Consider the following 54,744-nt stretch of genomic DNA (forward strand, 5'->3'; position numbering starts at 1 on the left):
CAATCCGCGTCCTCAACCGGCCCTCCGGCATCCGCCTCGACATCGCCGGTGTCCTCTGGCTCGACCAACACGCCGCCCGACAACTCGCCGACATCGCGGGCTACGCCGCCAACCTCACCGCCGGACAAGTTAGGCGACGGTAACTTCCGACCGACCGGCAACCCTTCCGACCTGCGAAGACCTCCCAGGGGCGGGGGTCAAAAATATTCAGGGGGCCACCACCAAGACTCCGGGCCGGTGAGGCTTGCGTCTCTCTCCCTTGGCGCACGGCTTACTCGGCCGCTGGCGGTGGTTCTAGCGGCTTAGGGCGGTCTGGGCTCCGTAGGCGGCGAGTATCTGCCGGATGGTGTCGAGGGCTTGCCATGCTTCGGGGTCGTCGGCGAGGCCGAGCTCGGCTAGGGCGTCGTAGTGCTCGAGGTAGAACGGATCCATGACGGTTAGACGCTGCGCCGGTCGGTTCGGTTCCATTGCGGGCTGCTCGGGCGTGTCGGCGGCGATCGGGTGCGACTGCTGGCAGGAATGGCAGGTGAACGTGGGCGGCGTCTCCGGTGCCGGCTGCGGTGCGGGTTCGGGTGCTGGCTGCGGGTCCGGTGCCGGCCGCTGCGGTGCGGTCGGCGTGTACGTCTTGCCGTTCATTCCGGTCACCTCGGCTACTGGTCCATTTGGACCAGTAGCGACCTCACGCTTAACGGTCGTTGCACTCACGCCGGTTGCGGCGGCGATCGCGCGGGTAGATAGACCAGACTCTCGAAGCGAGGCGACTACCTCGGCGCGTTCCTCTCGAGGCAACCGAAGGCGTGCCGTTCCGAACTCGCGGGTGCTGGGTGGTTCGGTCGATCTGCGGCTCTCCGGTGATCGGGTTGGGATCAGACCAGCGGAGCACCTAACGGTGCCGGTGTCGTTGTCCCCATGCCCAAAGCTCCCACGGATCCCGCGCCCTAGACCGCGTAAGGCCACGGCTCATAGCCTCACCGGTGACCGGCAAGGCGAAGCTGTGGCACCGTTGCGCGCGCTGCTCGGGTGGCCTACGGGCCAGGCGTAGGACTGGGCTACTGGCCGCCGGTCGGTTTGCGTCGGACTCGGCAATAGCGACGGGCGCACCGCTGCATGGTGGGTGCGCGCTTGGTGTCCTGGCCGGGCTGCTGCCCTCCGGCTGACCGCTTTGAACGGGTCAGGACTGCTGCGGGGGTTAGGGCTGCTGGTCGGGGCCGTTGTCGCCGCGGGCGGCGTAGATGCCGTTCGTGGCTTCGACGAGTTGGTCGGCTAGGGCTGCGGCCTGGTCCGCGGTGAGTGCGACCGGGGCGGCGTCGCCGATCTGGATGGTGATCGGTCGGGCGTCGCCGCCCGCGCCGGGTCCGGTGGTCAGGGTGATCAGGGTGGCGTCGTCGATCTGGACGCCGAGCTCGGCGATGCCGTCGGCGGTGACGGTGACCCGGTACGTCGTCGGGGTGGTCATTGCTGGGCCGCCTCGAGGGTGAGCAGGTGGGCGTCGGTCGGGTCGGTGGTCGGGTAGACCAGGACCTCGACGGCTTCGCCGAGCGTGCCGACCTGGACGGAGACTGCGGTGGGCCACCAGCGGCGCCGCATCGCGTTCTCGCGGGCCTGGACTTCGCGCATCGCGTCTGAGAAGTCGGTCAGGTCGGCGGCGGTGAATCCGCGGCGCCGGGCGCGGCCGAGTCGTGCGTATGCGGCCGCGTGAATCTCGCGGGCGGTCTGGGCCTCGACGGCCTGGTGGGCGGTGAGCCGGGCGGCGGTCATGCTGTGGCTCCGGCGTACCAGCCGAGCGCGTGCGCGGCGGTGAAGAAGATGATGAGGGCGTAGTAGGTGGCGATCGTGCCGACCGCTATCGCGGTCGCGGCTAGAATCGGGTGACGGTGCATCGGGTGCTCTCCGGTGTGTCGTAGGCCCTGGTTGGTGCTGTGAACACCTACCGGGGCCGACTCGTCTCCGAAGACCGTTCGAACCGGTGACTTATTGCACGTTTATCGCACGAGGGCGATTCGGGTAGGGATCAAAAACGTCCCTACCTGCGCTTATACGCTGCTCCGCCGCCAGGACTCGAACCTGAAATGCCTGAACCAAAATCAGGAGTGTTGCCGATTACACCACGGCGGATTACTACCGGTTCGATTGTGCCACAGGGGCTTCCCACTGCCCGACGGCGTCCACGACGGACCGACCCAGGCCGGGAGATCCGGGCTACCGCTGAGCGGCAGCCCGGATCGGTTGTCAGGCCTTGGGGCCGCCGGCGACGTACAGCACCTGGCCGCTGACATAGCGGGCACGCTCGTCGGCGAAGAACGACACCGCGTTGGCGATGTCGTCGGGCTGGCCGGCCAGCTTGACCGCGGTCTCCTGCGCCATGGCATCCAGGAAGGCATCGAACGGCACACCGATGCGCTCGGCGGTGGCCCGGGTCATGTCGGTCTCGACGAAACCGGGGGCGACGGCGTTGACGGTGACACCGAACTTGCCCAGTTCGACGGCGAGGGTCTTGGTGAAGCCCTGCAGTCCGGCCTTGGCCGCCGAGTAGTTGGCCTGACCGCGGTTACCCAGAGCCGAGGTGCTCGACAGGTTCACGATGCGTCCCCAGCCGGCGTCGAGCATGTGCCGCTGGCAGGCCCGGCTCATCAGGAAGGCGCCGCGCAGGTGCACGGCCATCACCGTGTCCCAGTCGGGAACACTCATCTTGAACAGCAGGTTGTCCCGCAGCACACCGGCGTTGTTGACCAGCACGGTCGGTGCGCCCAACTCGGCGGTGACCTGGTCGACGGCGGCGGCCACCGCGTCCTCGTCGGCGACATCGCAGCCCACGGCTATGGCGCGGCCGCCGGCGGCGGTGATGGCATCGACCACGTCCGCACAGGCGGCGGCCTCCAGGTCCAGGACGGCCACGGCCATCCCGTCTTCGGCCAGACGGCGGGCGGTGGCGGCGCCGATCCCGCGGGCGGCTCCGGTGACAATGGCTACTTTCTGTGTGCTCATGCTGGGAACCCTACTGTGATTGCGTAGGATTTCACCGGCACGTTGACATTGCGACACCACGATCAAGTCCCGCGAGGTATTCGAATGACCGGAAGGCCCAGCGGCCCGACCAATGGGCAACTCGCCGTCGTAGTCCTTGCGGCGGGCGCCGGCACTCGGATGCGGTCCAAGACCCCCAAGATCCTGCACCAGATCGCCGGCCGATCGCTGGTCAGCCACGCCCTCCACGGGGCCGCCGGAGTGCTTCCGCAGCACCTGGTCGGCGTGGTCAGCCATGAACGCGAGCGCGTGATCGCCGAGATCGAGCGCGTCGCCGAGGAATTGCACCGCCCCATCCAGATCGCCGTCCAGGCCGAACCCCTGGGCACCGGCGACGCCGCCCGCGCCGGACTGACGGCGATCCCCGACGACTTCGACGGCACCGTCCTGGTCACCGTCGCCGATGCCCCGCTGCTGGACGCGCAAACCCTGCGCGCACTGATCGCCACACACACCGCCGGCCAGACCGCGGCGGTCACCCTGACCAGCTTCACCGTCGCCGACCCCACCGGATACGGCCGGATCGAGCGCACCGACGGCGAGGTCACCGCCATCGTCGAACACAAGGACGCCACCGAGACCCAGCTGGCCATCGACGAGGTCAACGCCGGCATCTACGCCTTCGACGCACAGGTTCTGCGTCAGGCGCTGGCCGGTCTGTCCACCGACAACGCGCAGGGCGAGTTCTACCTGACCGACGTGGTCGCCATCGCCCGCGCCGCCGGCCGGGTGGTCCGCGCCTACGTGGTCGACGATCCGGTCGTGGTCGCCGGCTGCAACGACCGGGCCCAGCTGGCCGAACTGGCCGCCGAATTCAACCGCCGGATCGTGCGCCGCCATCAACTGGCCGGCGTCACCGTCGTCGATCCGGCGACCACCTGGATCGACGCCGAGGTCGTCATCGAACAGGACGCCCGCATCCTGCCCGGCACCCAGCTGCACGGTCACACCACGATCGGCTTCGACGCCGTCGTCGGCCCGGACACCACGCTGACCGATGTCACCATCGGCGAGGGCGCACAGGTGATCCGCACCCACGGCTCCCAGGCCGTCATCGGCCCGGGCGCGGTGGTCGGACCGTTCGCCTACCTGCGCCCCGGCACCGTCCTGGGCGAGGACGGCAAGATCGGCACCTTCGTCGAGACCAAGAACGCGCAGATCGGCGCCGGCAGCAAGGTCCCGCACCTGACCTACGTCGGCGACGCCGAGATCGGCGAGCACAGCAACATCGGCGCCTCGAGCGTCTTCGTTAACTACGACGGTGAGAACAAGCACCGCACCGTGATCGGCTCGCACTGCCGGACCGGTTCGGACAACATGTTCGTCGCCCCACTCACCATCGGGGACGGCGTCTACACCGGAGCCGGTTCGGTGATCCGGGACGACGTCCCGCCCGGCGCTTTGGCGGTTTCCTCCGGATCGCAGCGCATCATCGAGGACTGGGTGCTCACCAAGCGCCCCACCAGCCGTGCGGCGCAGGCCGCCCGAACAGCCCAGGAAGAGAGCAGCTCATGAAGTGGACCACTGACGCGCGGAAGAACCTGATGTTCTTCTCCGGCCGCGCTCACCCCGAACTGGCCGAGGCGGTAGCCGCCGAACTCGGTGTCGAGGTGACTCCGCAGACCGCGCGTGACTTCGCCAACGGCGAGATCTTCGTCCGCTTCGAGGAGTCGGTCCGCGGTAGTGACGCCTTCGTGCTGCAGAGCATGCCCTTCCCCACCAACCAGTGGATCATGGAGATGCTCATCATGATCGACGCGCTCAAGCGCGGTTCGGCCAAACGCATCACCGCCATCCTGCCGTTCTACCCCTACGCCCGGCAGGACAAGAAGCACCGCGGCCGCGAGCCCATCTCCGCCCGGCTGATCGCCGACCTGCTCAAGACCGCAGGCGCCGACCGGGTGATCACCGTCGACCTGCACACCGACCAGATCCAGGGCTTCTTCGACGGCCCCGTCGACCACATGCACGCCCTGGGCCAGCTGGCACAGTACGTCCGCGACAACTACGGCACCGACAACATCTGCGTGGTGTCCCCGGATGCCGGCCGGGTGAAGGTCGGCGAGAAGTGGGCCGACGCGCTCGACGGCGCCCCGATGGCCTTCATCCACAAGACCCGTGATCCCGATGTGCCCAACGAGATCAAGTCCAACCGCGTCGTCGGCGAGGTGGCGGGCAAGACCTGCGTGCTGATCGACGACATGATCGACACCGGCGGCACCATCGCCGGTGCGGTGCGCGTACTCAAGGAGGACGGGGCCGGTGACGTCATCATCGCCACCACCCACGGCGTCTTCTCCGACCCGGCCGCCGAGCGGCTGGCCTCCTGCGGCGCCAAGGAGATCATCGCCACCGACACCCTGCCGATCCCCGAGGACAAGCGCTTCGACAAGCTGACGGTGCTGTCGATGGCGCCGCTGCTGGCGCAGACCATCCGTGAGGTCTTCGAGAACGGTTCGGTCACCAGCCTGTTCGACGGCAACGCCTGAGCCCGGGTCAGGTACGACGCCGCCGCAGCCACAGCGCCCACGCGCCGGCGGCACCGGCCCCCAGCGCCACCACGACGGCGACGGTCACTGAGACCGTCGCCGTCGTCGTTCGCTGGGCATCGGAAACGACATCTTCGCCCGGTAACGGCGCGAGCGGTGCACCGGCCACGCGCAGCGTCTGCGCGGTGACACCCAGGTTCTGGCAGGAGGTCGCCGACCACTGGTCGCCGGATCCGGCGAGCACGAAGATCCGCTCGGTGTGCAGTTCCGGAAGCAGTCCGCACGCCGGACCCTGCGACGAGGACACCACCCAGAGCTGCTGCGGCACCGCCTGTCTGTAACTGCGGGCGACCTGGACCCGGTACCGGATGTCGAACCGTGCATCGGCGGGCTCCTCGATCGGCTCGGCCGCGACCGGGGTCCCGACCACCACCAGCGGCGCCCGCTCCACCAGCGTCTCCGGCGCCGGCATCGCGCAACTGCAGGCCCGGGCCGGTGCCGGCGCCCAGAACGCACCCGCGGCCACGACCGTCATCAGCCCGATCAGCACCACCACCGCACGCATGTCTACGACGCTAACCCGAGCGGTACGGTAGTGCCATGGACGACGCCACGATCTACCACAATCCCAGGTGCTCCACCTCCCGCAAGACCCTGGAGCAGATGCGTGAGGCCGGCATCGAGCCGACCGTGATCAAGTACCTGGACCTCGGCTGGACCCGGGAACAGCTGCAACAGCTGTTCGCCGATGCCGGACTGACCCCCAGCCAGGCGGTCCGCAAGCGCGAGGCGCTGTACAAGGAACTGAATCTGGCCGAGGCCACCGACGATCAGATCCTCGATGCGATGGTCGCGCACCCGGTGCTGGTGGAGCGCCCCATCGTGGTCACCGGTAAGGGCACGCGGCTCAACCGCCCCATCGGCGGCGGCATCGACGACATCCTCTGACCCTCCGGGTCTGCCCCGTCGAACCCGGCCCCGTCGAACTCAGTTCTGCGGGGCCGGGTTCGTTTCCAGCCGGTTCGTTCCCGGCCGGTCCAGATCCATCCGGCTCAGGGCATCCGGCAGCGGCGGCAACAGGCGCGGGAACACCAGCGCCGCCAGCCCGCGGACGAGTCCCTTGGTGCAGTTGAAGAAGTCGAAGTAGTCGCGCCATACGACGATCTGGCCGTCGCGGACCTCATTGCGCCCGCACACCCAGAACTGCATGCGCAGCGGCCCGATCCGCAGTTCGTCGTAGCGCTCGGTCAGTACCACGCCCTGGTCGTCGGCGCTGATGGCCAGCAGTTGGGCGTCAAAGGCGATGTGGCGCCCGTTGAGCAGCCGCATCAGCGGGGCGAAGCGCGCCTTCCCGCGGACCGTCGGCAGGCTGACATTGGTGTAGACGATGTTCTCGGCCGTATCGGCCAGGGCGGCGTCGACGTCGCCGCGGGCGAGGTTGGCGAAGAAGCTGGTGACCAGTTCTTCAGGTTTCCGTGAGGTCATGACGCCATGCTAATCTTGCTGCCGTTGTCTCGGCGAGGGTGAATCGATTCACCGTTATCGGCGCGACTGAGTACGGATCGTCCCCCGTTCGCCGGGTGGTTGCCTTGTCTCGGCCGTCGTCTGCCGTGTGACCACTACCGAACGAGGAGAGACTCATGTCGACGCAGACCCCCAAGCTTTCGACCACCGACCGGACCGAGACCGGTAAGGGCGCCGCACGCCGCGCCCGCCGCGCCGGTCTGGTTCCGGCCGTGCTCTACGGCCACGGTGCAGACCCCAAGCACCTGCTGCTGCCCAAGCTGGAACTGGCCGCCATCCTGCGCGGCCACGGCACCAACGCCGTGATCGACCTGCAGATCGACGGCGAGAGCCAGCTGGCGCTGACCCGCCAGGTCGACGTTCAGCCGGTCCGCAACTACATCGAGCACGTCGACCTGCTGATCGTCCGTCGCGGCGAGAAGGTCATCGTCGAGGTTCCGCTGATCATCGAGGGCGAGACCGGCCCCGCCGGCGGTCTGGTGGTTCAGGATGCCAGCAGCGTCGAGGTCGAGGCCGACGCGCTGAACATCCCCGACCACCTCGTCGTTTCGATCGAGGGGCTCGAGCCGGTCACCAACATCACCGCGGGCGAGCTGGAGCTGCCCGAGGGCGTCACCCTGGTCTCGCCGGAGGACCTGCTGGTCACCTCGGTGAACGAGGAGAAGAAGATCGCCGAGCCGTCTGAGGACGAGGCCGCAGAGGGTGCCGAGGGCGCCGCCGGCGAGGAAGCCGCGGAGTAATTCCCACCCTGATCGTCGGACTGGGCAATCCCGGTCCCGCTTACGAGAAGACCAGGCACAACATCGGCGCGATGGTCGCCGATGGCCTGGTCTTCTCGTACGGCGAGAAATACACCGTGCACCGCAAGTCCGGTGCCGAGGTCGCCACCGTCCGCATCGGAGACCAGCCGGTGCTGGTGGCCAAGGCCCGCACGTACATGAACACCACCGGCCGCCAGATCGGTCCGCTGGCCAAGTACTACGGCGTCACCCCCGACGAGGTGATCGTGCTGCACGACGAACTCGATATCGACTTCGGGCAGGTGCGGCTCAAACGGGGCGGCGGCGAAGGCGGCCACAACGGGCTCCGTTCCCTCTCGCAGGCCCTGGGTTCACGCGACTACGCCCGGGTGCGCCTGGGTATCGGCCGGCCACCCGGCCGCCAGGATCCGGCCGCCTACGTCCTCAAACCCTTCCCCTCGGCCGATCGCGCCGAAGTGGAACTGCTGATCGGCAACGGCGTCGACGCCGCCGAACTCCTGGTCCGCCAGGGCCTGGAGAGCGCACAGAACGTCGTTCACGCCTGGTGAGCCCCACCGTGGCGGCCCCCGTTCCTCAGTGCGTCAACCCCGCAGTGCGTCAACCCCGCGGTGCGTCAGCCTCGCATGAAGGCGTCGGCGATGAGCTTGGCGGTGTACTGGCGACCGGCCAGCGTCGGGTGGACCGGAATCCCGTTCTCCCCGGGAAGAACACCGGTCAGGGCCACCCAGCGCTGACCGTCGGCCCCGCACATCGTGTGGCCGTCGGGCTGCTTCTCATTGAGCATGGTGAAGCCCACACGTGCGGCCGCCCGGGCGATCTGGCGGTTGAGCTGCTCCTGGATGCCGCGGGCAAAGACAGCGTTCTGCCGCCCCGCCGAGGCCTCCAGGAAGCAGCCCGCAGGGTTCCTCGGCGCGATCATCAGATAGCCGAGAACGACGACGTGCGCATTCGGCGCCGCCTTCCGCACGGCCGCATAGGCGTTGTCCAGCTTCGTGCCCAGGCGGTTCACCTTCGCCTGCGCCTGCGCACGCACCGCCGGGGTGCAGGTGATTCCGATCAGGCAGTTCCGCATCAGTTCCAGGAACAGGCTCTCGTCGTTCCCGCCGATCGAGATCGACACGAATCTGGTGTCCGGACCCAGCCCGCGCACCTGTGGCCCGCGGTCGGTGACGGTGGTCAGATCGGCCGTATCGGCGCCCCCGCAGGCCCAGTCACCGAAACCGACGCCGGGTATGCGGGCGGCCACCAGCCGACCGACGTTGTCGGGGGCTTGGCTGCATGCCCGGGCGGTCGCCGTGCTCAGCGAACCGACCGCCACGAACGAGTCACCGAGCGAGACGTATTCGGCGCCACGCGGCGCCGGATCGGGCATCGCCGCCGCCGGGGGACCGATGCTGACCACCAGGAGTAGCGCCGATATCGCCGCCGAAAACGCCAACCCGACCCGACGCATCACAGTCAACTCCTCGCAGTGTCCCGAATCACTATTCGAATCCTCCGGAGCCTATCGAATCGGCTACCGTGACGCCGTGACCCACCCCACCGTGACCCTGCCGTTGGAGCACCTGCGGCAGTTGCGTTTGCCGCCGCCACCGCCGCCTTCCAGATCGAGGGAGCCCGCGCCGAGGGCGGCCGCGGCCCCGTGCTGACCTGGCGGGCCCGCGAATCGGCTCCGGTACAGGACACCGCGATCGCACCGGGACCGAGGCCTCCCACGCTTCGATCCACGCGTTGATTACTATTCCGTAACAAGGACGACGTGAACGGTGCGCCGGTCCACCCGACAAAGACAGGACTGTCCGTGGCAAAGCTGGTCACTACCCAAGGCCATCCGAATGTGTCGATGCTCGGCATCGGCGCCTACCGGCCGGCACGGCTGGTCACCAACGACGAGCTGTGCAAGGTGATGGACTCTTCCGATGAGTGGATCTACGAGCGCAGCGGTATCCGCGCGCGCCGCTGGATCTCCGGCGACGAGGACATGCGACTGATCGCCACCAAGGCCGCCGAGCGGGCCGTCGTCAACTCCGGTGTGGACCTGGAGAAGATCGACCTGCTGGTGTTCGCCACCAGCAGCTGGCCGTCGAACACCCCGCACGGCGCCCCGATCATCGCCTCGGACATCGGCCTCAACGGCATCGCCGCCTTCGACGTCTCGGCCGGCTGCGGCGGCTTCGGCTACGGCCTAGGAGTGGCCGTCGACGCCATCCGCGCCGGCAGCGCCACCTACGCGCTGGTGATCGGCGCCGAGACCATGTCGGTGGGCATGGACCCGACCGACCGCAGCACCGGCTTCATCTTCGGCGACGGGGCCGGCGCCGTGGTGGTCGGACCCAGCGAGGAGAACGGCATCTCCCCCGTCGTCTCCGGCAGCGACGGCGAGAACGCCAGCGCGATCGCCCAGAACATCGACACCGTCGCCTACATGGCCCGCGCAGTGGAGTACCAGGACAAGGATCCGCAGACCGATCCGGTCGGCCGCATGGTGATCTACATGGAAGGCCCGCGGGTCTTCCGGTGGGCCGCGGTGACCCTGCCCAAGGCCCTGACCGCGCTGCTCACCGAATCCGGTGCCGGGGTCGACGACATCGATGTGTTCATTCCGCATCAGGCCAACGCCCGCATCAACGATCTGATGAAGAAGAACCTCGGATTCCCCGAGGATCTGCCGATGGCCAACGACATCGAGAACACCGGCAACACCTCGGCCGGGTCCATCCCGCTGGCGATCGAGGAGATGCTGGCCACCGGTAAGGCCAAGGGCGGCGACACCGCTCTGCTGCTGGGCTTCGGTGCGGGCCTGAGCTACGCCGGCGCCGTGGTGACCCTGCCGCCGGCTCCGAAGATCTCCAGCTTCGACACCCTCGACGAGCAGCCGGTGGGCAGACTGGCCACTCATCTGGCCGCCATCGACGAGGCCTGAGCCGACCGGTACCGAGGCTACAGATATCCGGTCTACAGGTATGGGGCCAGGCGGTCTTCCAGATCCTCCTTCGACGACGGATCGGTGATGGTCTGGACCACCGTGCCGCCGTCGAACAGCAGCAGCGTCGGCAGCCCGGTGACCCGGTAGCTGCTCACCAGCGCATCCTCATCGGAGGCGTTGACCCGACGCAGCTGGACCTTGTCCCCGTGGTCGTCGGCGAACTGCTCGAACTGCGGGGTGAACGCCCGGCAGCGGGTGCACCACGGTGCCCAGAAATACACCAGCGACGGGCGCTCACTGCGCAGCACCTCGCCGATCGAATGGTTCCCGAGATCCGCCACGGCCGAGCTGCTCATTCAGCCCCCCGATGCGTAGACACACTGCGCGATCCGGTCGGCGCGTGAGACATTGAAGACATGGTTGAATTCTCCCAGACCCCCGGCATCGACGCCTTCGGTATCCGCGGAATCGGCGCCTACCGGCCCGAGCGTGTAGTCACCAACGACGAGATCTGCGAACTGATCGACTCCTCCGACGAGTGGATCTACACCCGCACCGGGATCAAGACCCGCCGCTTCGCCCGCCGGGACGAAGACGTGGTGGAGATGGGGATCGCCGCAGGCCGCAAGGCCATCGCCAACGCCCTGCTCTCGGGCAGCGACATCGACGCGGTGATCCTGGCGACCAACACCCATCTGCTGCTGACCCCGGCCGGGGCCACCAAGATCGCCACCGAACTGGGCGCGGGCGGCGTACCGGCCTTCGATGTGACCGTCGGCTGCGCCGGCTTCGGCTACGGGATGGCGCTGGCCGCCGATATGCTGCGCGGCGGCAGCGCCACCAATGTGCTGGTGATCGGCGCCGAGCAGCTCTCGGTGGCCCTGGACATGACCGACCGCACCAACTGCTTCATCTTCGGCGACGGCGCGGGTGCGGTGGTGCTGGGGCCCACCCCGGAGCTGGAGGTCGGGCCGGTGGTGTGGGGCAGCGACGGCAGCCAGTACGACGCCATCCGCCAGGACATCGACTGGATCACCTTCCTCGACGGCGACGACCACGCCGCACGCCCGTACCTGCGGTTGGAGGGCACCGCGGTGTTCCGGTGGGCCGCCTTCGAGATGGGCAAGGCCGCCCAGCGCGCCCTGGACGTGGCCAAGGTCGACGCCGCCGACGTCGACGTCTTTGTCCCGCACCAGGCCAACAGCCGCATCAACGAGTTGCTCGCCCGGTCCCTGCACTTCCCCGAAACCACCCGCATCGCCAACGACATCGAGAACACCGGCAACACCTCGGCAGCGTCGATCCCGCTGGCGATGGAGCAGATGCTCTCCACCGGCGAAGCCAAACCCGGCGACACCGCGCTGCTCCTCGGATACGGCGCGGGCCTGAGCTACGCCGCCCAGGTGGTCAAGATGCCGCCGATCCCCTTCGAGTGACCACCGGCCGGCGCCGGTACGGAATTCGCGGGTTCTCGAGGGCACCGGATACCGTGGACAGGTGAGTTCAGAGGGTTTCGGATCAGGCGCCGTCGCGCGCGAATGCAGGCGCCGTCGTACCTTCGCGATCATCTCCCATCCGGACGCCGGTAAGTCGACGATGACCGAGGCGCTGGCCCTGCATGCGCGGATGATCAGCGAGGCCGGTGCGGTGCACGGCAAGGGCGGACGACGCTCCACCGTCTCGGACTGGATGGAGATGGAGAAGGCGCGCGGCATCTCGGTGAGTTCGACCGCCCTGCAGTTCGCCTACGACGGCGAGCATTCCGGTGACGAGCCCAATGTGATCAACCTGGTCGACACCCCTGGCCACGCGGATTTCTCCGAGGACACCTACCGGGTGCTCACCGCCGTGGACGCCGCGGTGATGCTGATCGACGCCGCCAAGGGGCTCGAACCGCAGACGCTCAAACTGTTCCAGGTGTGCCGCCACCGCGGCATCCCCGTGATCACCGTGATCAACAAATGGGACCGCCCCGGCCAGACTCCGCTGGAACTGATCGACGAGATCACCGAACGCATCGGCCTGATCCCCACCCCGCTGTTCGTCCCGGTGGGTATCGCCGGCGACTTCCGCGGCCTGCTGGATCGTCGTACCGGGAAGTTCATCAAGTTCAGCCGCACCGCCGGCGGTGCCAAGGTGGCACCCGAGGAGATCGTCGACGCCGCCACCGCCGCGGAGACGCAGGGCGATGCGTGGATCGCCGCGGTCGAGGAGAGTGAGCTACTGGGCGAACTGGGCCAGGACCACGATCAGGAGATGTTCCTGGCCGGACAGACCTCACCGATGATCTTCACCTCGGCGATGCTCAACTTCGGGGTGCGCCAGCTACTCGAGGCGCTGGTCGAGTTCGCTCCCGCCCCGGCCGGGCGCACCGGCATCGACGGCGCGGAGCGCACGGTCACCGACCCGTTCAGCGCCGTCGTGTTCAAGGTGCAGGCCGGGATGGACACCAGCCACCGCGACCGGCTGGCGTTCATGCGGATCGTCTCCGGCCAGTTCGAGCGCGGCATGGTGGTCACGCACGCACAGACCGGTAAACCGTTCGCCACCAAGTACGCCCAGGCCGTCTTCGGGCGCGACCGTTCCACCGTCGACACCGCCTACCCCGGAGATGTGGTGGGTCTGGTCAACGCGATGGCGCTGGCGCCCGGCGACACCCTGTACATCGATCCGAAGGTGCAGTACCCGCCGATTCCGTCGTTCGCACCCGAACACTTCTCGGCGCTGCGGGTGACCACCGCCGACAAATACAAGCAGTTCCGCAGGGCCATCGATCAGCTCGACGCCGAGGGCGTGGTGCAGGTGCTGCGCAACGATCTGCGCGGCGATGCCTCCCCCGTCCTGGCGGCCGTGGGGCCCATGCAGTTCGAAGTGGTGACCGCCCGGATGAAGGCCGAGTTCAACGTCGACACCATTCTGGAGCCGCTGGGCTATGCGCTGGCCCGCCGCACCGACGAGGACAGCGCCGCTGATCTGTCGCGCCAGCGCGGTGTGGAAGTGTTCACCCGCAGCGACGGGGTGCTGCTGGCCCTGTTCAGCGACAAGTGGCGGCTGCAGTTCATCGAGAAGGAGTTCCCGGATCTGACCCTCGCGGCTCTCGTCGCCGCCACGGACTGATGCGGCGCCGGCACCTTGCCACAGCGGCGACGGCCGCGGCCGCCCTCCTGCTGACCGGCTGCGGAGAGTCGGCCGATACGCCGCCGCATGCGGCCGACCGGCCGGCCACCAGTGCACCCATCCCGGTCCCGCCCGCACCGGCCGTCCCGCACGACCTGGCGGCCTGTGCGGCGACGCCCCCGACCGGACCGATAGTGCGCACCGGGTACGGGCTGGACTATCCGAAGGGGTCGATCCATATCGCGGTGACACCGTTCGACGGCACGCCGCCACTGTGCGTGGAGTTCACCAAATCCGGCCCCGCCGACCCGCAGGTCCCTCCGGACACCCTGCTGTTCACTTTCGCCGGCCCGCACGGGGAGGGGGCGCAGATCGAGTTCGACTCGGTGGCGCTGACCGGCGGCCTGCTGCCGGCCCTGGGCAACGGCTTCATTCCGCGGGTCGGTCCGCTGGATCATCCGCTCGACGCCCGCGTCGGCGCCGCGATCGGCGGCACCTATTATGCCGCCGCCGGCTGTTCGCTGCTGCTGACGCAGGTCACCGCGACCGGTGCCGGCGGGCGTTTCGAGTGCCCGGCGGCCGCTCCGGCGCCCAACCAGTTCGCCCCCAGCGACGACGTCGATTACGAGCTCGACGATACGGTGCCCCGGCCGGCCGGCGCTGCGCTCAGCGGATGGTTCGAGCTGCGCCGCTGAAACCTCGTGCGGACCGTTCAGGCTCCGACGATGCGGGCCACGGCCGCCGGGTCCACCCCGTCGAGGGTGGCCGGGGAGAACGCGGGATCGCGGTCCTTGTCCACCAGCACCGCGCGCACGCCTTCGGCGAAGTCGTGATCGCCGGTGATCTGCTCGGCGGCGTGCAGTTCGCGGTCCAGACACTGCCCCAACGACGACTCCGCCCCGGCGGCCAGCAGTGCCGCGGTCACGTCCAGGCTGGTCGGTGAGGCCGCCTCGAGCAGATCGGCCATCTGCGCGGCCCAGTCGTCGCCGACGGCTCCGCGCAGGCCGCCGAGGATGCTGACCGGTTCGGCGTCGGCGGGGAAATAGCCGGCGATCTTGGTCAGCGGCAGCTCCGTGGTCACCGGATCGCGGTGGTCGGCCAGCACCTCCCCCAACGGGACGCCGGCGCGGATGCGGTCGGCCAGCGCGGGCAGCTCCGCGGCCGGGACGAAGTGCGTGGCCAATCCCACCGCGACGGCGTCCGCGCCGCGCAGCCGGGCACCGGTCAGCCCCAGCCACAGACCGACGCCTTCGGGCAGCCGCGGCAGGAAGTAGGTGGCGCCCACATCGGGGAAGAAGCCGATCGCCGTCTCCGGCATGGCGATCAGAGCGTTCTCGGTGACCACGCGCAGTTCACCGTGCACGGAGATGCCCAAACCCCCGCCCATCGCGGCACCGTCGATCAGCGCGATGTAGGGCTTGGGGTATTCGGCGATGAGCTGGTTGAGCCGGTACTCGCTGGAGAAGTAGCCGGTGATCGCCGCGGTATCGCCGGCCAGCGCGTGCTCACGGATCGCGCGGATATCCCCGCCGGCGCAGAACGCCCGATCGCTGGCGCTGGTGACGAGCACCGTTTCGATCTCGTCGTCGTCACCCCACTGCATCAGGGTGGTGTACATATCGTCGATCATCGATTGATCGAGCGCGTTGAGGGCCTTGGGCCGGTCGAGGATGATCTCGCCGACACCGTTGTTCACCTGGGTGCGAATAAAGGACATGCGCCTCACGCTAGCGCAGACACCCCGCGGACCGGGCAGCTGCTCGACTCCCGGCTCAGGTCACGGTTCGGTCGCCGTCCGATAACCTCACTAGCCACTTCTGTCACAGGCGGGCATACTTCTCATCTTGTGTGGACCGCGGGGAAGCGGCCCACCTGGACAAGAGTGCGAGAAGAGATGCGACGACGTCTGTCCGCGGCCCTGGCCGTCACCCTGCTGGCCACCGCGACCCTGGTCGTCGGCCCCGCCGCCCCGGCCGCCTCGGCACCGGAGGGCCTCACCACGGTCCGCCCGTACACCGGCGGCGCCTACGTCGCGATGGGCGATTCGCGCGCCTCGGGCACCCACCGCACCCCCACGCTCGGCTACTACCTGGGCTGCCTGCGGTCGGCCGACAGTTATCCGGAGATCCTGCGGGCCAGACTCGCACCGCGGATGTTCACCGACACCTCCTGCGCCGGCGCCACCAGCGCCAACCTGTGGTCCACTCCGCAGCCCACCCGCGTCTACACCCGGCAGCCGCAGATCCAGCGGGTTCCGGCCGGGGCCCAGCTGCTCACCATCAGCATCGGCGGCAACGATATGCAGTGGGGTCCGATCCTGGCCAAGTGCCTGATCGACCGCGCCGGCCAGGACCGCCGGTGCCGGTCCGACGCCGCCCTCAACGCCCGGGTCACCTCCCGCATCGCGGTGATGGAGCGGGAGACCTCCGCCGCCCTGGCCGCCATCCGCGCCAGACAACCGCAGGCCCAGATCGTCATGGTCGGGCTCGGCGGTTTCATCGGACAGCGCGGCTGCTATCCGACGGTGCCCCTGCCTGACGGCGATGCGGCCTGGATGCGCGGGGTCTTCGCACGCGCCAACACGGTGCTGCGCACCGTCGCCGAAAGCGTCGACGGCTCCTTCATCGATGTGCAGAACCTGTCCGAAGGCAAGGACGCGTGCAACCGTTCCGGGGCATGGTACGAGGGTGAGACCAATGAGAAGGGCACCCTGAAGTGGCACTTCAACCACAAGGGTTCGACCGAGATCGCGCGGCTGATCGAACGCGTCATCATCCGCTGATCCACTGGCGGGCACCCGGTACGACGACCCCGCTCGTCGAGCGAGGACATCGGCTGATCGCGCTGGCCTCCTATGCCGCGGCGACGGTCAGTCTCGGCTTCGGCATCGCCTCGTTTCTGCTCGACGGTCCGCCCCAGGTCCGGGTCGTCAACCTGATGGTGACGCTCGTCTTCCTGGTGGTGCCGCAGTTGCACCGGATCGCGGCGCTGGCCCCGGCACTCGGTTTCGTCGCGGTGGCCACTGCGACCCTGGGCACCCTGTGCATTCAGCTGGGCACCGACACCGGCCTGCTGTTCTACTTCTTCGCGATGGCCGCGGGTATCCCGATGGTCCTGGGCATCGGCAAGCTCGGACTGACGATCGGGCTGGTGGCGCTGTGCCCCCTGAGCGTGACGGTGCTCAACTTCACCGTGCCCGGTGACACCGGGGTGGCGCCGGGCTGGCTGCTCAGCGGCGGCTTCGTGGTCAACGCGGTCGTCGCCGGCGGACTGGGCGCGGCGGTCATGGGGTACGGCCTCTACCAGATCCAGCAGGCCGAACTGACCCTCGATCAGGCGCATCGGCGCAGTCAGGCGCTGCTGGACAACATCCTGCCGCGCAGCGTCTCCGAACGTCTGCAGGATCCGGCGCACCCGGAGATCGCCGACGGGTACGACGATGCGTCCATCCTGTTCGCCGATATCGCCGGGTTCACGGCGATGTCGAGCCGGCTGTCTCCGCAAGAGGTGGTGGCCTTTCTCGATCGCCTCTACAGCGCCCTGGATGCCCTGGTCGAACGCCACGGCCTGGAGAAGATCAAGACCACCGGCGATGCCTATCTGGTGGTCAGCGGTGTGCCCGAGCCGCGGCACGACCACCTGACCGCGCTCGCCCGGTTCGCCCTGGATATGCGCCGCGAGTGCGGACAGGTGCGCACCGCGCAGGGCGCGCAGGTGCCCATGCGCATCGGTCTGGCCTGCGGGCCGGTGGTGGCCGGGGTGGTCGGTTCCACGAAGTTCTTCTACGACGTGTGGGGCGATGCGGTGAACCTGGCCTCCCGGATGGAGAGCACCGGTGTTCCGGGGAAGATTCAGGTGCCCCAGGACGTCCGGGACCGGCTGGCCGATCGCTTCGTCTTCACCGAGCGCGGCGTCGTCGAGGTGAAGGGCAAACAGCCGCAGCACACCTGGTTCCTCGAGTCCGAGAGAGCCGATCCGGCCGCCCGGTAGCCGGCCGCTACTCCAGGAGCTCGGCGGCTTCCATCCACGCCATCTCGGCGTCGGCCTTGGCGGCCAGCACCTGCTGCAACTCCTCGTTCAGTTCGGTCAGCCGCTGTGGATCCACCGCAGCGTCGACCATGGCCGAATGCAGCTGGGCTTCGCGCGTGCTCAGCTTCTCCAACTGCCGTTCGGCCCGGGCGGCGGCCTTGCGGGCACTCTGGTGTTCGGCCGCGCTGATACCCGCGGTGCCACCCGATCCGCCCGCCGCCCCGGCCGCTGCCGTGCGGCCCGGGGCCGCGGCACCCGGGGTCGCGGCCCCCGGGGTCGTACCGCTCTTCTTCGGCGCGGGCTTGGCCGCTTCCTCGGCCCGGCGCTCCAGATAGGCGTCGATACCGCGCGGCAGGTTGGTGAGCTTGCCGTCGCCGAACAGCGCCCACGTCGAATCGCAGATGCGCTCGATCAGATAGCGGTCGTGACTGATCACCACCAGCGTCCCGGCCCACGAATCGAGCAGATCCTCCAGCTGCTGCAGGGTGTCGATGTCCAGGTCGTTGGTCGGCTCATCGAGCAGCAGCACGTTCGGTTCGCCCATCAGCACCCGGGTGAACTGCAGCCGGCGCCGCTCCCCACCGGACAGGTCGGCGATCGGGGTCCGCTGGCGGGCCGGGGAGAAACCGAGGCGTTCGGCCAGCTGACTGGCCGACAGCTCCTTGTCGCCGAGCATGACGTGCCCGGCCACCTCCTCCACCGCGTCGAGCACCCGCAACGATTCGTCCAGGTCGTCGAGCTCCTGCCGGAGCCAGCCCAGTTCGACGGTCTTGCCGACGATGCGCCGGCCCGGGGTCACCGGGACCTCCCCGGCCAAGGCGCGCAGCAGGGTGGTCTTGCCCGAGCCGTTGACTCCGACCAGGCCGATCCGTTCACCGGGGGCCAGCCGCCAGGTGGTGTCGGTCAGCAGCACCCGTCCCGGGGTGCCGTCGGCATCGTCGGGCGCGTGCACCTGCGCGTCTTCCAGTTCGATCGCCACCCGGCCCAGCCGGCGCTTGGCGAAGGCCGACAGCGTCACGGTGTCCCGCGGCGGCGGCACATCGGCGATCAACTTCTCGGCCGCCTCCACCCGGTACTTGGGTTTGGAGGTCCGGGCCGGGGCGCCGCGGCGCAGCCAAGCCAGTTCCTTGCGGGCCAGGTTGCGTCGTCGTTCCTCGGCCGTATCGGCCAGCCGGGACCGCTCGGCGCGGGCGAAGACCCAGTCGTTGTAGCCGCCCTCGTACTGGTCCACCCGGCCCGAATGGACCTCCCACGTGCGCTGGGCGACGGTGTCGAGGAACCAGCGGTCGTGGGTCACCACCACCAGCGCACTGCGCCGGGACCGCAGATGATCGGCCAGCCAGTGCACGCCCTCGATGTCCAGGTGGTTGGTCGGCTCGTCCAGGATCAGCAGATCGGCGTCGGTGATCAGGGCGGCCGCCAGCGCCACCCGGCGGCGCTGTCCGCCCGACAGGGCCGAGACGTCCCGCTCGAGCAGCTCGTCCACACCCAGGCCGGCCAGAATGCCGCGGATCCGCGGATCGGCGGCCCACTCGTGTTCGGCCGCGCCCGCACCCAGGACCACCTCCGACACCGTGGACCCGGCCGGCAGTTCTCCGCGCTGGGTCACGGTGACCACCTCGATGCCGCCGGCCCGGGAGACCCGGCCCGAATCCGGTTCGGTGATGCCGGCCAGGATCTCCAGCAACGTGGTCTTGCCGCCGCCGTTGAGGCCGACCACACCGATGCGTTCACCCTGGTGCACCCCGACACTGACCTGATCCAGAAGCGGCTTGATGCCGAAGCTCTTACTCACCTTCTCAGCGATCACCAGCGAGGTATTGGTGCCCGCCATCAGACCAGCTCCTTCATTCGTGTTCGAGTCGATGTATCGGTCCGGCCGGCCGTCAGGGCACCGGGACCAGACGCGCCCCGGGGACCGGGCCGTGCGCGGTGCGCACCGCTTTGGCGACACCGTGGCCGGACAGTTCGGCCGCCACCGCCACCGCCGCCTCGGCGTCGGTGCACAGGAACGCGCAGGTCGGGCCGGAGCCGGAGACCAGACCGGCCAGCGCCCCGGCTTCGGCGCCCGCCCGCAGGGTGCGGCGCAGCAGCGGCTGCAGCGACAGGGCCGCCGGTTGCAGTTCATTGTGCAGCAGCGGGGCAACGGCGTGCACATCCCCGGAGGCGATGGCCTGCATCAGCGCATCGGGCCGGGCCGGGGGTGGAACGGTCTCCCCGCGGCCGGTCCGCAGCCGGTCGAGTTCGTGGTAGACCGCCGGGGTCGACAGTCCGGTCTTGGCCAGCACGATCACCCAGTGCAATTCGCCGCGATGCAGAGTCGGCAGCAGTTGCTCGCCGCGGTTGCTGCCCAGGGCGGCTCCACCCAGCAGCGCGAACGGGACATCGCTGCCCAGTTCGGCGGCGATCTCCATCAGCGCATCGCGTTCGGTGTCCAGCCGCCACAGCCGGGCCGCCGCCAGCAGGGCCCCGGCCGCATCGGCCGAACCGCCGGCCATCCCGCCGGCCACCGGAATCTGCTTCTCGATCTCGATCGCCACCGTCGGATCAGCCACACCGGCCCGCTCGGCCAGCAAGGCGACTGCGCGGGCGGCCAGGTTCTCCCGGTCGGTCGGCACCTCCCGGCGGCCCTCCCCGCGCACGGTGAGCGAGAACTCCTCGGCGGCCCGGACGGTGACATCGTCGTACAGCGACAGCGCACAGAAGACGGTGCTCAGCTCGTGGTAGCCGTCCTCGCGCAGCGGTCCGACACCCAGGTGCAGATTGATCTTGGCCGGCACTCGTGCCGTCGCCGCGCCCATCATGCGTCCGCATCCCTTCCGGTGGTCGTTCCGGTGGCGGCCGCCGCCTCGGCGACCTCGGCCAGCCGGACGAAGTCGGCCACCTCCAGCCGCTCCCCCCGGATCCCCGGATCGATGTGCGCGGCACGCAGCAGCTCTTCGGCGCGCGCGGCGCTGCCGGCCCAGCCCGCCAGCGCCGCACGCATCGTCTTGCGTCGCTGGGCGAAGGCTGCGTCGATGGCCGCGAAGGTCGCCGCACGATGTTCGGGGTCGGTGCCGAACACATCGCGCCGGTCGATCTGCACCAGACCCGACTCGATCTTGGGTTCGGGCCAGAAGACGTGGCGGCCGATGGCACCGGCGCGCTTGACGTCTCCGAAGTAGCGGGCCTTGACGCTGGGCACGCCGTAGGTACGGCCTCCGGGTCCGGCCGCCAGCCGGTCGGCGACCTCGGCCTGGACCATCACCAGCGCGGTCCGCAGGGTCGGGAAGTGCGCCATCAGGTGCAGTAGGACCGGGACGGCGACGTTGTACGGCAGATTGGCCACCAGCGCCGTCGGGGTCATCGGCAGATCAGCCGGCAGCACCGTCATCGCATCGGCGGTCACCACCTGGAAATCGGTGCCGGGGGCGAAGTCGGCGACGGTCTCGGGCAGCCGGCCCGCCAGCACCGGGTCGATCTCCACGGCGACCACCGCTCCGGCGGTCTCCAGCAGCGCCAGGGTCAGTGAACCCAGCCCCGGCCCCACTTCGAGCACCACATCGTCGGGCCCGATACCGGAGGTGGCGACGATGCGGCGCACGGTGTTGGCGTCGTGCACAAAGTTCTGGCCGAGCTGCTTGGTGGGCCGCACGCCCAGTTCGGCGGCCAGCCCACGGATCTCGGCGGGACCCAGCAGGCGTACGCCGCCGGCGGCGCGCCCGGTCGATTCAGTCACCCGGCCCATTGTTCCAGGTGCGCGGCGATCCGGTCAGCGCAGACCCAGGCGCGAGGTGCACAGCGGCCAGGCACCCCAGCCCTGTCCGGCCTGAACCTTCTTGCCGATGGCGATCTGCTCTTCGCGGGTGGCCAGGTCGGCACGCGGGGCGTACTCCTGCCCACCGAACGCATCCCAGGTGCTCTGGGTGAACTGGATACCGCCGTAGAAGCCGTTGCCGGTGTTGATCGACCAGTTGCCGGTCGACTCGCACATGGCGATCTGATCCCAGATACCGACCGGGACGTGCGGGGCACCCGGTTTGGTGCCCACGCGCACGGTGGCTGGCTTGGGCTCGACGAGAACCTTCTCGGTGACCTTCTCACGCTTGGTCACCTTGCCGTTGATCTTGGTGACCTTGTAGGTGACCTCGGCCTTGCCCGGGGTGCCCGGCCGAACCACGACCTTGCGGCCGTTGATCATGCTCGGATCCTTGGTGACGATCTCCGGCGGGGCCACCTTCTCGTCGACGGTCAGTTGCTCGTCGCGGATGCGGGTGACCTGGATCTTCATGTCCTTGCTCACCGGGGTGCTCGCCGCCGGGATCACCTTGTCGGTGGGTGCCAGCGGCTTACCGGCGCGCTCGAACAGCTCGCCGACGGTGCGGGCGGCGATCACGGTGCGTTCGGTCTTGCCGCCGTCGGTCACCACGACCGGCTTGGGCAGGGTCACCTCGAGGCTGTCGCCGGCGACGGGAACCGACTTGTCCAGCGAGGTGGAGACGGCGGCGGCCTCCAGGCCGCGCTCGGCCAGGATCTCGCCGACGGAGTTCTTGTTGGTCTTGACGATCTGCGGTGTGCCGTCGAGGTTGAGCTCGACTTCTTTGAGCCGGTCGACGGTGATGACCTGACCGCTCTTGGGGGCACTGGACAGGTCGGTGTTCACCTGGTCGCCGTCGGCGGGGGTGATGTCGTTCTCGGCCAGCACCCGCTCCACCGAGAAGGCCATCGTGGAGATGTCCCGGGTCTCGCCGTCGACGGTGAGGGTCAGTTCCTTGTGCATCACGGCGCCGGTCACGCCGCCGGCGGCGACGGTGGCCAGCAGGGCCCCGGTGACGACGCGAGCGCCGACCGAATCGGATGCATTGATGCGCTTGAGAGCGGACAAAGGATCTACCTACTTACCAATCAGCCCTACCGTCCCGTCCGGAAGGGTCACAGTACGGTAACGAACCCCCGGGGGCTATCGCAATGGCAACCCGTAGACGCGCCGCGCATTTGTCCCCAGAATCTGGGCCATCTGCTGGTCGGACACGCCCCGAATCTGCGCCAGGGCCCGCGCGGTGTAGGGGATGCAATAGGGCTGATTCGGCTGGCCACGGTAGGGATGGGGGGTCAGGAAGGGCGCATCGGTCTCCACCAGAATCTGGTCGTCCGGGGTGATCCGGGCTCCGTCACGCAGTTGCTCGGCATTGACGAATGTCACAGTCCCGGCGAAGCTCAAGAGGTAGCCGCGGTCGATACATTCACGCGCGATGTCCACGTCTCCGGAGAAGCAGTGCATGATCACCGTCTCCGGATCCCCCTCGGCGGCCAGCACGTCCAGCAGGTCCCGATCGGCCTCCCGGTTGTGGATCATCAGCGGCTTGCCGCTGCGCTTGGCCAGGTCGATGTGCCAGGCGAAGACCCCGCGCTGAACGGCCGGCTCGGCGCAGTCGTCCGAGTGCACGGTCCAGTAATAGTCCAGCCCCGTCTCCCCGATCGCGACCACCCGCGGATCGGCGGCCATCGCCTCCAGTTCGGTGCGGGCGGCCTCGTCCAGATCGTCGGCGTGTGTCGGATGCAGTCCGACGGCGGCGTAGACGCGGGAATCCCAGTGCGCGGCCTCCACCGCCCAGCGGGCGTCGACCATATCGTCGGCGACGGTCACCACCTGGCCGACGCCGGCCTGCTGCGCCCGGTCCATGATCTCGGCGACCGCCTCGGGGCTGCGGCCGCCGCACGCGGCCAGATGCGTGTGCGCATCCACCAGTCCCGGCAGCGGCTCCGGCAGCGGCGGCGGCTCCCGGCGTTTGCGCTTGCGGATCTGTTTGGCCGACAGCTTCTCGTCCGATCGGCCCCCGGCCGGAGCCCCGGCGTTCTCACTCACAGCATCACACTCCCGTCGATCACTGTGACACATCGGCCACCGACCCAGATCTCGGTGCCGTCGTCGGTGACGGCGACCCGGCCGGTGCGGCCCAGTACCGTGCCCTGCGCGGCCAGATACGACGCCGGTGCGATCCCGGCCGACCGCAGCCACACCGCCAGTCCGGCGTTCAGGCTGCCGGTCACCGGATCCTCGGGCACCCCCATTCCCGGGACGAAGGCGCGCACCTCGTAGTCGACTCCGGCCGGGCCACCGGTGTGCCACGGCCCGATCAATCCCACGAAGTCGTCGGGCCCGAGCACGCTCAGGTCCGGGTCGGCCGCCAGCACCGACTGCGCATCCCGCAGCAGCAGACCCAGCCAGGGCGGTCCGTTGCTGACCCACTGGGCGGCCACCACGTCCGCGGCCTGCAGGTCGAAAGCGGTACGCACCCGCTCCAGGGTCGGCCCGTCCGGTGCCCCGCTGCGGGTCAGCGGCGGCGCGGCGAAGGCATACCGTCCCGGGGTGTGGGGTCCGGCGGGGTCGTCGTCGATACGCACGGTCACCAATCCGATGCCACACTCCTGCACCAGCGGTCCGATCGCCGTGGCCGCCCGGTGCCCGGGGCGGGCGGTCAGCCAGGCGTGCGCCGACCCGAGTGTCGGATGTCCGGCGAAGGGCAGTTCACCACCGGGGGTGAAGATCCGCAGCCGATAGTGCGCCGCCGGGTCGGTGGGCGGGAGCACGAAGGTGGTCTCCGACAGGTTGGTCCAGCGTGCGAACGCCGCCAGCTGCCCGTCGCTAAGATCGTGCGCATCCAGAACCACCGCGACCGGGTTCCCGAAACCGGCGTCGTCGCCGAAGACATCGACCTGTTTGAGCCGTCTCACCCCGCCGAACGGGGGGCCTACTGCCAAGGATCGCATCACATCAAGCAAGGATAGGCCAGGCCGGGTAGCGTTCAGGCCGTGCTCGGATTGCCTGCTCAGATCACCGTGGCCCTGTTCGACCTCGACGGGGTGCTCACCACCACGGCCACCCTCCACATGACGGCCTGGCGCGACGCCTTCAACCAATTCCTGACCCGGTACGACGACCAGCGGCCGTTCACCGAACAGGACTACCTCGATCACGTCGACGGGCGTCCGCGGATCGACGGCGTCCGCGCCTTCCTGGCCTCCCGGGGCCTGGTCGTCGACGAGGAGACCGTCGAGCAGATCGCCGCCGCCAAGAACGCGGGCTTCGTCGCGGCGATCGAACGCGACGGGGTCACGCCGTATCCGGGGTCGGTCCGCTACCTGAAGGCCGCTCGCGCGGCCGGACTGCGCATCGCGGTGGTCACCTCGAGCAAGAACGGCGCTGCGGTACTGGACGCGGCCGGTCTGACCGGCTTCGTCGAGCATCGGGTGGACGGCAACACCATCGTCACCGAAGGTCTGCGCGGCAAGCCGGCGCCGGACTCGTATCTGCGCGGGGCCGAGCTGATGGGGGTCCCGGTCGAACAGGCGGCAGTCTTCGAAGACGCGATCTCCGGGGTGCAGGCGGGGGCGGCAGGCCGGTTCGGCTACGTTGTCGGCATCGACCGGGTCGGAGGCCGGCAAGCCGAGGATATGACGGCAGCCGGCGCCGACGTCGTCGTGACCGATCTCGATGTCCTGTTGTCCGCGCAGTAGTTGTCCACCCCGTAGAGCCCGCTAGGAATCCGCCATGGTCGATCCGCACAGCGAACTGACGCACACCACCCACGGTGATACGTCCAGTCACGCCGACCTCACCAACATCCCGGCGCACGGATTGCACCCGGTGCACGGCTTCGACGTCAACCCCTGGCAACTGTGTTGGCGCGGGATGGACATCGACATGATCGGCCGCACCGAATCCCTGTTCGCCCTGTCCAACGGGCATATCGGACTGCGCGGCACCTTCGAAGAGGGCGAGCCCGTCGAACAGCCCGGCACCTACCTCAACGGCTTCTACGAGCTGCGCGGTCTGCCGTACGCCGAGAGCGGCTACGGTTACCCCGAATCCGGGCAGACCGTGGTGAACGTGACCGACGGCAAGGTGATCCGCCTGCTGGTCGAAGACGAGCCGATGGACCTGCGGTACGGCCGCACCGTCGACCACGCCCGCTGCCTGGACTTCCGGACCGGCACCCTGCGGCGCAGCACCCTGTGGACCTCGCCGACCGGACGCACCGTCCGGATCAACAGCGAACGACTGGTCAGCTTCACCAAACGCACCATCGTGGCCACCCGGTACGAGGTGGAGCCGATCGGCGAGGACATGAAGCTGGTGCTGCAGTCGGACCTGCTGGCCAACGAGCCGCTGCCGCTGCCGGACAACGATCCGCGGCTGGCGGCCGCCCTGGACAGTCCGCTGGTCTCCGCGCTGGCCGACTGCGACGGCAACAGCGCGGTGCTGGTGCACCACACCAAGCGCAGCGGACTGACCGTGGCCGCGGCCATGAACCACGAACTGGAGGTGCCCGGCAACGCCGACACCTCCATCCGCGCCGACGGTGACCTGGCGCGGCTGACCGTCGCCGCGACGGTGCCGCAGGGCAGCAAACTGGTCCTCACCAAATTCGTGGCCTACGGCTGGTCGGCCCGCCGCAGTGTGCCGGCCCTGCGATCGCAGGTCGAGGCCGCCCTGGCGATGGCCGCCGAGACCGGCTGGGATGCGCTCAAGGCCGAGCAGATCGAGTTCCTCGACGAATTCTGGCGCGATGCCGACATCGAGATCGACGGCGATCCCGAACTGCAGCAGGCGATCCGCTTCTCGCTGTTCCACGTCCTGCAGGCCGGCGCCCGCGGTCAGTCGCGGTCGATCCCGGCCAAGGGCCTGACCGGACCGGGCTACGACGGACACACCTTCTGGGACACCGAGAGCTTTGTGCTGCCCATGCTCACCTACACGGTGCCCGGAGCGGCCGGCGAGGAACTGCGCTGGCGGCACAACACCCTGGACAAAGCCAAGGCCCGCGCGGCCGAACTCGGCCAGCAGGGCGCCATGTTCCCGTGGCGCACCATCGACGGCGACGAGTGCTCCGGCTACTGGCCGGCCGGCACCGCCGGGGTGCACGTCTCGGCCGATATCGCCAACGCCGTCGGCCGCTATCTGCGGGCCACCAACGACGAGGCCTTCGAGGTCGAGTGCGGTGTGGAGCTGCTGGTGGAGATCGCTCGCTTCTTCGCCGGATTCGGCCACCACGACCGCAACGGCAAATTCCGCATCGACGGGGTCACCGGTCCGGACGAGTACACCGCGGTGATCAACAACAACGTCTTCACCAACCTGGCCGCCGCCCAGGCGCTGCGAGACGCGGTCACCGCCGTGCACCGGCAGCCCGCCGTCGCCCGGGAACTGGGCGTCTCCCCCGAGGAGACCACCTACTGGGCCACCTGCGCGGACAATATGACGATCCCGTACGACGAAGAGGCCGGGGTCCATCAGCAGTGCGAGGCGTTCACCCTGCTCGACGAGTGGGATTTCGAGGCTTCCCGCGGACGCTACCCGCTGCTGCTGAACTACCCGTACTTCGATCTGTACCGCAAACAGGTGGTCAAGCAGGCCGATCTGGTGTTCGCCACCTACCTGTTCGGCGATCAGTTCACGCCGGAGGAGAAGCGCGCCGCCTTCGACTACTACTACCCGATCACGGTGCGTGACTCGTCGCTGTCGGCGTGCTGCGAGGCCGTCGCCGCCGCCGAGGTCGGCTACCTGGATCTGGCCTACGAGCTGATGTGCGAGTCGGTCTTCACCGATCTGCACGATCTGCACAACAACGTCTCGTCGGGGCTGCACATCGCGGCACTGGCCGGGGCGTGGACCGACTGCGTCGCCGGATTCGGCGGTATGCGCGACTTCGGCGGCAACATCACCTTCGCTCCGCGACTGCCGTCGCGGCTGAACTACATGTCGTTCCGGATGATCGTGCGCGAATCCCGCATCGTGGTGGCCATCGACAGAGATACCGCCACCTATCGCCTGCTCGACGGCCCCCCGATCGAGCTGGCGCACCACGGCACCCGGTTCATCCTCAGCGACAAGCCGGTGACCGAGCCGATTCCGCAGATCGTCGACCAGGTGCCTCCGCCGACGCCGGAGGGATGTGAGCCCTACCGGCGGCCGCACGTCACGCCGTAGCGGGCCGGTATCCTTCAACTCACTATGCGACCCGCCTATTACCTCACCACGGCCATCGCGTACCCGAACGGCGCTCCGCACATCGGACACGCCTACGAGTACATCTCGGCCGACGCCCTGGCCCGCTTCAAGCGGCTCGACGGTTACGACGTCCGGTTTCTCACCGGCACCGACGAGCACGGACAGAAGATGCAGCAAACAGCCGAGGCCGAGGGCATCCCGACCGGGGAGCTGGCCCGGCGCAACTCCGACCGCTTCCAGGCGCTGCAGGAGCGGCTGGGATCGTCGTTCGACCGGTTCATCCGGACCACCGACGCCGACCACCACCGCGCCTCGGAGGAGATCTGGTCCCGCATGGCCGCCCGCGGCGACATCTACCTGGACTCGTATTCGGGCTGGTACGACGTGCGCGACGAGACCTTCGTCAACACCGACGACACCACCGTCGACGACGAGGGGCGCCGGGTGTGCACCGAGAACGGTCACGTGCTGACCTGGACCGAGGAACAGACCTACTTCTTCCGGCTCTCGGCGTACCAGGACAAGCTGCTGGAGCTCTATCGCGAGCATCCGGAGTTCATCGGCCCCGATGTGCGGCGCAACGAGGTCGCCAGCTTCGTGGCCGGCGGCCTGAAGGACCTGTCGGTCTCGCGCACCACCTTCGACTGGGGTGTTCCGGTCCCCGGCGACGACGGCCACGTGATGTACGTGTGGGTCGACGCGCTCACCAACTACCTGACCGGGGTCGGCTTCCCCGACGACGAGGAGACCTTCGCCCGGTTCTGGCCGGCCGATCTGCACGTCATCGGCAAGGACATCATCCGGTTCCACTGCGTGTACTGGCCGGCGTTCCTGATGAGTGCGGGCATCGAACTGCCCAAGCGCGTCTTCGCCCACGGCTTCCTGTTCAACGACGGCCAGAAGATGAGCAAGTCGATCGGCAATGTGATCGACCCGAACGTCCTGATCGACGAGTTCGGCCTCGACCCGGTGCGGTTCTTCTTCCTGCGCGAGGTCTCCTACGGCCAGGACGGTTCCTACTCGGCCGAGGCGATCGTCGCGCGCACCAACGCCGACCTGGCCAACGAGTACGGCAACCTGGCCCAGCGCACGCTGAGCATGGTGGGCAAATACTTCGATTCGGCCGTTCCCGAGCCCGGCGAGTTCACCGCCGAAGACCGTGCGCTGCTCGATGCGGCCGACACACTGCTGGCGACGGTGCGCGGGCACTTCGACGTCCAGGCGATCCACTTGGGCCTGGAGTCGCTGTGGTCGACGCTGGCGGCCACCAACCGCTACATCTCTGCCCAGGAGCCGTGGAAGCTGGCCAAGACCGATCTGGAACGTACCGGCACCGTGCTGTACGTGTGCGCCGAGGTGGTGCGCATCGTGACCCTGCTGGTTCAGCCGGTGATGCCCGAGTCGACCGGCAAGATCCTGGATCTGCTGGCCGTGGGGCCGCAGGATCGCGATTTCGCCGCCATCGAGCGCCGTCTGCTGCCGGGGACTCCGCTGCCCAAGCCGGTGCCGGTCTTCCCGCGCGTCGAGCTCTCCGACGACTGAGCACGGTTCCATGCCGCCGTCTTTCTCGGCACTGGACCTGTTCCGGGCCCTGACGGTCCGCACCGCCGCCGATAGCCGTCCCGGACCGGCGGCGCTGATCGGCGACTGGTGCGGCGCCGACGCGGTGCTGGCCCCGTCGATCCTGATCGAAGAGGGTCTGGGCCCGCCGGACCGGCCCGACCGCTTCTGGCTGGGATATCTGGGGTTCCCGGTGCGCGCGGACCAGGCTCCCCTGCCGGAAACGGCCGGCGGGCTGACCGACGGGATCCTGGTGCTGACCGGCCGAACGTGGTCGTGGCGGTCGGCCACCGGGGCCGGCTGCCCGGCGTGGGTGCGCGAGGTCCTCGACGACGCGGTACCCGCCGAGGCCGCAGCTCACCGGGCGTGGACCGCGACCTGGGCGTCGCCGCAGCGGGAGCCTCACCTGGCCGCGATCGGCGCCTGCCGGGACGCAATCGCCGCCGGCGACGTCTACCAGGCGTGTATCTGTACCCGCTTCACCGGCACCCTGACCGGCGACCCGCACCACTACTTCGCCGACCTGGCCGCGACCACCACCCCCGCCAAGGCCGCGTTCCTGCAGGGCGACTGGGGTGCGGTGGCCAGTCTGAGTCCGGAGACGTTCCTGCGCCGCCGCATCGAAGAGCCCAGCATCGTCACCTCCTCCCCGATCAAGGGAACGGTTCCCCGCGACGTCGACCCGGCGGTGCTGGCACAGTCTGCCAAGGACATCGCAGAGAACGTGATGATCGTCGACCTGGTGCGCAACGACCTGGGCAGAGTCGCGCGCACCGGCAGCGTCACGGTGCCGGAACTGCTGACGGTGGTCGGTGCCCCCGGAGTCTGGCATCTGGTGTCCACCGTGCGTGCGGAGCTGGATCCGGCAGTCGGTAACAAGTCGCTGCTCGCCGCCACGTTCCCCCCGGCCTCGGTGACCGGCACCCCGAAGATTCGGGCCGCACAACTGATCGCGGAGTGGGAGCAGTTTCCGCGCGGTGTGTACTGCGGTGCGATCGGTCTCGCGGGGCCCGGCGGTGAACTGGATCTGAACGTGGCCATCCGCACCGTCCAGGTGTCCCCGGACGGTGCGATGACCCTCGGTGTCGGCGGCGGGATCACCTACGACTCCGTTCCGGCCGCCGAATGGCAGGAGTGCCTGGACAAAGCCGCCTCCATCGTCAGCCGGTAAGGATCGCCGCGCGGCACCCGTGCAGAACCGGCGACCTTACCGCGCCTCCACCCGCCTCAGGCGGTCAGATAGGCCAGACCCCAGCGCGCTTCGAGCGCCTTCTCGACCCTCGAGCGATCGTCGGGCGGGGCGTGGGCGCGATGGTCCGAGCTCTGCTCCGGGCGGTGCAGCGGGTTGAGCGTCCACGGGGCGCCGACGGCAGCCGGCCGCCAGACCATGCGGCCGGCGTTCGGTCCGCTGACCAGCAGTTCGGTCTCCCACTGGCCGGGATCCGGCCCGACGCGAAGATTATGACCGCCACAGCTTGCGCCGATGGCGTCGATATCGGTGCGGCCACCCTTGGTCCAGTCGGGGCTGTGGTGGGCCTGGGTTCGGCTGAATGGAACCTCGCAGCCGGGTGCCGTGCAGCCTCCATCGCGCGCCAGCAGCATCAGCCGCTGGGCCTTGTTGGCGAACCTGTGCTTCTTGGCTCGGCCCAGGTACAAGGCCTGCCGGGTGTGCTGGCGAAAAACGGCAAGATAGGGCGTGGCCTGGGCGGCCAGCTCGATCAGCTCGGCGACGGGGATCAGCGTGCCGGTCGCGGTGACCGCCACACCCGCTTTGCGTGCCAGATCCGCATCGGTGATGGAGATGACGATCTCACTGGGGATCGGTCCCGGCGGGCCCAGACCCTGGTTCGCAAGGACGAAATCGAGCATGGCCTCGAAGGCATCGTGGTTGCGCTGACCGGATGAGCGCTCGTCGCGTTCGCGAGCTTTGGTCAGCGCGTCCCGATCGGCGTCGTCGTCGGCCGGGTGCGGGGAGTCCGGATCCTCGGGGTTGAGGGCACCGGGGGCAGCCCAGTGCTCCAGGAGAAGGTCGAGTTTGGCCCGCGCCGCCGGGGTGAGGTGGCCGCGCACCCGGCTCACCAGCTGGTCGTCTTGCGGAAACAGGTGCAGATCGCGTTGCCGCAGGCGATCGCGCGGTTCGGTGTAGGCACCGTCGGGGTCGATCAGTGTCAGCAGCCGGGCGCCCGCCTTGGTCAGCCCCGCCGGCGACAGGTTGCGGGCATGCTCGGCGAGTTCCTTTTCGATCTCGGCATGCCGCTCGGGTTCGACGGCATCGAGCACCTTCTTCATGATCGCGGCGATCACGACCGCGTGTGGGGCGCCGATCTGGCCCTCGGCGACGGCGGCGGCGGTCTCCGGCAGCACCGGCTCCAGGGGCTCCCCCGAGACGGTGGTGCGCGGGACCAGGTTCCTGGCCAGCGCCATCCGCCGCTTGCTCTCGCTCGGGCCCAGACGATGGCCGGAGCAGAGATAGGTGTGCATGTTGAGGTAGCCCGCCTCGCGGTGAATCGACCGGCGGTCGCATTCCTGATGCAGCGTGGCAGACAGCCCGTCGAGCCGGCGGCGGAGCCGTTCGGAGACCTCCACCGACCTCGCCACCGAGACCGCGGGTTCGGGCTGAACCGGAGTGCGGCCCAGTTTCACGGCGGCGGCATCGGCGAGGTGCCACAGCGCCAGCGGAGAGTCGGGCAACTCGATTCCGTAGCGTTCGGCGATCTGCTCTTCGGTCAGCGTCGCGGCACCCGGCTCGCCGATCGGCACGAACTCGTGGGTCGCGCCGTCATCGCCCCACGGGCTGGGGATATCGCTCAGATCGACTGCGCCGCGCCGACGATCCCGATCCATCGACCCCACCCCCTTTTTTCCTTATTCCGAAGGTATCGGGACCCTCCGACATTGATCGCGGGGCAAACCTCGGACGGCGGTGCTTCGTCGCTTCAGGCCCGGGGTAATCGGCTACGGCGACTGCTGTTCCCGGCGAGTCGCCAGGACCGCCTCGTAGACCTCCCGGCGGCTGAACGGCGTCCCGGCCGCAGCCTGCTCACAGGCCTCCTTGAGCCGTGTTCCGGCTTCGGCCAGCTGCGCGGCCTGGGCGGCGACCGACTCCAGATCGGCGGCGTCGTCGATCGGCGAGGCCCCGGAGATGACGACGGTGATCTCGCCCTTGACCCCGTCGGCGGCCCACTGTGCGAGTTCGCCCAGGCCACCGCGCCGTACCTCCTCGTAGGTCTTGGTCAGCTCCCGGCAGACCGCGGCACGACGCTCGGCGCCGAGCACCTGCGCGGCATCGGTGAGCGTCTGCGCCAGCCGGTGCGGCGATTCGAAGAACACCACCGTGCGCGGCTCGGTCCGCAATGTGGCAAGCCACTCCCCGCGCGCTCCCGGTTTACGCGGGGCGAAGCCGTCGAAGCAGAAGCGGTCGGCCGGCAGCGCCGAGAGCGCCAAGGCGGTGGTGACCGCCGACGGCCCGGGCAGACAGGTCACCTTCAGGCCCGCCGCGGCGCACGCGGCGACCAGACGGTAGCCCGGGTCACTCACCGAGGGCATCCCTGCATCGGTGATCAGCAGCACCGTGGCGCCGTCGTCGATCGCCTCCACCAGCTGCGGGGTGCGCTGGGCTTCGACGTGGTCGTAATAGCTGACCAGACGGCCGCCGATGGTCACGTCCAGCGCCGCGGCCAGCGATCGAGCCCGGCGGGTGTCTTCGGCGGCGACGATGTCGGCGCTCGCCAGCGCCTGCCGCAGGCGCGGCGACGCATCGCCGGGTTGACCCATGGGGGTGCCCGCCAGCACCAATGCTCCACTCACCCGAATCAACCTACCTTCCTCTACCATCGCCCCTGTGAGTCCTGCTGTCCTCGATCGCGCCACCGCGGCCCCGCGCGCACCGGTGGAAGAGTTGGGGACGGCACCGGGCCCGCAGCTCCCCGAGCCGGTCTTCGGCGCGACCGACCGGCTCCGCGGCACCGTCGTCGGACTGGTTCTGACGCTGCTCGCGGTGATCACCCGCTTCTGGGGGCTCACCCAGCCCACCGACAAGGGCACCCCCGTCTTCGACGAGAAGCACTACGTCCCGCAGGGCTGGCAGGTGCTGCGCGGCGACGGGTGGATCGAGGACAATCCCGCCTACGGTCTGGTGGTCCATCCGCCGGTCGGCAAATGGATGCTGGCGCTGAGCGAGGGGCTGTTCGGCTACGGGCCGATGGGCTGGCGGTTCATCCCGGCGGTGTCCGGGGTGATCATCGTGCTGGCCATCTACCTGTCGGTGCGCCGGCTGAGCCGATCGACGCTGGTCGGCGCGCTGGCCGGGCTGTTCGCAATCTGCGACGGAGTGCTGTTCGTGCAGTCCCGCATGGGCATGCTCGACATCTTCCAGGCCATGTTCGTGGTGCTGGCCTTCGCCGCCCTGCTCGCCGACCGCGACCAGATGCGCGCCCGGCTGCATCGGGTCTACCTCGAGGGCCGCATCGGCGACAGTCCCTTGGGACCGCGGCTGGGATTCCGCTGGTACCGCTTCACCGCCGGGTTGATGCTCGGTCTGGCCTGCGGCACCAAATGGTCGGGTCTGTACTTCGTCGTCTTCTTCACCGTGCTGTCACTCGGGTTCGACGTCGCCGCGCGCCGCGCCTACCACGTGCACCGGCCGTGGAAGGGGGTGCTGGTGCGCGATCTGATCCCGTCCGGCGCCTCCCTGGTGCTGATGCCGATCGCGGTGTATCTGGCCACCTTCGCCGTCTGGTTCCGCTCGGAGAGTTCGGTGTACCGGCACGTCGTCGGGACCGAGGTCGGCACCGACGGTCCGTTCGCCTGGCTCCCGGCCGGGCTGCGCTCGTTCTGGTACTACGAGTCGGGCATCCTCTCGTTCCATTCGGGCCTGACCAACGCCGCCGGCAATCAGCATCCGTGGGAGTCCAAACCGTGGGCCTGGCCGATGGCGCTGCGGCCGATGCTCTACGCCATCGATTACGGTCCCGACCAGTGCGGCGGCGGCGACTGCATCCGGGCGCAGATGCTGCTGGGCACCCCCGCGCTGTGGTGGCTGGCACTGCCGATGCTGGCCTGGGGGCTGTGGCGGATGATCTTCCGCCGGGACTGGCGTTATGCGGCCGTCCTGGCCGGATACGGCGCCGCGGTCCTCCCGTGGTTCTTCGAGATCGACCGGCAGATGTACTTCTTCTACGCCACCGTGATGGCCCCGTTCCTGGTGATGGGGCTGGCGCTGTGTTGCGCCGACGTACTCTCCTCGGCCGGGCGCGGACGCGATTCTGCCAGTCGCACGCTGGCGGTGCTGGCCGTGGCGATCTACGCCGCACTGGTGGTGGTCAACTTCGCCTTCGCCTGGCCGGTCCTGACCGGCGCACCGATCAGCAATCAGTTCTGGAACATGCAGTTGTGGCTGCCGAGCTGGACCTGATCACCGGTCGGCTCAGTCGATGATCGACAAGCCCTCGCCGATGAACAGCGCACCCACGACCACCAGGATCACCAGCGTCACCGCGGTCATATTCGCCTCGATCCAATTGCGTCCTGCCTGCAACTGACCGCGCATGCGGTCACCGCCGGCCAGCAGCACCAGCATCAGCACCAGCGGGGCGATCGAGGCCAGGATCGCGAACAGGATCACCACCACCAGGGTCTGGGCGACGGTGATGTCCGGTACCGAACCCAATTCCAGCCCGGCACTGATCGCCAGCGGCGGATTCTTGATGATCAGGGTTCCCATCGCCAGCCCGGTCACCATGCAGCCGGCGAGCCCGAGGTTGTCGATGCGCTGAAACAGCGGACTCTTGTGCGGCTCCTCGGCTTTGTCCACTTCGGCTCGTGCCGAGGGGCGCCGGCGCCACGTGATTGCGGCCAGCACGAAGAACAGCACACCCAGCACCAGATGCAGCACATCGATGCCGTCGGCGGTGCCCTCCGGATCGTCCTCGGAGGCGCTGCCGGTGACCAGCGCCGTCACCAGGGTCATCAGGAACATCGAGACGAACCAGCCGACGGTGAACAGCAGCGCGCGCAGGCGACCGCGCGCGCCCAGCAGCAGCACCAGGACCGTGGTGATCGCAATCGGACTCAACGTCAACGCCATCGCCACGGCAAAGGTCCCGCCCAGAGCTGCCCACATATGCGGGTACATTACGCGGGATGAGCGACCCGACGACGACCGACACCGACCCGGGCGCGCACGCCGTCGAACTGCTGCGCCGCTGCGGTGTCCTCACGGCGTCCGCGCCGACGACCACCGTGGTGACCCATGCCGCCGTGATCGTCCTGAACGACGACCGCGCCTGGAAACTCAAACGCCCGGTCACCTACCGCTACCTGGACTTCTCCAGCGTCGACCAGCGGCGGACCGCACTGAGCGCCGAGTACGAACTCAACCTGCGCACTGCACCGCAGCTCTACCGCGCGGTTCATGCGATCACCGACGCCGGTGGCCGCGAGCCCGGCGGACTGGAGTTCGACGGCGCCGGGACCACCGTCGACTACGTGCTGGAGATGGCCCGCTTCCCCGACGATGCGCTGCTCGCCGATCACGTCGACGCCGGTCTGCTCGACGATGCGCTGACCGCTGCACTGGCCGAGCAGGTGGTGGCCCTGCACGCCCGCTCACCGATCAGCGACGATCCGGCTGGAGCCGCCCGCATCCTGGATGTGGTGGTCGGCAATCGGGGCAGCATGGCGCGTTTCCCGCAGATTCTGGATCCGGCCCGCGCCGATGCGCTCACCGATCGCCTCACCGCCCTGATCGACACCCACGCTCCGCTGCTGGATGCCCGGGCCCGGGCCGGTCGGGTCCGCCGCGGACACGGCGATCTGCACCTGAACAATCTGGTGCTGCTCGACGGGGTGCCCACCCCCTTCGACGCCCTGGAGTTCGATCCGGAACTGGCCACCACCGATGTCCTCTACGACCTGGCGTTCGTGCTGATGGACCTGTGGCATCGCGGCCGCACCCGCGAGGCCAACGTTCTGGTCAACGCCTACTTCGATGCCTCTCCCGAGGACGAGGAGGCCTACCTGCTGCTGCCGCTGTTCATCAGTGTCCGGGCCACCGTGCTCGCGCATGTGCGTGCGGCCTCCGGAGATCCCGACAGTGCCCGCGCCTACCTGGCACTGGCCCTGGCCCTGCTCGACCCGGTGCCGCCCCGGCTGGTCGCGATCGGCGGCGCCTCCGGCACCGGGAAGACCACCGTCGCGCGCGCCGTGGCCTGCCGCGTCGGCGGCGCTCCCGGCGCCCGCATCCTGCGCTCGGATGTAATACGCAAGCGACTCGCCGGCAGCCCGGTGCTCGAGCCCCTGCCCGCGTCCGGTTACGCCCCGGAGATGAGTGCGCGCGTCTACGCCGAACTCGAGCGGCTGGCCGCGCTGCACCTGAACGGGCAGACGAGTGTGCTCGTCGACGCGGTCTCCGGCCGGCCGCAGGAGCGCGCGGCGCTGGCGGCCGTGGCCGAGGCGACGTCGTCGTCGTTCCTGGGGATCTGGCTCGAACTCGCAGAATCCGAACGCATCGCCCGGATCCTCGGACGCGGACCCGACGCCTCCGATGCGACCCCCGAGGTGGCACGGGCGCAGACCCGTGCGCTGGTACCCCCGGACGCCTCGTGGTGCACTGTGGCCGCCGACGGCCGCACCGTCGACGAGGTCGTGGCCGAGCTCGCGCGGTGAGGACGGGACCGCTCAGGCGGTGACCCTGCTCAGGCCGTGATACTGCTCAGGCGGTGATACTGCTCACCCGGTGATGGCGTAGGCGATCGCGTTGAACCCCCACAGCAGGAACACCAACAGCAGCACCCACATGCCGCCCTGGAAGATCTGCCACCGGCCGCCCGAACGCTGGCTGCGGTAGGCGCGCACGCCCAGCGAGACTCCGCCGATGAAGATGACCGCCGCCGAGGCCAGTACCAGGCCTTTGCGGATATCGCCGGCGCTGCTCACCGCGGCCACGACCAGCAGCGCCGCCAGACCGACGGTGATGATCACGTGCAGCGCCGCCTGGCGCAGCTCCGTGCGCGGTACCGGCGGCTCCAGCGGTTCCGAGTCATCGTCATGCATGGGGTCGACGATACCGGCCGGTGTCTAAAGTCCCACCTGCCGTGCGCCGGGGCCGACCGTGAGACAGAATGGACGCGAGGCTTGAAATACGGAGGCGTATCGGCGCATCCGGGCCGAAGCAAGCGAGGATGTGGGGTTCACGATGAGCGTGATTCTTGTCGGTGTCGACGGATCGGCCATGGCAGTAGATGCGGTGCGCTGGGCGGCGAAGCAGGCGCAGCTCGAGGGGGCCGACCTGAAGATCGTCTCCGCCTACACCACCACCACGAGCGATTACGCACCCGGCCTGGTGATCCCGCAGGACGTGATCGATGCGATTCGCGGCGAAGTGAGTAAGTACGTCCAGGATGCGGCCAAGGTCGCCGAGGAAGCCGCTCCGGGCATCACCATCCACGGTTCGATCGCCGAGGGCGACGCCGCACACGTGATGATCGACTTCAGCGAGGACGCCGAGATGGTGGTCCTGGGCAGCCGCGGCCTCGGCGGACTCAAGGGCCTGTTCCTGGGTTCGGTGAGCACCAGCGTCGCCGCACACGCCAAGAGCAAGGTCGTGATCATCCCCACCGATGCCAAGCTCGGCGACGGCCCCGTCGTGGTGGGTGTCGACGACTCCAAGGTCAGCGACGGCGCCGTCGCCGAGGCCTACCGGCAGGCCGATCTACGCAAGGCCGAGCTCATCGCCGTGCACACCTGGACCCCGCTGGATGCCGACGCGCTGCACGGCTTCGGACTCAGCGCCGAGGAGATCGAGCAGATGAGCGAGCAGGCCGTCGAGGCGGTCTCCGAGCGCATGGCCGGCTACGGCACCGACTACCCGGACGTGCAGGTCAAGCGAGTGGTGATCCCGGAGGAGCCGGGCAAGGCCATCCTCGACACCGCCGGTGACAGCGCCGCCCTGATCGTGATGGGCAGCCGTGGCCGCGGCGGCTTCACCGGTCTGCTGCTGGGTTCGCGCAGCCAGAAGGTCCTGCACCACGCACAGGTGCCGGTCATGATCGTGCGCCACCAGTAGTCACCGCACCGACACGAACTGAATCCCTGCGAATAGAACCCTCCTGCGTGGAATGACTCATCTTCCCCGCGGACTGTGGGTGCTGCTGGCGGCCAACGTCGTCATCGCTCTCGGCTTCGGCCTGATCGCGCCGGCACTGCCGATCTTCGCCAACACCTTCGGTGTTTCGGAGATGGCGGTGTCGGCGGTGATCTCGTCGTTCGCTCTGATGCGGCTGCTGTTCGCCCCGGCCACGGGGCGGCTGGTGACCGTGCTGGGCGAGCGCCGGATCTACCTGACCGGTCTGGTGATCGTAGCCGTGAGCACGCTGGCGACCGCCTTCGCCGGCTCGTACTGGCAGCTCCTGGCATTCCGCGCCGCCGGCGGCATCGGCTCGACGATGTTCAGCCTGTCCGCCATGGCCCTGCTCATCCGGCTGGCGCCGCCGAACCTGCGCGGTCGTGCCTCCAGCTACTTCTCGGCCGGTTTCCTGATCGGCGGGCTGACCGGACCGCTGGTGGGCGCCGCCCTGGTCGGCGCCGGCCTGCGCCTGCCCTTCATCGTGTACGCGATCGCCTTGGTCATCGCGACGATCGGGGTGGCCGTCCTGATGCCCACGGTGCCCCCGCACCTGGATCCGCCGCCGGTCGAGGGCGCCCCGCCGGTGGTCGAGACCATCGGCTTCGCCACCGCCGTCAAAGACCGTGCCTACCGGGCCATCCTGGTCGCGAACTTCGCCCAGGGCTGGGCGTCGATGGGTGTGCGGATCGCGCTGGTGCCGCTGTTCGTCACCCAGGCGCTGGGCCAGTCCGATGCCTGGGCGGGCATTGTGCTGGCCTTCTACGCCGCCGGGAACATGGTCGCCATTCTGGTCTCCGGCCGGCTCTCCGACCGGTTCGGCCGCCGCCCGGTGCTGCTGCCCGGGCTGACGATCGCCGCCGTCGGCACCCTGTTCCTGGGTTTCACCGACAACCTGTGGCTGGCGATCACCCTGACCGTGGTGGCCGGCATCGGCTCGGGTCTGTTCGCACCGGCCGATCAGGCCGCGCTCGGCGATGTCCTCGGCGCCCGCCAGCGCGGCGGTTCGGCGCTGGCCGCCTACGGGATGGCCTCGGATCTGGGCGCGGTGGTCGGCCCCCTGGCGGCCGGTGCACTGGCCACCGCCTTCGGTTTCGGCCCGGCGTTCCTGTTGACCGGCATCGTGCTGGCCACCGCCCTGCTGATGTGGCTGGCCGCCGGCGAAACCCTGCACCGGCCCGAACTGAGTCCGGTGCGCTGACCGCGCCGGATCAGACGTTCAGGCTGATCTCTTCGGCATCGAGTTTGTGGAGTTCGGCGGTCAGCGCCCGCGAACTGTAGGTGCCGCGGTCACGGAAGGCCAGCAGCGCACGACGCTGCTCGTCGATCACCATGCGACGCACCCGCCGCAACTCGCGCGCATTCTCCAGCCGCATGTCGAGGGCATCGCTCTCCTGCGGATCGGCCGGGTCGCCGTCGTCCATATCGGGGGTCTCCAGATCGCGGACCAGCTTCACCTGGTTGGCGAGTACCGAATCGTCCCCGATCACTTCCGGGTCGACGAGCATGCGCTGCACGATGTCGAGCATCTCCCCGCGCAGCCGCCCCTTCTCGGCCCGCAGATCGGCGGTCTGGTCCGGCAGCGGCAGCCGGCGCAACAGCCAGCCGATGGTGCCGCCCTGGATGCCCAGACTCATCGCCGCCACGAAGAACGCGATCAGGATCAGCAGCGAGCGATGCGGGGTGTCGGTCGGCAGGGTCTGCGCGGCGGCCAGCGTCACCGCACCGCGCAGACCACCCCAGACCACGACCATCGCCTCCGGACCGCCCATCGTCTCGGTCCGGTAGTAGTTGATGTCGGCCAGCCGCCGGTCCAGGCGCAGCCGGATGCGGAAGCCGGCGGTGTCGTCGTCGGCCGGGTTCGACGGCAGATTCTCCCGGAGCGCCGCCACCTCCGGTTCGCGGGCGATCATCCGGGTGGTGCGCCGATCGAGCAACCACACCAGCGGTCCGACGAAGGCCAATCGGATCAGCAGCACCAGCGCCAGCGCGGCCGCGGCCGGCCACACCGCATGCAGCCAGGTGTCTCGGGCCTCGCGCACATCGTCGATCAGCGTGTAGAGCTCCAGCCCCATCAGTAGGAAGACGCCGCCTTCGAGCACCACCTCGACCATCCGCCAGTTCTGCAGATCCGACTGCCGGTGGGTGGCCGGCAGGTGGCGGATGGCCAACCGGCCGGAGATCAGGCCCGCGGCCACGGCGGACACCAGACCGGACGTACCGATCAGCTCGGCGGGCAGGTACGCCAGGTAGGGCGCGGTGAACGAGACCGCAGTGGCCACCGCCGGCGCCTGGATCCGGTTGCGCACGGCGTTGAAGAGCCAGCCGACCACCGCACCGACCACCGCGGCCCCGGCCATGGCCCACACGAAGTTGATCACCACGCCGAACACCGAGATGCTCGCGGCCGTCGCCGCGATCGCGGCACGCAACAGCACCAGGGCGGTGGCGTCGTTGAACATGCTCTCGCCCGAGAGCACGGTGACGATCCGGTTCGGGGCACCGGCGCGTTTGATCGTCCCGGTCGCCACGGCATCGGTCGGGCTCAGAATGGCCCCCAGAGCCACGCCCAGCGCGTAGCTGACATCGGGCAGCACCAGGGTGAAGAACACTCCGAGCAGCAGCGACGAGATGATCACCAGCAGGATCGACAGCGCACCGATGGCCTGGAAGTCGCGTTTGACGTCCATCACCGGCATCGCGCGGGCCGCAGCGAACAGCAGGGGCGGCAACACGCCCACCAGGATCAGTTCCGGGCTGATGTGGAACTCGGGCACTTGCGGCAGCAGGCTCACACCGACCCCGACCGCGACCAGCAGCAGCGGCGCAGCAATGCGCAGACGCGGGGCGAGCGTATTCGCTCCCCCGATGGCCAACACACAGAGGACGGCTATCGCCGCAATCTCAATCGCATCCACGTCGCTCATTGTGGCCGACTTCTCAACGCTTCGGCGACTCGATGCTTCACACAGGCGCCGCCACCCCGGAATGTGACATTGCCTGTTGACAAGATCTGCCCCCGGTGCGAAGTTGGATAGCAACACGTTCTTGTCCACGCATCGTGGCGTGGCCTCAGGAAGGACCAGCATGACCAGCACGCAGCCCCGGCCCATCGCTTACGAGCCCCCGGTCGCCAAGGTCGGCACCGAACTGGACTACGACCAGGTGATCGAGGATCTGTCGACCGCCTCGGTGGACCGCAACTTCGATCCGTACATCCACATCGCCTGGGATGCGCCGGAGATGGCGATCGTGCCCAACGATCCGCGCTGGATCCTGGACCCCGAGGTCGACCCGGTGGGCAAGCACCCCTGGTACAAGAACCTGCCGGAGGAGAAGAAGATCCGGATCGGCATGTGGCGCCAGGCCAACGTCGCCAAGGTCGGCCTCCAGTTCGAGTCCATCCTGATCCGCGGCCTGCTGCAGTACGCCTCCAAGCTCCCCAACGGCGACAAGCGGTTCCGCTACGTGACCCACGAGTCCAAGGAGGAATGCCAGCACACGCTGATGTTCCAGGAGATGGTCAACCGGGTCGGCATGGATGTCCCCGGTATGCCGCGCCCGCTGCGCCTGCTGGACCCGATCATTCCGCTGTTCTCGACGCTGTGGCCGTCGGTGTTCTTCTTCGGCGTGCTGGCCGGCGAGGAGCCGATCGACCACCTGCAGAAGGACTTCTTGCGGGCCGGCGCCAACGTCCACCCGGTGATGGCCGCGGTGATGGAGCTGCATGTGGCCGAGGAGGCCCGGCACATCTCCTTCGCCCACCACCACCTGCGTGCGACGGTGCCTACCCGCAGCCTGCCGACCCGGATGGCGCTGTCACTGGCCATGCCGGTGGTGATGCGCGTGCTGTGCAGTGCCATCGCCCGTCCGCCGAAGGCCTTCCGCGAGGAGTTCGACGTTCCCGTCGACGTCTTCAAGGAGATGTTCTGGAAGTCAGACGACTCCAAGGCCTTCCTGAGCAATGTCTTCGGTGACGTGCGCATGCTGGCCGAGCAGTGCGGTCTGATGAATCCGGTCTCCCGGCGCATCTGGAAGGCACTGGGCATCGACGGGCGCAGCTCGCGGTACCGCAGCGAGCCCACGTACGAGGCCTTCTGACCTCGACGCACACCCCGAGGACGCAAGCCTTGAGGACGCGGTTGTATCGACGACGCGGACTCTGCAGCGACGCGGACTCTGCTCAGGTGGCCGCCTGACCCGGCGGCCACTGCAGCAATGGACCCCTACCGGGGTCCCGCTGACACCGTCTCGGCGCGGACGTCGTCGAGCAGCCTTTTTGAAGAACCGAGTGACCCCATGCCTCATGTCATCACCCAGCCGTGCTGTTCGGATGCCTCGTGCGTCTATGCCTGCCCGGTCAACTGCATCCATCCGACGCCGGACGAGCCGGGTTTCGCCACCGCGGAGATGCTGTACATCGACCCGTCGACCTGTGTGGACTGCGGCGCCTGCATCACCGCCTGCCCGGTCGGGGCCATCTCCCCCGGGCATCGGATCCCCGATACGCAGGAGCGGTTCACCCAGGTGAACGCCGACTACTACGGCGCCGACCCGGATCCGGAAGGCCCCCGCTTCCCCGTCGACTCGCTCTGGCGCAAGCCGCTGGCGCCGGTGGACAAGCCGCGGGCACTCGACGGCGTCCCCGATCCGCTGCAGATCGCGATCGTGGGCTCGGGACCGTCGGCCATGTATGCCGCCGACGAGCTGCTCAAACACCGTCAGGTGCGGGTGACCATGTTCGAGCGGCTGTCCGAGCCGTTCGGGCTGGCCCGCTTCGGCGTCGCCCCCGACCATCCGGCCACCCGCTCGGTGGTCGACCTGTTCAACGTGATCGCCCAGGACCCGTACCTGCAGATCCTGCTGAACACCGAGGTCGGCCGCGATGTGACTCTCGAGCAGCTGCGGCAGGAATACCACGCGGTGCTGTGGGCCGGCGGTGCGCCGACCGATCGTCCACTGGAGATCACCGGCGTGGATCTGCCCGGTGTGCAGTCGGCCACCACCGTGGTCGGCTGGTACAACGGCCACCCCGACTTCGTCGACGCGGTACCGCTGCTGGACACCGAACGCGCCGTGGTGATCGGCAACGGCAACGTCGCCCTGGATGTCGCGCGGATCCTGACCGCCGACCCGGACCGGCTGGCCACCACCAACATCGATGCGGCGGCGCTGGCGCACCTGCGCGGGTCGTCGATCCGCGAGATCGTGGTGGTGGGGCGGCGCGGTGCCGAGCACGGCGCGTTCACCCTGCCCGAGCTGATCGGCCTGGCCGACGGACCGGCGCATGTCTGGGTCGATCCGGCCGACCTGGTCGATGCCCCCGAGACCGAGAAGACCACCCTGCTGCGGGAGATCTCGCAGCGCCCCAAGCCGGCCGAACCGTATCTGCGGCTGGCCTTCGGCCTCACTCCGGAACGGATTCTGGGTGAGGAGCGGGCCACCGGCGTGCGTTTCCAGCGCACCGGCACCCAGGAGACGGTCGAGCTGCAGGCCGGTGCGGTGTTCACGGCGATCGGCTATCGCGGCCGCCCCGTACCCGGTCTGCCGTTCGACGACGCCCGCGGCACCATCGCCAACGTCGCCGGGCGGATCACGGCCGACCAGCAGCCGATCCCGGGTCTGTACGTGACCGGCTGGGTCAAGCGCGGCCCGAACGGGTTCATCGGTACCAACAAGACCGACTCGGCAGAGGCGGTCCGCGGCCTGCTAGCCGACGCCGAAGCCGGTCTCCTGGCCCGCGCCGGAGTCTGAGTCCCACCGGTCCAGCCTTATCCGATCCGGGTGCTGTCTGGGTCGGGCATAACCGTCACATCGAGCTGCCCCTGCCGTGCATAACCGTCACCGGTCGGCGTCGACGGTGACATCTGTGCACGCAGGTGACGGTTATGCGTGACGGTTATGCCCGACCGCTGCGCCCGGAGAGCCGGGCGGCCACATCTGTGGACAATTCCGCGCCAGCCGGTGGCGCTGTGGACACCACCCTGGGCATCGCTGTGCTCGCGCGCGTCAATGAGAGGACATCTTTGACGCGGCGACGGGAGCGACGATGTCTCGATTCCAACTCACCCCCGACCAGATCCGGGCCCTGGCGCAGGGCTGGCAGCAGCACGGCGCCAGCGTCCGCGCCCTGGACTTCGGGCCGGCCCTGTCCGGCGGCGCCGGAAGTGTAAGCATCGCCGCGCTGGCGGCCTGTGCCGAGGCCGCAGGCTCGTCGACGGGCCTGTTCGGCGACCGGCTGGTGAACCTGGGCCTGGTGGTGGCGCGCTTCGCCGAACTCAGCGCGCTCTCCGATGAGGCCGCCGCGGCGGGCATCGCGATGGGGCTGGACCGGTGACCGGTATCGCCGCGGTCCAGGCATGGCCGCTGGATCAGCTCGGCGCCGCTGTCCTGGCACTGAGCACCGGGGCCGGCGAATTCCGGAACATCGCCGCACAGGTGAGCGGCTCGCTGAGCCGGCACCCGGACTGGGTCGGGGCCACCCACGACGCCGTACAGCGACGGATCTCGGTGCACGATGCACTGGCCCGCCGGCTGGCCAACACCATCGAAGCGGCCGCCGGCACCGGGCGGATGGCCTGGGAGGCGTTGGTACCGACCCGGGCACTACTGCTGCAGCTGGTGGAGACCGCCACGCTCAGCGGCTTCGTCGTCGCCGACGACGGCACCGTCACCCCGCCGGCGGCCAACCGCGCCGCCGATGCGGGGTATCTGAGCCACCGGATCACCACCGTACTGGGTCAGCTGATCAATCAGGATCAGACGCTGGGGCTGCAGCTACAGCAGCTGTCGGCACTGCTGCGGGGCGATCTGAGCGTCCTGCCGCACCCCGACGGCGGCTGGGCCGAGCCGCGGACGCTGATCGCCCGGCTGCAGAAACTCGATCAGCGCGCGGTGCGCGAATTCTGGGAAGCGCTGACTCCCGGAGAGGTCGCTGCCCTGATCGACGCCGACCCGGAGACCATCGGGAATCTGTACGGCGTCGCTTTCGACGACCGGATCGAAGCCAATCGACGGGCCATCACCAATGCCCTGGCCCGCGAGGTCGCCGCCGGGCGCGGTGGGCGTCCGCGGGCGCGCGAACTGCGCGCGATGCTGGCTCCGGCGCCCGGGATCGACGGGAAGCCCGCGCCGCGCAGATTCGTCGCGTTCTCCTCCATCGGTCGCGGCCGCTACATCGAGCAGATCGGTGATCTGCATCCCGGTATCGAGGGCGTCGGCGTCCTGGTCCCCGGAACTGGAAGCCGACTGGACAATGCCTCCGATCAGCGCCGCCGGGCCCTGGGCCTGGCCCGGTCGGCCGGTGCCCCGATCTTCGTGTTCAACGACGGCACCCTGCCTCAGCGCATCGCGCCGCCCCTGGCGCGGCTGGCAGATCCGGGTGCCTACCGGGGCACCGCCATCGACGCAGAACCGGCCCGCCTGCTGGGCCGGCGGCTGGCGGACTTCGGACTGGACCTGGACGCCGAGGTGGCCTACCGGGCTCCGGGCACACCGACCACCTACATCGGGCATTCCTACGGCGGTTCGGTGGTGGGCACCGCCGAACAGTACGGTCTGCGCGCCGACCGCATCGTGTTCGCCTCGTCGGCCGGGACCGGGGCGGCCGGTGGACCACCGGCGAACCCGAATCCCGATGTCCAACGCTTCTCCCTGACCGCGCCGGGCGACCCGATCCAGCTGGCCCAGCAGCACGGCGGCGCAGTACACGGCGGTGACCCCGACTCCACACCGGGCATCCAGCGCCTGGACACCGGTTGGTACTCCAATGACGGACGCCACCCCGGCAAGCTGATCAGCGGCCCGGACGGGCATGCGGCCTACCTGGACGATCCGCGGTCGACCGCCATGCGCAACATCGCCGACGTGATCGCCGGCCGCTCCCCCACCGGCTACGTCTGGAGGGCGCCCGATCACGCCAAAACCGACACCGGACTGGACTATCTGCTCGACGCACTGCGGGGTCCGCTGGCGCAGTTGCCGCGCTGACCGGGTAGCGGTGTCGGCTGATCGGGCGAGCCGCGGCGCAGGTCGTCGTGAGCCGCCGCCGGATCGGACATACTGGACCCGATGTCTCAATCCTGCGCCACCGGTCCGTCCGTTTCCCGTCCAGCCCAGCGTCGCTGGACCACCGCTCCCCTGCCGGTCGCCGCCGCACTGCTGGTCGGAGCCCTGGTACTGACCGGATGCGAGCCCACCGAGCCGGCGGCCAGCCCGTCCGCCCCCTCGCTGCCGCCGGCGGTGAGTGCACCAGCGGCTGCTGAGGCACCGGCGGTCGCCTCCCCTCGCCCGGCTCCGGACACCTCGACCCGTCCGCTCGACGAGCTGTCGACCACGGCCCTGGCCACCCTGGCCACCCTGCCGGTCAAGGGCCGAGCCCCCAAGACCGGCTACTCCCGGGACATGTTCGGTCAGCGCTGGAGCGACGGGGTCGACGTCGAATACGGCCGCAACGGCTGTGATACCCGCAACGACATTCTGCGCCGTGATCTGACTCAGACCTCCGTGAAGGCCGGCACCCGCGACTGCGTCGTTCTCTCGGGCACGCTGCACGACCCCTATACCGGTAAGACGATCGAGTTCGTCCGCGGCTCGGCCACCTCCAGCGCGGTGCAGATCGACCACGTGGTGGCGCTCTCGGACGCCTGGCAGAAGGGGGCTCAGCAGCTGTCGACGACCGAACGCACCAACTTCGCCAACGATCCGCGGAATCTGCTGGCCGTCGACGGTCCGGCGAACCAGGCCAAGAGCGACTCCGACGCCGCCACCTGGCTACCGCCCAACCGCAGCTACCGGTGCACGTTCGTCGCAAAGCAGATCGAGGTGAAGGCCGCCTACCGGCTGTGGGTCACCCGTGCCGAGCACGATGTAATGCAGCGGCTGCTCACCGATTGCGGCGGCACCGTCCCCGACGGCGATCCGGAACCGGCGGCCCAGCAGACCTCGAGCACTCCGGCGCCGGGGACGCCGGCCCCCCGCTCCTCGGCGCCGCCGACACGGCCGCAGCCGCTGGTGGATCCGGCTGGCCCCGACGGGCAGGTCTATTACAAGAACTGCACGGAGGCCCGCGCTGCCGGTGCGGCGCCGATCTATCGCGGGCAGCCCGGTTACTCTTCCAAGCTCGACGGCGACGGCGACGGCATCGCCTGCGAATAGGCCGCCGGCGAATAGTGCGGCTCTCCATAGCCGCCGGCGACGCCGCACATCCTCCAGTCTCAACCGCTTCTTTAGAGTCGATTGCCGACTGGAAATGGTGAACAACAATCCTCATAATTGAATTCAGGGTTACCGAAACGTTTCCGACCAGGCAAAATAATACGTCGTTATTTGCATAAGAGCAGGCAGAGGGCGCCATGCACATAGGCGCATTTGCATTCGTGTCAGGGTTCACAAACGCCCCCGAATAGAGATACGGCTCCCTTTATCAAGCACGAAATCCGTTGGCATGCAACGCTTTTCATACATCAACCGATGTGCCCCAACGACGAAAGGAAACAACATGTTCCCGGCTCTGACCCAGTTCTTCAACGACTTCACCGTCTTCGGCGGCGACCTGCTGCACATCGCCGTCACCCTCGGCCTGGGCTGATAGGCACACGCAGAACCTGTCGGAGGGCACTCACGCCGCTGACCCATTCGGGTCGGCGGCGTGAGTGTTTCTGCACCACAGCAGTCGATGGCCGACCACGGAAAAACAAGACCGCCCCCACCCGATCATCCGGGTAGGGGCGGTCTTGGTGGACCTGCTTTCGGTGGAGCTAGGGGGAATCGAACCCCCGACCTACTCATTGCGAACGAGTCGCGCTACCAACTGCGCCATAGCCCCGGGTGCCGCCGTTCGGCGAACCGTGGACCAGTGTAACAGCGGGTCCGGCGACCCCCAATCGTGACCCGTCCTGCACCCGGTAGCGTGACCGGCATGAAGCTCAGTGACCAGCAGATCGTGACGGTCCTGGACCGGACCGCGGCGATCGCCGATCCGATCCTGGACATCCTCGCCTACAGCGACCCACTGAACGTGAAGCCGCGGACCTTCGGCCGGCGGTGGTGGGATGTGATCCCGACCTGGTTCGGCGACCTGACAGCCACGGCGCTGGATGTGGCCGACTGGCCCGGCACGGCCGCCTGGGAGGCGCTCAGCATGAACCAGAAGGCCGACTGGTGGGTGCGCCGGATCGGCTCGGTCACCTCGCTCGGAGCGGCCTTTCCCGCGGTCTTCGGGGTGTGGACTAAGAAGGTCCCCGCCGGCACCCTCCTCGGATCAGCCAGCCAGGCCCTGATCGTGCTGGCGATCGGGCGCGAGTACGGCGTCGTCCGCCGCAATGAGCAGATCGACATGCTCGGCGAGGTGCTCTTCGGCCGGGCTGTGGACGGCAGCGCCGTCAAACACGCAGAGCGACAGAAGTTGGCCGGAACCGACGACGACGCCAGCCGTCTACGAGCGGTCCTGAAGGGGCTGTGGGAGATCGGGACGGGCCTGTACGGACTGGACCGGGCATTGGGTGCCCGGCCTCAGTCACCGTCGTTCCTGCAGCATATGGCCTGGCTGCCGGTGATCGGCGGGCCGGCCACCTACGTGGGCGAGCGCGTCGCTCTGCGCCGGGCGTTCGATACCGCACGGGAGTGGATCGTCGCCCATCCCGGCGCGATCGGCCTCTAGTCGTCCTCGTCCTCGGCGTCGGCCTGACGGTTCCGCTCCTCGGCGATCTCGATCGCACGACGGGCCGTGGCCTCGTCCGGATACGGGCCCATCCGGTTCAGCGCGTGCGGAACCTTACCTCGACTCACTTCACCGGTGGAAACGTCGTAGTACCAATCGCCAGTCGACTCGCTCATGTCACTCAGCTTAGACGGCGTGCCGGTAGTCGTCGGTGAGGCCCTCGTCCGCACCGGCGGTGTCGGCGAAGTGGTACACCGGCAGGTGGTCGAAGGCCGGGTCCTCGTCGTCGAGTTCGAGCACCACCATGCCGCCGGGACGACGACGCGGCGGGGCCGCCTGCCGCGACGGCAGCTGTTCGGCGTGCTGCCGCGCCATGCGCGCATCTTCGGCCGCGTGCCGGCGCAACCGGGCCGCGCGCTGGGCCCGGTACTGCTGTTCGGCGACAGCGGTGCGCCGCAGGAAGAACAGGTAGAGGCCGGTCAGCACCACCATCACACCCAGCGCGAGATAGCCGTAGGGCTGCCAGAAGAAGCAGCTGATCACGGCCAGCAGCGTCGCCAGCGTCAGCCCCAGCACCATCCGGCGGCGCTCGGCGTAGCGGCGCGCGTCCCGGTCGGCGATCACTTCCGGGGCGAAACCCCGTCCGCGCAGATCCCTAGACACCGGAGTCGTGCGGGCCGGCGGCGAGACGTCCTCGTCGAGGTCCTCGAAGTCGTCTTCCAGGTCGTCGTCGTACTCGTCCTCGAGCTCAGCGTCGTGCTCGTCGTCGAGCTCGTCGTCGAGTTCCTCATCGAGCTCCGCAACGTCGTCATCGTGCTCGGCGTCGGGATTACCGGTATCGGTCCCGGCCTCATCCTCCAGATCCAAGTCCAGTTCGAGCTCGGGCTGGTCCTCGCCGAGGGTCCGGCCGTCGACCACTGCGGGGGTGTCGTCAGCCTCGCCGCCCACCACCTCGATCACATCGGTCACCTCCACGGATGCCTCGATCGTCGTGGCGGTCACCGTCACCGTGGTGCCGGTCTTCTGCTTGCTCTCGGACTGACTCACGGTCGCCTCCTCGATGACAGCCCGCTGCACGGCGGACTCGGTCCGGGCGCGTTTGCGCACGTAGTCGGGATTGCTTGGATGTCGGCCGGCGGCCCGTCGGCGCACCTCGGCACGCTCGCCACCGCGATGCAGCAGCCGGGTGTTCGCCGCGGCCTCGGTGGTCTTGCGGACCTCCGGGCGACCGCGCAGCACCATCGGCAGCAGAATGAACAGCCAGGCCACGACCAGGAAGATCCACAAGATCGACGAATTCACTGGGTACCCCGCCTTCCACTTCCCGGTTCGCGCGCACGGTGCGCCGACACTCACTGCGCCGACACTCGACCACTGTCCACGGTAGGGCCGGCACCCGGCGCGACGGCTCAGGCGCGCCGGATGCCGACCAATTCGGGTGAATCGATCCGGCCGAGGCGGCACACTCGAACCATGACCACCGACGATGCCGTCGTGTGCACGTCGCTCACCGTGCGGCGTGGGCGTCAGCGGGCGCTGGACGGGATCGACGCCAGCGTGGCGCGCGGTGCGATCACCGGCATGCTCGGCCCGTCCGGCAGCGGCAAATCCACGCTGATCCGAGCGATCGTCGGCACCCAGGCGCACGTGCAAGGCACCGTCACGGTGCTCGGCCGGCCCGCCGGCAGCCGGGCTCTGCGTGCCCGGGTCGGCTATGTGACGCAGGCGTCGGCGGTCTACCCCGATCTGACGGTGCGCGAGAACATCGCCTACTTCGCCAGATTGCAGCAACGCCCCGGAGACATCGACGACGTCCTCGCCACGGTCGACCTGACCGCACTGGCTCGTCACCGCGCCCGTGATCTGTCCGGTGGTCAACTGCGCAGGGTGTCGATCGCCAGCGCACTGATCGGTGAGCCGGATCTGCTGATCCTCGACGAGCCCACCGTCGGCCTGGACCCGGTCCTGCGGGCGGATCTGTGGCATCGGTTCCGCCGGCTCGCCGACTCCGGCACGACGATGCTGGTGTCCAGTCATGTGATGGACGAGGCCGACCACTGCGACAGCCTGATCCTGCTGCGCGAAGGGCGGCTCGTAGCCACCACCACGGCCGCGGCGATGCGCGCCGGCACCGGATGCAGCAGCCTGGATGCGGCCTTCCTGGCGCTGCTCACCGAATCGGGGCCGACATGACCGAGTTGCGGACCACCGTCGCGACCGCGCTGCGGGTTCTGCAGCAACTGCGGGCCGATCCGCGCACCGTCGTCATGCTGATCGCCATCCCGTCGGTGGTGTTGACCATGCTGTATTACATGTTCTCGGCGGTGCCGGTGCCGCCCGGCCAGGCCACGGCTTTCGACCGGGTGGCCACCGCGGTCCTGGGAATCATGCCGTTCACGGCGATGTTCCTGGTCACGTCGATCGCGGTGTTGCGGGAACGCAGTTCCGGCACGTTGGAGCGGGTGTTGTCCACGCCGATCAGTAAGGGCGCACTGATGGCCGGTTATGCCGTCGCGTTCGCCCTGTTCGCCGCCGTTCAGGCCGCGGTCGCCTGCGCGCTGGCCTTCGGCGCATTCGACTTGACGATCGCCGGTTCGGTGGGCGCGGTGATCGGCGTCTGCGTACTGATCGGCATGCTGGGGATCGCCTTGGGTCTGCTGTGCAGCGCCTTCGCCCAGACCGAATTCCAGGCGATGCAGTTCATGCCGGCGCTGGTCTTCCCGCAGCTGTTCCTCTGCGGGCTGTTCGTTCCGCGCGCCCAGCTGCCGGACTGGATGCAGTACCTGTCCGATGTGATGCCGCTGACCTTCGCGGTGCAGGCCCTGGAGCAGATTCGCGACCACACGGCCCCCACCGCGCTGCTGTGGCGCGATATCGCGATCCTGGCCGGGTTCACCGTCGCGGCCCTGGCCCTCGGTGCGGCGACGCTGCGGCGGCGCACCGCCTGAACCGCGGGAGTACCGACTGCGGTCACACGCGGTAGGCGCGCCCGGCCCGGATCAGGGTGTCGGCGGCCGTGTCGACCACCTCTTCGACGGTCAGCGCCAGCAGGGTGTGGTCGCGGAACCGGCCGTTGACGTCCATGTACCGGCGCAGCAGGCCCTCTTCCCGGAAGCCCACCTTCTCCAGCACGCGCCGCGAACCGCCGTTGCTGGGTTGCACGGTCGCATCGAGCCGGTGCAGCCCGACCGGACCGAAGCAGTGGTCCACGCCCAGGGCGACCGCGGCCGTGGCCACGCCCTTACCGCTCCAGTCCGCGTCCACCCAGTAGCCGATCCAGGCGCTGCGCACCGCGCCGCGCTGCACGTTGCCGATCGTGAGTTGGCCGACGTAGGCGCCGTCGACCTCGATCACGAAGGGCAGCACCGATCCGCGTTTGGCTTCGCTCTTGAGGATCGCGTGTAGCGGAGCCCACGCGCTGGGCTGATGCCGGCGGTCCCACGGGCCGGGCACCGTCGGCTCCCAGGGCAGCAGCTCGTTCTGGTTCTTGATCCGCAACCGGCTCCACTGTTTGCTGTCGCGCGCCCGGATCGGCCGGGCCGTGACGACACCGGCGGGAGTGCCCAGCGGCCCCAGGGTCGCCGGCCATCCCGGGTGGTAGGGGGCGTCGACCAGCCAGCGCAGCACCGGCGGTCCCCTCAGCCGCGCTGGGCGAGGAACATGACCTCGACCCAGTCGCCGGTATCGAGCTCTTCGGTGTCCTCGTCGACCACGATCAAACAGTTCGCTTCGGCCAGTTCGGCCAGCAGATGCGAGGTGCCCGTAGCGGATTCGCCGATCACCTGCACCAGATACTCCCCCGAACGCTCGTCACGCATCAGCTGCCCGCGCAGGTAGCCGGTACGCCCGACCACCGAGGCGATCGGGCCGATGGTGCGGGCCCGCACCGTGCGGCGTCGAGGCTGCCGCTTGCCCAGCGCGATGCGGATCAGGGGGCGCACCATGACCTCGAAGGTGACCAGTGCGCTGACCGGGTTGGCCGGCAGCCAGAAGGTGGGAATCTCGTCCTTGCCCAGCCGGCCGAAGCCCTGCACCGAACCCGGATGCATGGCGATCCGTTTGATCTCCAGCTCTCCCAGATCGCCCAGTGCCTCGGCTACCTCGCGGGAGGCGACACCGCCGACCGAACCGCACAGCACCACGATCTCCGAACGGATCAGCTGCGCCTCGACCACCTCGCGTAGCCGGTCGTGGTCGCGGACGGCCACCCCGACCCGATGCACATCGGCGCCGGCATCGCGGGCCGCCGCCGCCAGCGCGTAGCTGTTGACGTCGAAGACCTGGCCGGGGCCGGGTTCGCGGTCGATGTCGACCAGTTCGTCGCCGACGGAGATCACCGCCACCCGCGGCCGCGGATGAACCAGGACGCGGGAACGTCCAACGGCCGCAAGCAGTCCGACCTGGGCCGGGCCGATCACCGCGCCCTCGCTGACGGCGACGTCACCGAGCTGCACATCGTCACCGATGCGCCGCACGTAGTCGCCGCTGTCGACGCTGTGCCCGATCATCACCCGCTGGTCGCCGCCGTCGGTCCAGCGCAGCGGCACCACCGCGTCGGCGAGGGTCGGCATCGGCGCCCCGGTCTGCACCCGCACGGCCTGACCCGGCTGCAGCCGGATGGGATTGCGGGAGCCGGGAGCCACATCGCCGACCACCGGCAGATGCACCACCAGGTCTTCACTGCCCTCGGGCCGGCTCACTTCGATACCGCCGGCATCCAGGTCATTCATCTCGGCCGGCGCCGGGGTACCCGCCAGTACCACATCCACCGCGCGCACCGCGTAGCCGTCCACGGCCACCTGGTCGAAGCCGGGCAGCGGCTCGGTGGTGACCACCTCTTCGGCGCACAGGAGGCCCTGAGCCTCGGAGATCGCCACCTGGACCGGGCGCGGGGCGACCACCGAAGCGGCCACCAGGCTCAACTGGTCCTGCACCGAGCGCATGTTCCCTCCTCATCGCCGGGGGTCGACCGGTATCCGCGGCGTATCTGGAGACGACGTTAGTCACCGCGGGCCGTCGCCGCGGTCAGGCGCGCGGCGCGCGAGCCGACTACTGCTGCAGCCGCTGCACCAGCCACTGCCGCAGCTCGGGACCGTAGTCGTCGCGATCCAGCGCGAAGTCCACCGCCGCCTTGAGATAGCCGCCCGGATTCCCCAGGTCGTGCCGGGTGCCGTGATGCACCACCACATGCACCGGTTCGCCCTGCTCGATCAGCAGCACGATCGCATCGGTCAGCTGCAGTTCCCCGCCGGCGCCGGGCGGGATCTGCCGCAGCGCGGCGAAGATCTTGCGGTCGAGGATGTAGCGGCCGGCGGCGGCCAGGTTCGACGGCGCATCGGCGGCCGCCGGCTTCTCCACCATGCATCTGACCCGCCGTACATCGGGAGTGTCCGGATCGGCGTCCTCGACGTCGAAGACGCCGTAGGCGCTGATCGCCTCACCGTCGACCTCGATCGCGCACAGCACGCTGCCGCCGTACCGGGCGCGGGTGGCGGCCATCTTCGACAGCACGCCGCCGGGCAGGACCAGATCGTCCGGCAAG

The 54,744-nt window shown here is 69.0% G+C and carries 53 protein-coding genes and 2 tRNA genes (1 of these 55 only partly in view); 27 read left to right on the plus strand and 28 right to left on the minus strand.

What is annotated here, in order from left to right; translation table 11 throughout:
* Positions 1-294: 294 nt before the first annotated feature.
* From GOHSU_RS16740 to fabG, 6 genes are all read right to left on the minus strand, one after another.
* Positions 295-636, minus strand: coding sequence for a hypothetical protein (locus GOHSU_RS16740; RefSeq protein ID WP_081597751.1), 342 nt, complete (start codon positions 634-636; stop codon positions 295-297).
* A gap of 553 nt (positions 637-1,189) precedes the next feature.
* Complete coding sequence (locus GOHSU_RS07925) at positions 1,190-1,456, minus strand: hypothetical protein (protein ID WP_005939435.1); 267 nt, start codon at positions 1,454-1,456, stop codon at positions 1,190-1,192.
* A complete protein-coding gene (locus GOHSU_RS07930) occupies positions 1,453-1,758 on the minus strand; it encodes a hypothetical protein (protein ID WP_005939437.1) in 306 nt (101 codons plus the stop codon). Before GOHSU_RS07930 ends, GOHSU_RS07925 begins: the two co-directional genes overlap by 4 nt.
* Positions 1,755-1,880 carry a hypothetical protein gene (locus GOHSU_RS17320; RefSeq protein ID WP_281169720.1) on the minus strand — a complete coding sequence of 42 codons (126 nt, stop codon included), beginning with the start codon at positions 1,878-1,880 and terminating at the stop codon, positions 1,755-1,757. The genes GOHSU_RS07930 and GOHSU_RS17320 overlap by 4 nt, the downstream gene beginning before the upstream one ends.
* Positions 1,881-2,043: 163 nt before the next feature.
* A tRNA-Gln gene (locus GOHSU_RS07935) sits at positions 2,044-2,115 on the minus strand.
* Positions 2,116-2,229: 114 nt separating this feature from the next.
* Positions 2,230-2,985, minus strand: a complete 756-nt coding sequence (gene fabG, locus GOHSU_RS07940; RefSeq protein ID WP_005939439.1) for a 3-oxoacyl-ACP reductase FabG — start codon at positions 2,983-2,985, stop codon at positions 2,230-2,232.
* Positions 2,986-3,069: 84 nt separating this feature from the next.
* On the opposite strand from fabG, the gene glmU reads away from it, so the two are divergent.
* Together glmU and GOHSU_RS07950 are read left to right on the plus strand one after the other, a co-directional pair.
* Positions 3,070-4,539 carry a bifunctional UDP-N-acetylglucosamine diphosphorylase/glucosamine-1-phosphate N-acetyltransferase GlmU gene (gene glmU / locus GOHSU_RS07945; protein ID WP_024332518.1) on the plus strand — a complete coding sequence of 490 codons (1,470 nt, stop codon included), beginning with the start codon at positions 3,070-3,072 and terminating at the stop codon, positions 4,537-4,539.
* The gene (locus GOHSU_RS07950; protein ID WP_005939444.1) at positions 4,536-5,513 is read left to right on the plus strand and encodes a ribose-phosphate diphosphokinase; all 978 of its coding nucleotides are present in this window, start codon (positions 4,536-4,538) and stop codon (positions 5,511-5,513) included. The genes glmU and GOHSU_RS07950 overlap by 4 nt, the downstream gene beginning before the upstream one ends.
* Positions 5,514-5,520: 7 nt before the next feature.
* On the opposite strand, the gene GOHSU_RS07955 is transcribed toward GOHSU_RS07950, so the two are convergent.
* Positions 5,521-6,078 (minus strand): hypothetical protein, encoded by a 558-nt coding sequence (locus GOHSU_RS07955; RefSeq protein WP_005939448.1) that lies wholly within the window; start codon positions 6,076-6,078, stop codon positions 5,521-5,523.
* Positions 6,079-6,113: 35 nt separating this feature from the next.
* Here GOHSU_RS07955 and arsC point away from each other — a divergent pair, with 35 nt between their 5' ends.
* Positions 6,114-6,461: an arsenate reductase (glutaredoxin) gene (arsC, locus tag GOHSU_RS07960; protein WP_005939451.1), complete on the plus strand. Its 348-nt coding sequence runs from the start codon at positions 6,114-6,116 to the stop codon at positions 6,459-6,461.
* 39 nt (positions 6,462-6,500) lie between these two features.
* Here the strand turns inward: arsC and GOHSU_RS07965 are convergent, their stop codons facing one another.
* Complete coding sequence (locus tag GOHSU_RS07965) at positions 6,501-6,998, minus strand: limonene-1,2-epoxide hydrolase family protein (RefSeq protein WP_005939453.1); 498 nt, start codon at positions 6,996-6,998, stop codon at positions 6,501-6,503.
* 155 nt (positions 6,999-7,153) lie between these two features.
* On the opposite strand from GOHSU_RS07965, the gene GOHSU_RS07970 reads away from it, so the two are divergent.
* Together GOHSU_RS07970 and pth are read left to right on the plus strand one after the other, a co-directional pair.
* On the plus strand, positions 7,154-7,777 hold the full coding sequence (locus GOHSU_RS07970; protein WP_005939455.1) for a 50S ribosomal protein L25/general stress protein Ctc: 624 nt from the start codon (positions 7,154-7,156) through the stop codon (positions 7,775-7,777).
* A gap of 8 nt (positions 7,778-7,785) precedes the next feature.
* A complete protein-coding gene (pth, locus tag GOHSU_RS07975; RefSeq protein WP_024332519.1) occupies positions 7,786-8,346 on the plus strand; it encodes an aminoacyl-tRNA hydrolase in 561 nt (186 codons plus the stop codon).
* Between the two features lie 65 nt (positions 8,347-8,411).
* Here the strand turns inward: pth and GOHSU_RS07980 are convergent, their stop codons facing one another.
* Positions 8,412-9,251 carry an SGNH/GDSL hydrolase family protein gene (locus tag GOHSU_RS07980; RefSeq protein ID WP_024332520.1) on the minus strand — a complete coding sequence of 280 codons (840 nt, stop codon included), beginning with the start codon at positions 9,249-9,251 and terminating at the stop codon, positions 8,412-8,414.
* Positions 9,252-9,599: 348 nt separating this feature from the next.
* Here GOHSU_RS07980 and GOHSU_RS07985 point away from each other — a divergent pair, with 348 nt between their 5' ends.
* A complete protein-coding gene (locus tag GOHSU_RS07985; protein ID WP_005939462.1) occupies positions 9,600-10,721 on the plus strand; it encodes a beta-ketoacyl-ACP synthase 3 in 1,122 nt (373 codons plus the stop codon).
* A gap of 32 nt (positions 10,722-10,753) precedes the next feature.
* Here GOHSU_RS07985 and GOHSU_RS07990 read toward each other — a convergent pair whose 3' ends face one another.
* Positions 10,754-11,080: a thioredoxin family protein gene (locus GOHSU_RS07990; RefSeq protein ID WP_024332521.1), complete on the minus strand. Its 327-nt coding sequence runs from the start codon at positions 11,078-11,080 to the stop codon at positions 10,754-10,756.
* Positions 11,081-11,140: 60 nt separating this feature from the next.
* Here GOHSU_RS07990 and GOHSU_RS07995 point away from each other — a divergent pair, with 60 nt between their 5' ends.
* From GOHSU_RS07995 to GOHSU_RS08005, 3 genes are all read left to right on the plus strand, one after another.
* Positions 11,141-12,160, plus strand: a complete 1,020-nt coding sequence (locus tag GOHSU_RS07995) for a beta-ketoacyl-ACP synthase III (protein WP_005939467.1) — start codon at positions 11,141-11,143, stop codon at positions 12,158-12,160.
* 61 nt (positions 12,161-12,221) lie between these two features.
* Positions 12,222-13,841 carry a peptide chain release factor 3 gene (locus tag GOHSU_RS08000; RefSeq protein WP_005939469.1) on the plus strand — a complete coding sequence of 540 codons (1,620 nt, stop codon included), beginning with the start codon at positions 12,222-12,224 and terminating at the stop codon, positions 13,839-13,841.
* Positions 13,841-14,536 carry a hypothetical protein gene (locus tag GOHSU_RS08005; protein WP_005939471.1) on the plus strand — a complete coding sequence of 232 codons (696 nt, stop codon included), beginning with the start codon at positions 13,841-13,843 and terminating at the stop codon, positions 14,534-14,536. Before GOHSU_RS08000 ends, GOHSU_RS08005 begins: the two co-directional genes overlap by 1 nt.
* A 17-nt stretch (positions 14,537-14,553) precedes the next feature.
* Here GOHSU_RS08005 and GOHSU_RS08010 read toward each other — a convergent pair whose 3' ends face one another.
* Positions 14,554-15,558, minus strand: coding sequence for an enoyl-CoA hydratase/isomerase family protein (locus GOHSU_RS08010; RefSeq protein ID WP_005939474.1), 1,005 nt, complete (start codon positions 15,556-15,558; stop codon positions 14,554-14,556).
* Between the two features lie 177 nt (positions 15,559-15,735).
* Between GOHSU_RS08010 and GOHSU_RS08015 the strand changes: the two genes are divergently transcribed.
* The gene (locus GOHSU_RS08015; protein ID WP_005939477.1) at positions 15,736-16,623 is read left to right on the plus strand and encodes an SGNH/GDSL hydrolase family protein; all 888 of its coding nucleotides are present in this window, start codon (positions 15,736-15,738) and stop codon (positions 16,621-16,623) included.
* Positions 16,557-17,831, plus strand: a complete 1,275-nt coding sequence (locus GOHSU_RS08020) for an adenylate/guanylate cyclase domain-containing protein (RefSeq protein ID WP_005939480.1) — start codon at positions 16,557-16,559, stop codon at positions 17,829-17,831. The genes GOHSU_RS08015 and GOHSU_RS08020 overlap by 67 nt, the downstream gene beginning before the upstream one ends.
* Before the next feature lie 7 nt (positions 17,832-17,838).
* On the opposite strand, the gene GOHSU_RS08025 is transcribed toward GOHSU_RS08020, so the two are convergent.
* From GOHSU_RS08025 to GOHSU_RS08050, 6 genes are all read right to left on the minus strand, one after another.
* Positions 17,839-19,704, minus strand: coding sequence for an ABC-F family ATP-binding cassette domain-containing protein (locus GOHSU_RS08025; RefSeq protein ID WP_005939483.1), 1,866 nt, complete (start codon positions 19,702-19,704; stop codon positions 17,839-17,841).
* Between the two features lie 52 nt (positions 19,705-19,756).
* The gene (locus GOHSU_RS08030) at positions 19,757-20,674 is read right to left on the minus strand and encodes a 4-(cytidine 5'-diphospho)-2-C-methyl-D-erythritol kinase (protein ID WP_005939485.1); all 918 of its coding nucleotides are present in this window, start codon (positions 20,672-20,674) and stop codon (positions 19,757-19,759) included.
* The gene (gene rsmA, locus GOHSU_RS08035; protein ID WP_005939487.1) at positions 20,671-21,597 is read right to left on the minus strand and encodes a 16S rRNA (adenine(1518)-N(6)/adenine(1519)-N(6))-dimethyltransferase RsmA; all 927 of its coding nucleotides are present in this window, start codon (positions 21,595-21,597) and stop codon (positions 20,671-20,673) included. Before rsmA ends, GOHSU_RS08030 begins: the two co-directional genes overlap by 4 nt.
* Positions 21,598-21,621: 24 nt before the next feature.
* Positions 21,622-22,734, minus strand: a complete 1,113-nt coding sequence (locus GOHSU_RS08040) for a resuscitation-promoting factor (RefSeq protein ID WP_005939489.1) — start codon at positions 22,732-22,734, stop codon at positions 21,622-21,624.
* Positions 22,735-22,809: 75 nt separating this feature from the next.
* Entirely contained in the window at positions 22,810-23,715 is a 906-nt protein-coding gene (locus tag GOHSU_RS08045) for a TatD family hydrolase (RefSeq protein WP_005939492.1), read from the minus strand.
* A complete protein-coding gene (locus tag GOHSU_RS08050) occupies positions 23,712-24,611 on the minus strand; it encodes a PhzF family phenazine biosynthesis protein (protein ID WP_005939494.1) in 900 nt (299 codons plus the stop codon). The genes GOHSU_RS08045 and GOHSU_RS08050 overlap by 4 nt, the downstream gene beginning before the upstream one ends.
* A 51-nt stretch (positions 24,612-24,662) precedes the next feature.
* Here GOHSU_RS08050 and GOHSU_RS08055 point away from each other — a divergent pair, with 51 nt between their 5' ends.
* Genes GOHSU_RS08055 through GOHSU_RS08070 form a run of 4 tightly spaced genes read left to right on the plus strand, consistent with a single transcriptional unit; the run spans position 24,663 to position 30,592 of the window.
* Positions 24,663-25,367 carry an HAD family hydrolase gene (locus tag GOHSU_RS08055; protein WP_005939496.1) on the plus strand — a complete coding sequence of 235 codons (705 nt, stop codon included), beginning with the start codon at positions 24,663-24,665 and terminating at the stop codon, positions 25,365-25,367.
* A gap of 34 nt (positions 25,368-25,401) precedes the next feature.
* The gene (locus tag GOHSU_RS08060) at positions 25,402-27,840 is read left to right on the plus strand and encodes a glycoside hydrolase family 65 protein (protein WP_005939498.1); all 2,439 of its coding nucleotides are present in this window, start codon (positions 25,402-25,404) and stop codon (positions 27,838-27,840) included.
* A gap of 24 nt (positions 27,841-27,864) precedes the next feature.
* Complete coding sequence (metG, locus tag GOHSU_RS08065) at positions 27,865-29,403, plus strand: methionine--tRNA ligase (RefSeq protein WP_005939500.1); 1,539 nt, start codon at positions 27,865-27,867, stop codon at positions 29,401-29,403.
* A 10-nt stretch (positions 29,404-29,413) separates the two neighbouring features.
* Positions 29,414-30,592 carry an aminodeoxychorismate synthase component I gene (locus GOHSU_RS08070; RefSeq protein ID WP_005939501.1) on the plus strand — a complete coding sequence of 393 codons (1,179 nt, stop codon included), beginning with the start codon at positions 29,414-29,416 and terminating at the stop codon, positions 30,590-30,592.
* Between the two features lie 56 nt (positions 30,593-30,648).
* Here GOHSU_RS08070 and GOHSU_RS08075 read toward each other — a convergent pair whose 3' ends face one another.
* Together GOHSU_RS08075 and rsmI are read right to left on the minus strand one after the other, a co-directional pair.
* The gene (locus tag GOHSU_RS08075) at positions 30,649-32,265 is read right to left on the minus strand and encodes an HNH endonuclease signature motif containing protein (RefSeq protein WP_024332523.1); all 1,617 of its coding nucleotides are present in this window, start codon (positions 32,263-32,265) and stop codon (positions 30,649-30,651) included.
* A 111-nt stretch (positions 32,266-32,376) separates the two neighbouring features.
* Complete coding sequence (gene rsmI, locus GOHSU_RS08080; protein ID WP_035739490.1) at positions 32,377-33,255, minus strand: 16S rRNA (cytidine(1402)-2'-O)-methyltransferase; 879 nt, start codon at positions 33,253-33,255, stop codon at positions 32,377-32,379.
* Between rsmI and GOHSU_RS08085 the strand changes: the two genes are divergently transcribed.
* Positions 33,194-34,834, plus strand: a complete 1,641-nt coding sequence (locus GOHSU_RS08085) for a dolichyl-phosphate-mannose--protein mannosyltransferase (RefSeq protein WP_081597755.1) — start codon at positions 33,194-33,196, stop codon at positions 34,832-34,834. The genes rsmI and GOHSU_RS08085 overlap by 62 nt on opposite strands.
* A gap of 12 nt (positions 34,835-34,846) precedes the next feature.
* Here GOHSU_RS08085 and GOHSU_RS08090 read toward each other — a convergent pair whose 3' ends face one another.
* Positions 34,847-35,542 (minus strand): GAP family protein, encoded by a 696-nt coding sequence (locus GOHSU_RS08090; RefSeq protein WP_005939512.1) that lies wholly within the window; start codon positions 35,540-35,542, stop codon positions 34,847-34,849.
* A 20-nt stretch (positions 35,543-35,562) separates the two neighbouring features.
* On the opposite strand from GOHSU_RS08090, the gene GOHSU_RS08095 reads away from it, so the two are divergent.
* The gene (locus GOHSU_RS08095; RefSeq protein WP_005939515.1) at positions 35,563-37,086 is read left to right on the plus strand and encodes a bifunctional aminoglycoside phosphotransferase/ATP-binding protein; all 1,524 of its coding nucleotides are present in this window, start codon (positions 35,563-35,565) and stop codon (positions 37,084-37,086) included.
* Between the two features lie 63 nt (positions 37,087-37,149).
* Here GOHSU_RS08095 and GOHSU_RS08100 read toward each other — a convergent pair whose 3' ends face one another.
* A complete protein-coding gene (locus GOHSU_RS08100) occupies positions 37,150-37,473 on the minus strand; it encodes a hypothetical protein (RefSeq protein WP_005939518.1) in 324 nt (107 codons plus the stop codon).
* Between the two features lie 142 nt (positions 37,474-37,615).
* Here GOHSU_RS08100 and GOHSU_RS08105 point away from each other — a divergent pair, with 142 nt between their 5' ends.
* Together GOHSU_RS08105 and GOHSU_RS08110 are read left to right on the plus strand one after the other, a co-directional pair.
* On the plus strand, positions 37,616-38,485 hold the full coding sequence (locus GOHSU_RS08105) for a universal stress protein (protein WP_005939520.1): 870 nt from the start codon (positions 37,616-37,618) through the stop codon (positions 38,483-38,485).
* 52 nt (positions 38,486-38,537) lie between these two features.
* Complete coding sequence (locus tag GOHSU_RS08110) at positions 38,538-39,743, plus strand: MFS transporter (protein ID WP_005939522.1); 1,206 nt, start codon at positions 38,538-38,540, stop codon at positions 39,741-39,743.
* Positions 39,744-39,753: 10 nt separating this feature from the next.
* On the opposite strand, the gene GOHSU_RS08115 is transcribed toward GOHSU_RS08110, so the two are convergent.
* Positions 39,754-41,469, minus strand: coding sequence for a cation:proton antiporter (locus GOHSU_RS08115; RefSeq protein WP_005939524.1), 1,716 nt, complete (start codon positions 41,467-41,469; stop codon positions 39,754-39,756).
* A gap of 160 nt (positions 41,470-41,629) precedes the next feature.
* On the opposite strand from GOHSU_RS08115, the gene GOHSU_RS08120 reads away from it, so the two are divergent.
* From GOHSU_RS08120 to GOHSU_RS08140, 5 genes are all read left to right on the plus strand, one after another.
* On the plus strand, positions 41,630-42,643 hold the full coding sequence (locus tag GOHSU_RS08120; RefSeq protein ID WP_005939526.1) for an AurF N-oxygenase family protein: 1,014 nt from the start codon (positions 41,630-41,632) through the stop codon (positions 42,641-42,643).
* 198 nt (positions 42,644-42,841) lie between these two features.
* Complete coding sequence (locus GOHSU_RS08125; protein WP_005939530.1) at positions 42,842-44,296, plus strand: FAD-dependent oxidoreductase; 1,455 nt, start codon at positions 42,842-42,844, stop codon at positions 44,294-44,296.
* A 295-nt stretch (positions 44,297-44,591) separates the two neighbouring features.
* Complete coding sequence (locus tag GOHSU_RS08130) at positions 44,592-44,879, plus strand: hypothetical protein (RefSeq protein ID WP_005939532.1); 288 nt, start codon at positions 44,592-44,594, stop codon at positions 44,877-44,879.
* On the plus strand, positions 44,876-46,531 hold the full coding sequence (locus tag GOHSU_RS08135; RefSeq protein WP_005939534.1) for an alpha/beta hydrolase: 1,656 nt from the start codon (positions 44,876-44,878) through the stop codon (positions 46,529-46,531). The genes GOHSU_RS08130 and GOHSU_RS08135 overlap by 4 nt, the downstream gene beginning before the upstream one ends.
* A gap of 81 nt (positions 46,532-46,612) precedes the next feature.
* Positions 46,613-47,698: a GmrSD restriction endonuclease domain-containing protein gene (locus tag GOHSU_RS08140; RefSeq protein ID WP_005939536.1), complete on the plus strand. Its 1,086-nt coding sequence runs from the start codon at positions 46,613-46,615 to the stop codon at positions 47,696-47,698.
* A gap of 597 nt (positions 47,699-48,295) precedes the next feature.
* Here the strand turns inward: GOHSU_RS08140 and GOHSU_RS08145 are convergent.
* Positions 48,296-48,368: transfer RNA gene (locus GOHSU_RS08145), tRNA-Ala, on the minus strand.
* Positions 48,369-48,461: 93 nt separating this feature from the next.
* Here GOHSU_RS08145 and GOHSU_RS08150 point away from each other — a divergent pair.
* Positions 48,462-49,202, plus strand: coding sequence for a hypothetical protein (locus tag GOHSU_RS08150; RefSeq protein ID WP_005939538.1), 741 nt, complete (start codon positions 48,462-48,464; stop codon positions 49,200-49,202).
* On the opposite strand, the gene GOHSU_RS08155 is transcribed toward GOHSU_RS08150, so the two are convergent.
* Both GOHSU_RS08155 and sepX read right to left on the minus strand, forming a co-directional pair.
* Positions 49,199-49,378 (minus strand): hypothetical protein, encoded by a 180-nt coding sequence (locus tag GOHSU_RS08155; protein ID WP_005939541.1) that lies wholly within the window; start codon positions 49,376-49,378, stop codon positions 49,199-49,201. The genes GOHSU_RS08150 and GOHSU_RS08155 overlap by 4 nt on opposite strands.
* 10 nt (positions 49,379-49,388) lie before the next feature.
* Positions 49,389-50,504, minus strand: coding sequence for a divisome protein SepX/GlpR (gene sepX / locus GOHSU_RS08160; RefSeq protein ID WP_005939543.1), 1,116 nt, complete (start codon positions 50,502-50,504; stop codon positions 49,389-49,391).
* A 171-nt stretch (positions 50,505-50,675) separates the two neighbouring features.
* Between sepX and GOHSU_RS08165 the strand changes: the two genes are divergently transcribed.
* Both GOHSU_RS08165 and GOHSU_RS08170 read left to right on the plus strand, forming a co-directional pair.
* A complete protein-coding gene (locus GOHSU_RS08165) occupies positions 50,676-51,395 on the plus strand; it encodes an ABC transporter ATP-binding protein (RefSeq protein WP_005939545.1) in 720 nt (239 codons plus the stop codon).
* A complete protein-coding gene (locus tag GOHSU_RS08170) occupies positions 51,392-52,150 on the plus strand; it encodes an ABC transporter permease (protein WP_005939547.1) in 759 nt (252 codons plus the stop codon). The genes GOHSU_RS08165 and GOHSU_RS08170 overlap by 4 nt, the downstream gene beginning before the upstream one ends.
* 22 nt (positions 52,151-52,172) lie before the next feature.
* Here the strand turns inward: GOHSU_RS08170 and GOHSU_RS08175 are convergent, their stop codons facing one another.
* From GOHSU_RS08175 to GOHSU_RS08185, 3 genes are all read right to left on the minus strand, one after another.
* Positions 52,173-52,829, minus strand: coding sequence for a GNAT family N-acetyltransferase (locus GOHSU_RS08175; protein WP_005939549.1), 657 nt, complete (start codon positions 52,827-52,829; stop codon positions 52,173-52,175).
* A gap of 11 nt (positions 52,830-52,840) precedes the next feature.
* Positions 52,841-54,145, minus strand: coding sequence for a molybdotransferase-like divisome protein Glp (gene glp, locus GOHSU_RS08180; protein WP_005939550.1), 1,305 nt, complete (start codon positions 54,143-54,145; stop codon positions 52,841-52,843).
* A 106-nt stretch (positions 54,146-54,251) separates the two neighbouring features.
* Positions 54,252-54,744: the 3' portion of a UTP--glucose-1-phosphate uridylyltransferase gene (locus GOHSU_RS08185; RefSeq protein WP_005939553.1), read on the minus strand. 401 nt of this gene lie beyond the right edge of the window; the window shows 493 of its 894 coding nt (coding positions 402-894); the start codon falls outside the window, past its right edge — the gene reads right to left on this strand; the stop codon is at positions 54,252-54,254.

Source organism: Gordonia hirsuta DSM 44140 = NBRC 16056, from assembly GCF_000333015.1.
GTDB classification, from domain to species: domain Bacteria; phylum Actinomycetota; class Actinomycetes; order Mycobacteriales; family Mycobacteriaceae; genus Gordonia; species Gordonia hirsuta.

Excerpts from the sequence above, each read along its gene's own strand:
- GOHSU_RS16740 (WP_081597751.1), bottom strand. The coding sequence starts at position 636 with ATGAACGGCAAGACGTACACGCCGACCGCACCGCAGCGGCCGGCACCG.
- GOHSU_RS07925 (WP_005939435.1), bottom strand. The coding sequence starts at position 1,456 with ATGACCACCCCGACGACGTACCGGGTCACCGTCACCGCCGACGGCATC.
- GOHSU_RS07930 (WP_005939437.1), bottom strand. The coding sequence starts at position 1,758 with ATGACCGCCGCCCGGCTCACCGCCCACCAGGCCGTCGAGGCCCAGACC.
- GOHSU_RS17320 (WP_281169720.1), bottom strand. The coding sequence starts at position 1,880 with ATGCACCGTCACCCGATTCTAGCCGCGACCGCGATAGCGGTCGGCACG.
- fabG (WP_005939439.1), bottom strand. The coding sequence starts at position 2,985 with ATGAGCACACAGAAAGTAGCCATTGTCACCGGAGCCGCCCGCGGGATC.
- glmU (WP_024332518.1), top strand. The coding sequence starts at position 3,070 with ATGACCGGAAGGCCCAGCGGCCCGACCAATGGGCAACTCGCCGTCGTA.
- GOHSU_RS07950 (WP_005939444.1), top strand. The coding sequence starts at position 4,536 with ATGAAGTGGACCACTGACGCGCGGAAGAACCTGATGTTCTTCTCCGGC.
- GOHSU_RS07955 (WP_005939448.1), bottom strand. The coding sequence starts at position 6,078 with ATGCGTGCGGTGGTGGTGCTGATCGGGCTGATGACGGTCGTGGCCGCG.
- arsC (WP_005939451.1), top strand. The coding sequence starts at position 6,114 with ATGGACGACGCCACGATCTACCACAATCCCAGGTGCTCCACCTCCCGC.
- GOHSU_RS07965 (WP_005939453.1), bottom strand. The coding sequence starts at position 6,998 with ATGACCTCACGGAAACCTGAAGAACTGGTCACCAGCTTCTTCGCCAAC.
- GOHSU_RS07970 (WP_005939455.1), top strand. The coding sequence starts at position 7,154 with ATGTCGACGCAGACCCCCAAGCTTTCGACCACCGACCGGACCGAGACC.
- GOHSU_RS07980 (WP_024332520.1), bottom strand. The coding sequence starts at position 9,251 with ATGCGTCGGGTCGGGTTGGCGTTTTCGGCGGCGATATCGGCGCTACTC.
- GOHSU_RS07990 (WP_024332521.1), bottom strand. The coding sequence starts at position 11,080 with ATGAGCAGCTCGGCCGTGGCGGATCTCGGGAACCATTCGATCGGCGAG.
- GOHSU_RS07995 (WP_005939467.1), top strand. The coding sequence starts at position 11,141 with ATGGTTGAATTCTCCCAGACCCCCGGCATCGACGCCTTCGGTATCCGC.
- GOHSU_RS08005 (WP_005939471.1), top strand. The coding sequence starts at position 13,841 with ATGCGGCGCCGGCACCTTGCCACAGCGGCGACGGCCGCGGCCGCCCTC.
- GOHSU_RS08010 (WP_005939474.1), bottom strand. The coding sequence starts at position 15,558 with ATGTCCTTTATTCGCACCCAGGTGAACAACGGTGTCGGCGAGATCATC.
- GOHSU_RS08015 (WP_005939477.1), top strand. The coding sequence starts at position 15,736 with ATGCGACGACGTCTGTCCGCGGCCCTGGCCGTCACCCTGCTGGCCACC.
- GOHSU_RS08025 (WP_005939483.1), bottom strand. The coding sequence starts at position 19,704 with ATGGCGGGCACCAATACCTCGCTGGTGATCGCTGAGAAGGTGAGTAAG.
- GOHSU_RS08030 (WP_005939485.1), bottom strand. The coding sequence starts at position 20,674 with ATGATGGGCGCGGCGACGGCACGAGTGCCGGCCAAGATCAATCTGCAC.
- rsmA (WP_005939487.1), bottom strand. The coding sequence starts at position 21,597 with ATGGGCCGGGTGACTGAATCGACCGGGCGCGCCGCCGGCGGCGTACGC.
- GOHSU_RS08060 (WP_005939498.1), top strand. The coding sequence starts at position 25,402 with ATGGTCGATCCGCACAGCGAACTGACGCACACCACCCACGGTGATACG.
- metG (WP_005939500.1), top strand. The coding sequence starts at position 27,865 with ATGCGACCCGCCTATTACCTCACCACGGCCATCGCGTACCCGAACGGC.
- GOHSU_RS08070 (WP_005939501.1), top strand. The coding sequence starts at position 29,414 with ATGCCGCCGTCTTTCTCGGCACTGGACCTGTTCCGGGCCCTGACGGTC.
- GOHSU_RS08075 (WP_024332523.1), bottom strand. The coding sequence starts at position 32,265 with ATGGATCGGGATCGTCGGCGCGGCGCAGTCGATCTGAGCGATATCCCC.
- GOHSU_RS08085 (WP_081597755.1), top strand. The coding sequence starts at position 33,194 with ATGGGGGTGCCCGCCAGCACCAATGCTCCACTCACCCGAATCAACCTA.
- rsmI (WP_035739490.1), bottom strand. The coding sequence starts at position 33,255 with ATGGTAGAGGAAGGTAGGTTGATTCGGGTGAGTGGAGCATTGGTGCTG.
- GOHSU_RS08090 (WP_005939512.1), bottom strand. The coding sequence starts at position 35,542 with ATGTGGGCAGCTCTGGGCGGGACCTTTGCCGTGGCGATGGCGTTGACG.
- GOHSU_RS08095 (WP_005939515.1), top strand. The coding sequence starts at position 35,563 with ATGAGCGACCCGACGACGACCGACACCGACCCGGGCGCGCACGCCGTC.
- GOHSU_RS08100 (WP_005939518.1), bottom strand. The coding sequence starts at position 37,473 with ATGCATGACGATGACTCGGAACCGCTGGAGCCGCCGGTACCGCGCACG.
- GOHSU_RS08105 (WP_005939520.1), top strand. The coding sequence starts at position 37,616 with ATGAGCGTGATTCTTGTCGGTGTCGACGGATCGGCCATGGCAGTAGAT.
- GOHSU_RS08110 (WP_005939522.1), top strand. The coding sequence starts at position 38,538 with ATGACTCATCTTCCCCGCGGACTGTGGGTGCTGCTGGCGGCCAACGTC.
- GOHSU_RS08115 (WP_005939524.1), bottom strand. The coding sequence starts at position 41,469 with ATGAGCGACGTGGATGCGATTGAGATTGCGGCGATAGCCGTCCTCTGT.
- GOHSU_RS08120 (WP_005939526.1), top strand. The coding sequence starts at position 41,630 with ATGACCAGCACGCAGCCCCGGCCCATCGCTTACGAGCCCCCGGTCGCC.
- GOHSU_RS08125 (WP_005939530.1), top strand. The coding sequence starts at position 42,842 with ATGCCTCATGTCATCACCCAGCCGTGCTGTTCGGATGCCTCGTGCGTC.
- GOHSU_RS08130 (WP_005939532.1), top strand. The coding sequence starts at position 44,592 with ATGTCTCGATTCCAACTCACCCCCGACCAGATCCGGGCCCTGGCGCAG.
- GOHSU_RS08140 (WP_005939536.1), top strand. The coding sequence starts at position 46,613 with ATGTCTCAATCCTGCGCCACCGGTCCGTCCGTTTCCCGTCCAGCCCAG.
- GOHSU_RS08150 (WP_005939538.1), top strand. The coding sequence starts at position 48,462 with ATGAAGCTCAGTGACCAGCAGATCGTGACGGTCCTGGACCGGACCGCG.
- GOHSU_RS08155 (WP_005939541.1), bottom strand. The coding sequence starts at position 49,378 with ATGAGCGAGTCGACTGGCGATTGGTACTACGACGTTTCCACCGGTGAA.
- GOHSU_RS08165 (WP_005939545.1), top strand. The coding sequence starts at position 50,676 with ATGACCACCGACGATGCCGTCGTGTGCACGTCGCTCACCGTGCGGCGT.
- GOHSU_RS08170 (WP_005939547.1), top strand. The coding sequence starts at position 51,392 with ATGACCGAGTTGCGGACCACCGTCGCGACCGCGCTGCGGGTTCTGCAG.
- glp (WP_005939550.1), bottom strand. The coding sequence starts at position 54,145 with ATGCGCTCGGTGCAGGACCAGTTGAGCCTGGTGGCCGCTTCGGTGGTC.